The organism is Nocardia sp. NPDC057272, assembly GCF_042668615.1.
GTDB lineage: Bacteria > Actinomycetota > Actinomycetes > Mycobacteriales > Mycobacteriaceae > Nocardia.
In genome coordinates, this window is the sequence record NZ_JBHUYK010000041.1 from 1 (window position 1) to 52,210 (window position 52,210).

At 67.4% G+C, this 52,210-nt stretch carries 49 protein-coding genes; 28 read left to right on the forward strand and 21 right to left on the reverse strand.

What is annotated here, in order from left to right:
• Positions 1-227 precede the first annotated feature (227 nt).
• On the forward strand, positions 228-863 hold the full coding sequence (locus ACFULV_RS32695) for a vancomycin high temperature exclusion protein (protein ID WP_378663538.1): 636 nt from the start codon (positions 228-230) through the stop codon (positions 861-863).
• Here the strand turns inward: ACFULV_RS32695 and ACFULV_RS32700 are convergent.
• Positions 790-1,443, reverse strand: a complete 654-nt coding sequence (locus ACFULV_RS32700; protein ID WP_378663541.1) for a hypothetical protein — start codon at positions 1,441-1,443, stop codon at positions 790-792. The genes ACFULV_RS32695 and ACFULV_RS32700 overlap by 74 nt on opposite strands.
• Positions 1,444-1,651: 208 nt before the next feature.
• On the opposite strand from ACFULV_RS32700, the gene ACFULV_RS32705 reads away from it, so the two are divergent.
• Complete coding sequence (locus ACFULV_RS32705; RefSeq protein ID WP_378663543.1) at positions 1,652-4,942, forward strand: DEAD/DEAH box helicase; 3,291 nt, start codon at positions 1,652-1,654, stop codon at positions 4,940-4,942.
• Here ACFULV_RS32705 and ACFULV_RS32710 read toward each other — a convergent pair.
• From ACFULV_RS32710 to ACFULV_RS32720, 3 genes are all read right to left on the reverse strand, one after another.
• Complete coding sequence (locus ACFULV_RS32710) at positions 4,924-5,982, reverse strand: class I SAM-dependent methyltransferase (protein WP_378663546.1); 1,059 nt, start codon at positions 5,980-5,982, stop codon at positions 4,924-4,926. The genes ACFULV_RS32705 and ACFULV_RS32710 overlap by 19 nt on opposite strands.
• 97 nt (positions 5,983-6,079) lie before the next feature.
• Entirely contained in the window at positions 6,080-6,535 is a 456-nt protein-coding gene (locus ACFULV_RS32715) for a PTS glucose transporter subunit IIA (RefSeq protein ID WP_378639250.1), read from the reverse strand.
• The gene (locus tag ACFULV_RS32720) at positions 6,532-6,762 is read right to left on the reverse strand and encodes a glucose PTS transporter subunit EIIB (RefSeq protein ID WP_101469146.1); all 231 of its coding nucleotides are present in this window, start codon (positions 6,760-6,762) and stop codon (positions 6,532-6,534) included. Before ACFULV_RS32720 ends, ACFULV_RS32715 begins: the two co-directional genes overlap by 4 nt.
• Before the next feature lie 228 nt (positions 6,763-6,990).
• On the opposite strand from ACFULV_RS32720, the gene ACFULV_RS32725 reads away from it, so the two are divergent.
• The 6 genes from ACFULV_RS32725 to ACFULV_RS32750 all read left to right on the forward strand — a co-directional run bounded on the left by ACFULV_RS32725 (position 6,991) and on the right by ACFULV_RS32750 (position 13,117).
• Positions 6,991-8,337 (forward strand): PTS transporter subunit EIIC, encoded by a 1,347-nt coding sequence (locus ACFULV_RS32725; RefSeq protein WP_378663549.1) that lies wholly within the window; start codon positions 6,991-6,993, stop codon positions 8,335-8,337.
• Positions 8,338-8,341: 4 nt separating this feature from the next.
• The gene (locus tag ACFULV_RS32730; RefSeq protein WP_378663552.1) at positions 8,342-8,605 is read left to right on the forward strand and encodes an HPr family phosphocarrier protein; all 264 of its coding nucleotides are present in this window, start codon (positions 8,342-8,344) and stop codon (positions 8,603-8,605) included.
• Positions 8,605-10,269 (forward strand): phosphoenolpyruvate--protein phosphotransferase, encoded by a 1,665-nt coding sequence (gene ptsP, locus ACFULV_RS32735; protein WP_378663555.1) that lies wholly within the window; start codon positions 8,605-8,607, stop codon positions 10,267-10,269. Before ACFULV_RS32730 ends, ptsP begins: the two co-directional genes overlap by 1 nt.
• Before the next feature lie 142 nt (positions 10,270-10,411).
• Positions 10,412-11,584 carry an N-acetylglucosamine-6-phosphate deacetylase gene (locus tag ACFULV_RS32740; RefSeq protein ID WP_378663558.1) on the forward strand — a complete coding sequence of 391 codons (1,173 nt, stop codon included), beginning with the start codon at positions 10,412-10,414 and terminating at the stop codon, positions 11,582-11,584.
• A complete protein-coding gene (gene nagB, locus ACFULV_RS32745; RefSeq protein WP_378663561.1) occupies positions 11,584-12,363 on the forward strand; it encodes a glucosamine-6-phosphate deaminase in 780 nt (259 codons plus the stop codon). Before ACFULV_RS32740 ends, nagB begins: the two co-directional genes overlap by 1 nt.
• Position 12,364: 1 nt before the next feature.
• Positions 12,365-13,117, forward strand: a complete 753-nt coding sequence (locus tag ACFULV_RS32750; RefSeq protein ID WP_378663564.1) for a copper homeostasis protein CutC — start codon at positions 12,365-12,367, stop codon at positions 13,115-13,117.
• Between the two features lie 25 nt (positions 13,118-13,142).
• On the opposite strand, the gene ACFULV_RS32755 is transcribed toward ACFULV_RS32750, so the two are convergent.
• Both ACFULV_RS32755 and ACFULV_RS32760 read right to left on the reverse strand, forming a co-directional pair.
• Positions 13,143-13,784, reverse strand: a complete 642-nt coding sequence (locus ACFULV_RS32755; protein ID WP_378663567.1) for an HD domain-containing protein — start codon at positions 13,782-13,784, stop codon at positions 13,143-13,145.
• A gap of 73 nt (positions 13,785-13,857) precedes the next feature.
• A complete protein-coding gene (locus tag ACFULV_RS32760) occupies positions 13,858-14,526 on the reverse strand; it encodes a methyltransferase domain-containing protein (RefSeq protein WP_378663570.1) in 669 nt (222 codons plus the stop codon).
• A 99-nt stretch (positions 14,527-14,625) separates the two neighbouring features.
• Here ACFULV_RS32760 and ACFULV_RS32765 point away from each other — a divergent pair, with 99 nt between their 5' ends.
• Complete coding sequence (locus tag ACFULV_RS32765; RefSeq protein ID WP_378663572.1) at positions 14,626-15,204, forward strand: TetR/AcrR family transcriptional regulator; 579 nt, start codon at positions 14,626-14,628, stop codon at positions 15,202-15,204.
• On the opposite strand, the gene ACFULV_RS32770 is transcribed toward ACFULV_RS32765, so the two are convergent.
• Positions 15,140-15,442, reverse strand: coding sequence for a hypothetical protein (locus ACFULV_RS32770; RefSeq protein WP_378639225.1), 303 nt, complete (start codon positions 15,440-15,442; stop codon positions 15,140-15,142). The genes ACFULV_RS32765 and ACFULV_RS32770 overlap by 65 nt on opposite strands.
• A 244-nt stretch (positions 15,443-15,686) precedes the next feature.
• Between ACFULV_RS32770 and ACFULV_RS32775 the strand changes: the two genes are divergently transcribed.
• The 3 genes from ACFULV_RS32775 to ACFULV_RS32785 all read left to right on the forward strand — a co-directional run bounded on the left by ACFULV_RS32775 (position 15,687) and on the right by ACFULV_RS32785 (position 19,053).
• Positions 15,687-16,637 carry an NAD(P)H-dependent flavin oxidoreductase gene (locus ACFULV_RS32775; protein ID WP_378663575.1) on the forward strand — a complete coding sequence of 317 codons (951 nt, stop codon included), beginning with the start codon at positions 15,687-15,689 and terminating at the stop codon, positions 16,635-16,637.
• A gap of 60 nt (positions 16,638-16,697) precedes the next feature.
• Positions 16,698-17,252, forward strand: coding sequence for a TetR/AcrR family transcriptional regulator (locus ACFULV_RS32780; protein WP_378639219.1), 555 nt, complete (start codon positions 16,698-16,700; stop codon positions 17,250-17,252).
• 70 nt (positions 17,253-17,322) lie between these two features.
• Positions 17,323-19,053, forward strand: coding sequence for an alpha/beta fold hydrolase (locus ACFULV_RS32785; protein WP_378663577.1), 1,731 nt, complete (start codon positions 17,323-17,325; stop codon positions 19,051-19,053).
• Positions 19,054-19,083: 30 nt separating this feature from the next.
• On the opposite strand, the gene ACFULV_RS32790 is transcribed toward ACFULV_RS32785, so the two are convergent.
• Positions 19,084-20,736: a CocE/NonD family hydrolase gene (locus tag ACFULV_RS32790; RefSeq protein WP_378663580.1), complete on the reverse strand. Its 1,653-nt coding sequence runs from the start codon at positions 20,734-20,736 to the stop codon at positions 19,084-19,086.
• 63 nt (positions 20,737-20,799) lie between these two features.
• On the reverse strand, positions 20,800-21,708 hold the full coding sequence (locus tag ACFULV_RS32795) for an SDR family NAD(P)-dependent oxidoreductase (RefSeq protein WP_378663583.1): 909 nt from the start codon (positions 21,706-21,708) through the stop codon (positions 20,800-20,802).
• Positions 21,709-21,752: 44 nt separating this feature from the next.
• On the opposite strand from ACFULV_RS32795, the gene ACFULV_RS32800 reads away from it, so the two are divergent.
• The gene (locus ACFULV_RS32800) at positions 21,753-22,340 is read left to right on the forward strand and encodes a TetR family transcriptional regulator (protein WP_378663585.1); all 588 of its coding nucleotides are present in this window, start codon (positions 21,753-21,755) and stop codon (positions 22,338-22,340) included.
• A gap of 230 nt (positions 22,341-22,570) precedes the next feature.
• Complete coding sequence (locus ACFULV_RS32805) at positions 22,571-23,830, forward strand: lipase family protein (protein WP_378663588.1); 1,260 nt, start codon at positions 22,571-22,573, stop codon at positions 23,828-23,830.
• A gap of 315 nt (positions 23,831-24,145) precedes the next feature.
• On the opposite strand, the gene ACFULV_RS32810 is transcribed toward ACFULV_RS32805, so the two are convergent.
• From ACFULV_RS32810 to ACFULV_RS32820, 3 genes are all read right to left on the reverse strand, one after another.
• Positions 24,146-24,868, reverse strand: coding sequence for an abortive infection system antitoxin AbiGi family protein (locus ACFULV_RS32810; protein WP_378663591.1), 723 nt, complete (start codon positions 24,866-24,868; stop codon positions 24,146-24,148).
• A gap of 625 nt (positions 24,869-25,493) precedes the next feature.
• Complete coding sequence (locus tag ACFULV_RS32815) at positions 25,494-26,306, reverse strand: hypothetical protein (RefSeq protein ID WP_378663594.1); 813 nt, start codon at positions 26,304-26,306, stop codon at positions 25,494-25,496.
• A 26-nt stretch (positions 26,307-26,332) separates the two neighbouring features.
• The gene (locus ACFULV_RS32820) at positions 26,333-27,166 is read right to left on the reverse strand and encodes a helix-turn-helix domain-containing protein (RefSeq protein WP_378663597.1); all 834 of its coding nucleotides are present in this window, start codon (positions 27,164-27,166) and stop codon (positions 26,333-26,335) included.
• 222 nt (positions 27,167-27,388) lie between these two features.
• On the opposite strand from ACFULV_RS32820, the gene ACFULV_RS32825 reads away from it, so the two are divergent.
• The 6 genes from ACFULV_RS32825 (at position 27,389) to ACFULV_RS32850 (ending at position 31,696) form a co-directional block, all read left to right on the forward strand.
• Positions 27,389-27,904, forward strand: a complete 516-nt coding sequence (locus ACFULV_RS32825) for a hypothetical protein (RefSeq protein ID WP_378663600.1) — start codon at positions 27,389-27,391, stop codon at positions 27,902-27,904.
• Positions 27,901-28,062, forward strand: coding sequence for a hypothetical protein (locus tag ACFULV_RS32830; RefSeq protein ID WP_378663602.1), 162 nt, complete (start codon positions 27,901-27,903; stop codon positions 28,060-28,062). The genes ACFULV_RS32825 and ACFULV_RS32830 overlap by 4 nt, the downstream gene beginning before the upstream one ends.
• Before the next feature lie 180 nt (positions 28,063-28,242).
• Positions 28,243-29,331, forward strand: coding sequence for a hypothetical protein (locus tag ACFULV_RS32835; RefSeq protein ID WP_378663605.1), 1,089 nt, complete (start codon positions 28,243-28,245; stop codon positions 29,329-29,331).
• The gene (locus ACFULV_RS32840) at positions 29,328-30,050 is read left to right on the forward strand and encodes a hypothetical protein (RefSeq protein WP_378663607.1); all 723 of its coding nucleotides are present in this window, start codon (positions 29,328-29,330) and stop codon (positions 30,048-30,050) included. The genes ACFULV_RS32835 and ACFULV_RS32840 overlap by 4 nt, the downstream gene beginning before the upstream one ends.
• A 261-nt stretch (positions 30,051-30,311) precedes the next feature.
• Positions 30,312-30,512: a helix-turn-helix transcriptional regulator gene (locus tag ACFULV_RS32845; RefSeq protein WP_378663609.1), complete on the forward strand. Its 201-nt coding sequence runs from the start codon at positions 30,312-30,314 to the stop codon at positions 30,510-30,512.
• A gap of 2 nt (positions 30,513-30,514) precedes the next feature.
• Positions 30,515-31,696, forward strand: coding sequence for a tyrosine-type recombinase/integrase (locus ACFULV_RS32850; protein ID WP_378663612.1), 1,182 nt, complete (start codon positions 30,515-30,517; stop codon positions 31,694-31,696).
• Between the two features lie 21 nt (positions 31,697-31,717).
• On the opposite strand, the gene glnA (ACFULV_RS32855) is transcribed toward ACFULV_RS32850, so the two are convergent.
• Positions 31,718-33,154 carry a type I glutamate--ammonia ligase gene (gene glnA, locus ACFULV_RS32855; RefSeq protein ID WP_358072623.1) on the reverse strand — a complete coding sequence of 479 codons (1,437 nt, stop codon included), beginning with the start codon at positions 33,152-33,154 and terminating at the stop codon, positions 31,718-31,720.
• A gap of 288 nt (positions 33,155-33,442) precedes the next feature.
• On the opposite strand from glnA (ACFULV_RS32855), the gene ACFULV_RS32860 reads away from it, so the two are divergent.
• Together ACFULV_RS32860 and ACFULV_RS32865 are read left to right on the forward strand one after the other, a co-directional pair.
• Positions 33,443-33,898 carry an RDD family protein gene (locus ACFULV_RS32860; RefSeq protein WP_056821067.1) on the forward strand — a complete coding sequence of 152 codons (456 nt, stop codon included), beginning with the start codon at positions 33,443-33,445 and terminating at the stop codon, positions 33,896-33,898.
• 45 nt (positions 33,899-33,943) lie between these two features.
• Positions 33,944-34,327: a YrdB family protein gene (locus ACFULV_RS32865; RefSeq protein WP_378639201.1), complete on the forward strand. Its 384-nt coding sequence runs from the start codon at positions 33,944-33,946 to the stop codon at positions 34,325-34,327.
• A gap of 52 nt (positions 34,328-34,379) precedes the next feature.
• Here ACFULV_RS32865 and ACFULV_RS32870 read toward each other — a convergent pair whose 3' ends face one another.
• On the reverse strand, positions 34,380-35,123 hold the full coding sequence (locus tag ACFULV_RS32870) for a DUF4191 domain-containing protein (RefSeq protein ID WP_056821069.1): 744 nt from the start codon (positions 35,121-35,123) through the stop codon (positions 34,380-34,382).
• A 119-nt stretch (positions 35,124-35,242) separates the two neighbouring features.
• On the opposite strand from ACFULV_RS32870, the gene ACFULV_RS32875 reads away from it, so the two are divergent.
• From ACFULV_RS32875 to ACFULV_RS32885, 3 genes are read left to right on the forward strand one after another with little or no spacing between them, the layout of a single operon-like run.
• Positions 35,243-36,661 carry a M20/M25/M40 family metallo-hydrolase gene (locus tag ACFULV_RS32875; protein ID WP_378663616.1) on the forward strand — a complete coding sequence of 473 codons (1,419 nt, stop codon included), beginning with the start codon at positions 35,243-35,245 and terminating at the stop codon, positions 36,659-36,661.
• Positions 36,658-37,494 (forward strand): alpha/beta hydrolase, encoded by an 837-nt coding sequence (locus tag ACFULV_RS32880; RefSeq protein ID WP_378663619.1) that lies wholly within the window; start codon positions 36,658-36,660, stop codon positions 37,492-37,494. Before ACFULV_RS32875 ends, ACFULV_RS32880 begins: the two co-directional genes overlap by 4 nt.
• A 36-nt stretch (positions 37,495-37,530) precedes the next feature.
• Positions 37,531-37,992: a 6,7-dimethyl-8-ribityllumazine synthase gene (locus ACFULV_RS32885; protein ID WP_378663622.1), complete on the forward strand. Its 462-nt coding sequence runs from the start codon at positions 37,531-37,533 to the stop codon at positions 37,990-37,992.
• Here ACFULV_RS32885 and ACFULV_RS32890 read toward each other — a convergent pair whose 3' ends face one another.
• Positions 37,993-39,438 carry a metallopeptidase gene (locus ACFULV_RS32890; protein WP_378663625.1) on the reverse strand — a complete coding sequence of 482 codons (1,446 nt, stop codon included), beginning with the start codon at positions 39,436-39,438 and terminating at the stop codon, positions 37,993-37,995. It lies immediately after the preceding gene.
• Positions 39,439-39,511: 73 nt separating this feature from the next.
• Entirely contained in the window at positions 39,512-40,462 is a 951-nt protein-coding gene (locus tag ACFULV_RS32895; RefSeq protein WP_378663629.1) for an endonuclease/exonuclease/phosphatase family protein, read from the reverse strand.
• 93 nt (positions 40,463-40,555) lie between these two features.
• On the opposite strand from ACFULV_RS32895, the gene ACFULV_RS32900 reads away from it, so the two are divergent.
• Positions 40,556-40,837, forward strand: a complete 282-nt coding sequence (locus tag ACFULV_RS32900) for a hypothetical protein (protein ID WP_378663632.1) — start codon at positions 40,556-40,558, stop codon at positions 40,835-40,837.
• Here the strand turns inward: ACFULV_RS32900 and ACFULV_RS32905 are convergent.
• Positions 40,834-43,347, reverse strand: coding sequence for a DUF262 domain-containing protein (locus ACFULV_RS32905; RefSeq protein WP_378639186.1), 2,514 nt, complete (start codon positions 43,345-43,347; stop codon positions 40,834-40,836). The two genes, ACFULV_RS32900 and ACFULV_RS32905, sit on opposite strands and share 4 nt — an antisense overlap.
• A 103-nt stretch (positions 43,348-43,450) precedes the next feature.
• Positions 43,451-44,473 carry a hypothetical protein gene (locus tag ACFULV_RS32910; protein WP_378663634.1) on the reverse strand — a complete coding sequence of 341 codons (1,023 nt, stop codon included), beginning with the start codon at positions 44,471-44,473 and terminating at the stop codon, positions 43,451-43,453.
• Positions 44,474-44,694: 221 nt separating this feature from the next.
• Here ACFULV_RS32910 and ACFULV_RS32915 point away from each other — a divergent pair, with 221 nt between their 5' ends.
• A complete protein-coding gene (locus tag ACFULV_RS32915; RefSeq protein WP_056821080.1) occupies positions 44,695-44,898 on the forward strand; it encodes a cold-shock protein in 204 nt (67 codons plus the stop codon).
• A gap of 58 nt (positions 44,899-44,956) precedes the next feature.
• On the opposite strand, the gene ACFULV_RS32920 is transcribed toward ACFULV_RS32915, so the two are convergent.
• The 3 genes from ACFULV_RS32920 to ACFULV_RS32930 form a co-directional block, all read right to left on the reverse strand.
• Complete coding sequence (locus ACFULV_RS32920; protein WP_378663637.1) at positions 44,957-47,968, reverse strand: bifunctional [glutamine synthetase] adenylyltransferase/[glutamine synthetase]-adenylyl-L-tyrosine phosphorylase; 3,012 nt, start codon at positions 47,966-47,968, stop codon at positions 44,957-44,959.
• A gap of 86 nt (positions 47,969-48,054) precedes the next feature.
• Complete coding sequence (glnA, locus tag ACFULV_RS32925; RefSeq protein WP_378639179.1) at positions 48,055-49,395, reverse strand: type I glutamate--ammonia ligase; 1,341 nt, start codon at positions 49,393-49,395, stop codon at positions 48,055-48,057.
• A 121-nt stretch (positions 49,396-49,516) separates the two neighbouring features.
• Positions 49,517-51,049: an alpha/beta hydrolase gene (locus ACFULV_RS32930; RefSeq protein ID WP_378663639.1), complete on the reverse strand. Its 1,533-nt coding sequence runs from the start codon at positions 51,047-51,049 to the stop codon at positions 49,517-49,519.
• A 199-nt stretch (positions 51,050-51,248) separates the two neighbouring features.
• On the opposite strand from ACFULV_RS32930, the gene panB reads away from it, so the two are divergent.
• Positions 51,249-52,103 carry a 3-methyl-2-oxobutanoate hydroxymethyltransferase gene (gene panB / locus ACFULV_RS32935; protein ID WP_378639174.1) on the forward strand — a complete coding sequence of 285 codons (855 nt, stop codon included), beginning with the start codon at positions 51,249-51,251 and terminating at the stop codon, positions 52,101-52,103.
• Positions 52,104-52,210 lie beyond the last annotated feature (107 nt).

Sequence of the window (52,210 nt, forward strand, 5' to 3'; positions counted from 1 at the left end):
TTTCGGTGAGGCAAGGGTTCAAACTTAGCTCAGACAACCGGCCGGAAGCAAATCCGTACCGAGTCCGTCTGAACACGCAGTCAGTCAGGCGCTCATCGTCCTACCTCGTGTCTCGGCCGCTGGGCGGCTGAGTCGGTGTCCGTGTCGCTCTGACTGGAATAAAGTTACGTGCCGACAATTGCGATGTCAAATCCCCTAGTCAGGGGATATTTTCGCAGTGTTCATGTATGAAAGTGCGCATGGCGGAGGAACATAGCGGGAAGCGTCGGCGGTTGCGTCGCATCGCGAGAGCCGGACTTGTCGTGGCGGGTGGCCTGGTGTTGGTGACGGCTGGGGCGAACATCGCTATGTGGACTTTGTCGTCCGGCCATAGAAGTGATGTGGCGGCCGCGCCCAGCGCACCCGTCGTGATCGTCCCGGGTGCCAAAGTCGGGACGGACGGAACTCCGATGGCCTATCTACGGGGACGTCTCGATGTAGCGATCGAGTTGATCGAAGCGGGCAAGGCCGAGCAGATTCTGTTGTCCGGGGATGCCGGCGGTTCGTCGGGCGACGAGATCGCGTCGATGACGCGCTATCTACTCGACCACGGCATCGACCCGGCCATCGTCCGATCCGATCGTGCCGGCCTTTCCACGCGGGAGACCTGCGAGCGGGCGAAGTCGCTGTTCGGCATCGACCGGGCGATCATCGTGAGCCAGTATCACCATCTCCCCCGCGCGGTCGCGCTGTGCCGGGCCGCGGGTATCGAGGCCGACGGGGTGGTGGCTTATTGCGAGTGCAGGAAGGTCACCGAGGTACGCAACAACGTTCGTGAATGGCTGGCAGCGCCGAAAGCCGTGGCGGAGATGCTTCTGCGCTGACAGCGTGCCGGGAGCGCAGAGAAGCGATGAACTGCCGCCATCTGCCGGGCCGTGCCGACCGCCGCACGGGAGGTCCTGTGACGAGAGGTGGGGACACCAGTGCGTAAGGCGGTCCTGCCATGAGGTTGCGGCACCCCTGTCGAATCTGTTCGCGGATGGTGGTGGGGTCGGCGAACTCCAGGTACTCCGACATCACCTCGAACTCCCTGGCCAGGTCTTCCAGATCCGGTGCGGGTGGGTCCGGGTATCCAGCGAGCTCCCGAAGCTGACCGGTGATCTCACCCAGGTGGTCGGCCGACGCGGCATCATCTGCCAGCAGGGCTGTCGCGTGAGCTCGTGCCAGCCCGACCCTGACGTCGACTTCCCACGCCCTCCAGTCGTGCACGAGCCCGAGCTCGGCCATCGCGGTGCGGAACAGTTCGGGAGCAGCGCCACAGTCCGTCCGGTGCAGACAGGCGAGCGCTACCAATGCCGGACTGTCGAGTCCACGCGCGAGCGCCTCGGCGGCGGCCATCGACAGGTCCTCGCCGTTGAGCTCACCGAGCACGAATCGGTCTGCGGCGTGGGCCAAGTCGTCCATGGTCTCAGCGTGCGCGGCGCGAGGGTGATGGGTCAAAGGGTTTTCCGGGGCGGTTGTGGGCGGCGAGGTGCTCGCCGCGGCGGCAGGACCAGCGCCGATGTTCTCGCCACGGCAGGCTGGACCGCCGGGGTGACGTGCTCGGGGAATCCGGATCGCGTACCGTGATCGGGGTTGTCTGCAATGATCGCCGACCGGATTGGGGTGCATCGTGGGCGGTTCCGAGCACGCCGCGCGGCTCGTGCGTTTCTGGCAGACCGTGGAGTTGTTCGGTCCGCAGCTGGTCCCCGACGTCGAGACCGACGGACTGGTGGTCGATCTCGCGCCCGACGACCGCGCGCCATGGGAAAACCTCGCCGCGCTGCCCGCGTTGAAAACCGGGCGAGTGTGGCAGTTCGTCGTGTACGGCGGACTGTTCGAGGTAGGCCGCGCGCGGGAAGCGCTGGTGCGGACCTTCGGCGAGGATCAGCTGGAGGCCGACGCCCGACGGGCCGGGACCACAGCGGCTTTCGCGGTGACGTTGACCGACGGCGGAATGGTTGTCGAAGGCTCGGCGACGTTGTCGGGGCTGGCGTGGGCTGTGAACCGGCTGCGCGCACCGGGGCCCGGCGACATCGGCTGGGCCGACGGATTCGACCACGACTCGGCGGCGTTCACCGCCGCGCTCGACACGCTGACGCGAGAAACTCACCCCGATGCCGAACAGATGGGTCCGGCGCCGCGGTGGCGTGCGCTGGACGTGGCGGGCCGCGGGGTAGCGGCTTCGGTGCTCGCGGCGGGGGCGGATGGCGTCATCTCGCCCGGTCTCGCCGGGATGTCGGCGATGGCCTTCGCGGAACGGTTTGCCGTCCGGCCTGACGACGACGTGGTCGAGGCCCCCCGATTGACCGGCCGCGACCTGCAGATATTCACCGGTGAACTGTGTGCCGCGTTGGGGCTTCGATCGGAATTGCGGGCCGGCGGTGTGCGGGTGGCTTGCGTCCAGGTCGCGGCGCGCGACGCCGACAGTGATGCCGCCGAGGATCGCCTGAACAGCGGGCTCGGCACGGACCTCGCCGAGCTCGCGAAAGCGGTGGAGCGCGGCGATATCGGTGCGGCACTGCGTGACTATCTCGCGGCGGCGGAATCGCTGCCGCTCGATGACCGGATCGATGTCCGTCGACGCCAGGACGCGGTCGTCGAGGGCCTGCTCCCGCACCTCATTCCGGACGGACGCTGGCCGGGCGATCCACTGGTTTCCGGACAGCAGTTCGCGGTCGATCGCGCACTGTCCGAATTGCGCGACGACGCGGGCATTTTCGCGGTGCACGGCGCGCCGGGCACCGGGACGACGACGATGCTGCGAGACCTGCTGGCCGGAATTCTGGTCGAGCGGGCCGCGCAGCTGGCGGCGTTCGACGATCCGATGGCGGTGTTCGCCGGAATCACCGAGCAGGTGCAGGTGGCGAAGAACTACACGGTGGGCGCGCACCGATTGGCGAACTGTGTGACCGGCTTCGAAGTGGTGCTGGCGACCGGCAGCGATGCCACCGCGGCCGATGTGGTCGCCGAGATCCAGCATCGCGACGCGATCGATGGCGAGCTCAATCACTTCACCGACCTGGCCGAACTCGTCGGCGGCGCGCCGGCGTGGGGGCTGGTCGCGGCAGCGCTGGGCGGGACGCGACGCACGTTCGCCGAACAGTTCTGGTTCGGGGACCGATTCGCCACCGAGCGCAAGACCGGCACACCGAACGGCGGGATGCTCGACATCCTCAAGCAGGCCGAGGCCGACCCGGATTCGATTCCCGATTGGCCGACCGCGGTGCGGGATTTCACCACTCGCCGCGCCGAGGTGCGCAGACTCGCGCAGGCGCGCCAGAACGTCGCCGACGCGGTCGCCGAGCTGCCGACCATGAACGCGGGGTTGCAGTCGACGGCGGCCGAGATCGCCAACGCCGATGACGCGCACGCGCACTGGCGCGAACGTCATCAGCTGGCCACCGAGCATCTGCGGGCCGCGCAGGCCGCGCACCACCGGGCGGGCAAATTTCTCAGCGAGCACGGTGGGCAGAAGCCGGGGTTCGTGGCGTCGCTCTCGACAGGATTCCGGGCCGGACGGCGGTGGAGTGCGCGCAGCAACGAATTGCTGCGCGAACGACATATCGCCGAGGCGGAGATGCGGCGGCGCCAGACCGAGGTCGAGTACACGCGGGAGCAGTGGGCGCAGGCCGCCGAGCACGGCCGCACGCTGATTCGCGAACACGTCGAGCTGACGGAGCGGCGGGCGGCGGCGCTGGACGTTATCGAGCGGGGGCGCGAGAACTGGTCGCGCACCATCCCGTTCGGTGATGTGGCGGGTGACGACGAGCAGTTCCAGCTGTGCAACCCGTGGGCGGACGAGCACTACGCGAGCGCGCGGCGTGAGCTGTTCCTGTCGGCATTGAAGTTGCATCGTGCGTTCTTGCTCAACGCGGCACCGCGGATTCGCGACAATCTCATCGTCGCCATCGCGTTGATCCGTGGTGAGCTCGCGGTCGAGCCGAAGCCGGAAACCGTCGCGGCGGCGTGGCAGACGCTGTTCTTCGCGGTGCCGATGATCACCACGACCTTCACCGCGCTGCCCCGGCTGTTCGCCGGGCTGGGGTCCGAGGCCATCGGATGGCTGTTCGTCGACGATGCCGGGCAGGCTGCGCCGCAGTCGGTGGCCGGTGGGTTGTGGCGGGCTCGGCGGGCGGTGATCGTCGGTGATCATCGTCAGCTGGGACCTGTCGGTGTGCTGCCCACGTCGGCGCAGGAAGCATTCGTACAGCAGTACGGGCTCGATGCGGAGTGGATGCCGGATCAGGCGTCGGCACGCCAGGCGGCTGACCGTGGGGTGCGGTACGGGACCTGGCTGATGCCCTCCGATTCGGTCGCGCCGGTGTGGGTCGGCACACCGTTGCGGGTCCATCGGCGCAGTGACCGGCCGATTTTCGAGCTCACGCATCACATTGCCTATGACGACGATCTGCTGGTGTTCGCCACGCCCGATCGACCGGAGTTTCCCGGGCACGATCGGTGGATCGATGTCAGATCCGCACGGGCCGAAGGCAATTGGATCCCCGGCGAAGGGGAAGCGCTCGCCGCCTTGCTCGCGCGGTTGACCGAGGACGGGGTGGCAGCGGCCGATATCCGTGTGGTCAGCCCGTTCCGCGATGTCGCCCATGGCGCGCAGCAGATCGCGCGTGAGGTGCTCGGTGCGGAGTTCGCGGAGCGGCAGGTGGGCACTGTCCATGCGATGCACGGCAATTCGGCCGAGGTCGTGGTGCTGATACTGGGGACATCACCCGCGGCGGGCGGGTCGCGACGGTGGGCGGCGACGAATCCGAATGTGCTCAACACGGCGGTGTCGCGGGCTCGGCGGCGGGTCTACGTGATCGGCAACTACCGATTGTGGAGCAGCCAGCGCTATTTCGACGATCTCGCCAGGCGCTGGACGGTCGAGACCGAACAACTCGCCGATCAGACCGTGAGCCGGTAGAACCGCCAGAATCCGAAGTTCTCGATCGGCAGGACGTCCACGGCGGTGAAACCTGCCTTCTCGGCGTACTCCCCCAGTTTCGCCGTGCGCATGACGGTGCCGGTGCCCGCGGAGTCGGGATGTGCCATGCCGTCGGGCAGGCAGACCAGCAGGCTGAACCCGTACATCAGGCGGTCGATATCGCTCGCCGGCGCGGTGAATTCCGGCGCGACGGCCTCATCCATGATGATCACCGCGCCGCCCGGACGCAGGGCTTTGCGCATCGAGGTCAGCACCGCGACGGGGTGTGGCATGTCGTGCAGGCACTCGAACGCGAACAGCGCGTCGTAGGCGGATTCGGGGAGGTCGGTGGCGGCGTCGGCGTGGTGGAAACGGACGCGATCGCCGAGTTCGGTGGCATTTTCGGTGGCCATCCGCACCGAGGGCTGATCGATGTCGTAGCCGTCGACCGCCAGCTCCGGGTAGGCGCGGGCAAGGGCGATCGCGGACCAGCCGCCGCCTGAGCCGATGTCGGCAGCCTTGGCACCGGGGCGTGACAGCAGCGCGTGGATATCGGTGACCCCGGCCAGATCTGTCGCGAGACGCCGCTCGAACCAGGGGCGGTTCATGTCCGACTGGGATTCGCGCATGTCGGCGCCGTAGTCGGACCAGCCCACGCCACCGCCATCACGGTAAGCACGCACCAACGCGGGCATCTGGACGGCGGCACCGGCCAGCATACGAGCCAGTGGCGCAAGGTAATCGAGACTGTTCGGGTCGGTGAGAACCTCGGCGGCGCCGGCGGGCAGTACGAACCGCCCGTCCGCGGCCACCGTCAGAATCCCGGTCGCCGCCTGCTGCTCGAGCCACTCCTGCGCGTACCGGCGATCCCCACCCGCCCGCGCGACCAACTCACCCGCATCCGCGGGCCCACCCTCGACCAACGCCCGATACCAGCCCAGCCGATCCCCGAGATGCACCGCCAGAATATCGATGGCCCCGAGCGCGGCCCCGAACAACCGCTCGGCGAACTGCTCACTGGATTGCTCAGCCCCGGTCACCGGTCACCCTCCTGTCGACGCGATACGGATCGACGCCGACCCGCTGATACGGACTACGGGTCGGCCCGCCGAAAGGTTCAGCAGCAGGTCAGGGTGGCTACGGCGAATCGAACAGGAGGTTGCCGGATTCGACGGTGGTGCCGATGGTGTCGGTGTAGACGGAGTCTTTTGCCGAGTCCATGACTACGACGGGGCAGATGACCGAGTAGCCGGTGGCGGCGGTTTTCGTCGGGTCGAAGGTGACGATGGGGGCGCCGGCTTCCACGGTGTCGCCTTCGGTGGCGAGCAGTTCGAAGCCTTCGCCTTTGAGTTTCACGGTGTCGATGCCCAGGTGGACCAGGACGCCGACACCGTTGCCGAAGATGACGAAGGCGTGGGGGTGGAGTTTGAGGATCTTGCCTGCGATGGGGGCCGTCACCATCAGGGTGCCGCGGGTGCGGTCGGGGTCGAGCGCGATGCCGGACCCGACGATCTGCTCGGCGAAGACCTGATCGGGGACCTCGGACAGGGCCACCACCTTGCCGGGCAGCGGAGCGATGACCGGGATGCTCACAGAATGTCCTCGATGTCGTCGGCCAGGGTGTCGGCTTCGGGGCCGACGACGACCTGCACGACCGTGCCCGACTTGAGGACGCCGTGGGCGCCCGCGGCCTTGAGAGCGGCCTCGTCGACCTTGCTACCGTCCTTCACCTCGGTGCGCAACCGGGTGATGCAGGCCTCGATCTCGACGATGTTGTCCGCGCCGCCCAAGCCCTGGACGATCGCTTCCGCTTTGGACATCTGTTCTCCCTTTCGGCGGTGGTTGCCAGTACCAGTATGGGAGTCTCGAATGTGCGCCACATCATATTCAGCGGTTGACATCCGACCTCCACCTGGTCAAACTGGCAACTGGTTATGACCGGACAGTACCCGTCAGGTACACCGGTTCACAACAGTTAACCCGGATCGGCGGGCAAGCCGGTCCTCCCTCGCCGAGACCGCCGCAAAGCCGGCACGAAGAAGGTCGACATGACTGCCGTTACCGACACACCCAAACAAGAATCGAAGGTGTTCGCGGGATTGCAGCGCCTCGGTCGCAGCCTTATGCTGCCGATCGCGGTGCTCCCCGCGGCGGGCATCCTGCTGCGCATCGGCCAGGACGACCTCCTCGGCCGCTTCTCCGCGCTGGAGAGCACCGCCTCGGTCATCTCGGCAGCCGGGCAGGCCGTGTTCACCTGGCTGCCGCTGATCTTCGCCGTCGGTATCGCGATCGGCTGGGCGAAGAAGGCCGACGGGTCGACGGCGCTGGCCGCGGTGGTCGGCTACATGGTGATCAACGGCGTGTTCGAAGCGATGTCACCGATCGTGCTCGAAGGGAAAACCGACCCGAAGGGCGCGCAGGCGCTGATCAATTACGGCGTCCTCGCCGGCATCGTGATGGGTCTGCTGTCGGCGATGCTGTGGCAGCGGTTCTATCGCACGAAGCTGCCCGACTTCCTCGGCTTCTTCAACGGCAGGCGGCTGGTGCCGATCCTGACCGCGTTCACCGGCCTCGTCGTCGGCGTCGGCATGGCGTTCCTGTACCCGGCCTTCAACTCCGCGCTCACCTGGGTGGGCGAGACCGTCGCGGACAACTCGGTCGTCGGTGGCGGCATCTACGGCGCGGCCAACCGCCTGCTCATCCCGACCGGTCTGCACCACATCCTGAACTCCACGGTCTGGTTCCTCGTCGGCGACTACACCGATGCCTCCGGCCAGCTCGTGCGCGGTGACCTCAACCGCTTCTTCGCCGGTGATCCGACCGCGGGCACGTTCATGACGGGCTTCTTCCCGATCATGATGTTCGCGCTTCCCGCTGCCGCGCTGGCCATTTGGCGCAACGCGCGGCCGTCGCAGAAGAAGCTGGTCGGCGGCATCATGCTGTCGACCGGTCTGACCGCGTTCGTCACCGGCATCACCGAGCCGCTGGAGTTTTCGTTCATGTTCGTGGCGTGGCCGCTGTATGTGGTGCACGCGATCTTGACGGGCACGTCGATGGCGCTGGTGAACGCGCTCGGTATCCACGACGGATTCACGTTCTCCGCCGGTGCGATCGACTACCTGCTGAACTTCGGCAAGGCCACCAATGCCTGGATGCTGATCCCGATCGGGCTGGGTTACGCGGTGATCTACTACGTGCTCTTCAGCTTCGTGATCAAGAAATGGAACCTGCGCACGCCGGGTCGCGAGGCGGAAACCGATGTCGAAGCCGGTGTGCCCGACGCGGCCCTGGTCGAAGCGGAGGCTGCCCAGACCGCCACGGGCGATACTCGAACCGACGCACCCTCGGTCGCCGAAGTCGAAACGAAGCTGGACAAGAAACTGGAAGGTGAGTGAGGCAATGAGCACCCGCACCGTCATCGTCGGATCCGAGGTGGGGCTGCACGCGCGGCCCGCCGCGAAACTCACGCAGGCCGTGCAGGCCGCGGGGGTGCCGGTGCGGATCTCGCTGGGAGGTGGCGAACCGGTCGATGCGGCCAGCGTGCTCGCGGTGATGACGCTGGGCGCGGGACACGGAGCCGAGGTAACGCTGCACGCCGAGGGCGCCGATGCCGTTCTGGACCAGCTGGCCGAACTCATCGCCTCGGACCTGGACGCCGCCTGATGGCCGAACAGGTGATCCGTGGACTCGGGGTGAGCCCGGGCGTGGTGTGCGCGCCGTGGTTGCGGTTCGGTTCGCAGCTCGAGACGTCGGCGCACGATCCCGTCGGCGGCTCGGTCGCCGACGAGCTCGCACGGGTCAAGGAGGCGCTCGGTGGCGTGTCCGACGAGATGACCGCCAGGGCCGCGCGGGTGAGTGGTGTCGCGGCGGAGATTCTTTCGATGTCGGCGACGATGGCCCGTGATCCGGGCATCGTCGCCGCCACGGAGAAGGAGCTCGCCGCCGGGATGCCGACGGCGCACGCGGTGCACCTGGCGTTCGAGGGATTCTGCGCGAAGCTGGAAGCGCTCGGCGGGTACATGGCCGAGCGGGCGACCGATCTGCGCGATATCGGCGGGCGGACCGTCGCGGTGCTGCTCGGGCTGCCGATGCCGGGCATTCCGGAGCCGGGGTATCCGTTCGTGCTGGTGGCACGGGATCTCGCACCTGCCGATACGGCGATGCTGGGTGACAGTGATGTGGTCGGGTTGCTCACCACCGAGGGCGGGCCGACCAGCCACACCGCGATTCTCGCGAAGTCTCTCGCCTTGCCCGCGGTGGTGAACTGTCCGGATACCGATCGGCTCGCCGACGGTGTGCCGGTGCTGCTCGACGGCACCACCGGTGAGGTCGTGATCGATCCGAGTCCCGAGCATCAGCGGGCAGCTCTCGAACAGGCAGCGGCGGACAAAGCGCGGATCGCGGCGGCCAGCGGGCCGGGACATACCGCTGATGGGACGCCGGTGCAGCTGCTGGTGAACATCGGCACCGTCGACGACGCGGCGAAGGCCGGACCCGTCGACAGTGAGGGGGTCGGCCTGTTCCGCACCGAGTTCATGTATCTCGGGAAGACGTCCGCGCCATCGCTGGAGGAGCAGACCGCCTCGTACACAGCGGTTCTCGAACAGTTCGCCGGTCGACGAGTCGTAGTGCGGACACTCGACGCCGGGTCGGACAAGCCGCTGCCGTTTCTCGATCTCGGCACCGAGGAGAATCCGGCGCTGGGTGTGCGCGGGCTGCGGATCGGCACGGTGTTCCCGGAAACTCTGGCCACGCAGCTCACGGCTCTCGCCCGTGCGGGCGAGGCCACGGGCGCCGACCTGTGGGTGATGGCGCCCATGGTCGCCACCGCCGACGAGGCTGCCGGATTCGCTTCACTGGCAAGGGAATCCGGGTTGACCAAGGTCGGGGCGATGATCGAGATCCCGGCGGCCGCGTTGCGTGCCGCTGATCTGCTCGCGCATCTCGACTTCGTCAGCATCGGAACCAACGATCTGAGCCAGTACACGTGCGCGGTGGATCGAATGGCGGGCGGGCTCGCGCAGCTGCTCGATCCGTGGCAGCCCGCGGTGCTCGACCTGATCGCGATGGTCGGTGCGGCCGGCGCGGCGGCGGGTAAATCGGTGGGGGTGTGCGGTGAGGCGGCGTCGGATCCGACGTTGGCGCCGGTGCTGGTGGGGCTGGGCGTGACGAGTTTGTCGATGTCGGTGCCCGCGTTGCCCGCGGTAAGGGCTGCGTTGGCCGCGGTGGATGTGCAGCGGTGCCAGGACGCGGCCGATGCTGCGCGTGCGGCACGGAATCCGCAGGTTGGGCGTGCGGCGGTCGCGGCGATCATCGGGCGGGCGTGAAAAAGGTTGTTGTGCACGTGGTCCGGCCGTCGGCCGGATCGCGATGCGGTGTCCGGTGGCGGTCCGCGATCGCTGTGGTGGATGCCGTATCGGGTCGTTCAGGTGTTGGAGCCGGGCACGGCTGCGGTGATGGGGAAGGTTCGTGGTGACGGGAATCGTGCGCGGTCGTCTCGTCGGGACGGTCGAGGGTGACATCGCCGACGGCGTCGTCGAATTCGAGGACGGGCTGATCACCTGGGTCGGCGATGTAGCGAATCATTCTGCACCGGAAAGTCTTCCAGCATCCAGTGACGATCTGATACTTCCGGGATTGATCGATCTGCACTGTCATGGTGGAGCCGGGTTCGGGTTTCCCAATGCTGATGCGGACGGCGCTCGGGTCGCGGCGGCGCATCATCGGGCGCACGGCACCACCGGGCTGCTGGGGAGCTTGGTGTCGGATCAGCCGGAGGTGCTGGTCGCACAGGCGGCGATGCTGGCCGATCTTGTCGAGGACGGGGCATTGCTCGGGGTGCATCTCGAGGGCCCGTTCATCAATGCGATCCGCTGCGGGGCGCAGGATCCCGCGGCGATCATTCCCGGCGATCCCGCGTTGTTCGAGCGGCTCTACGCGGCCGCGCGCGGCACGGTGCGGTCGATGACAGTGGCTCCCGAAACCGCGCATTTCGATGAACTGCTCGCCGCGATGCGCCGACATGATGTGCTGCCCAGCCTCGGGCACACCGATGCCGATGCCGCGACCACCGCGGCGCGCATCGCCGAGGCCAGTGGTGGCCCTGTCACCGCCACGCACCTGTTCAACGGGATGCCCGCATTGCATCACCGCTCCCCCGGGCCGGTCGCCGCCTGTCTGGCCGCGGCCGGGCGAGGCCAGATGGTGGTCGAATTGATCGCTGACGGTGTGCATTTGGCGCCGGAGACGGTGACGATGGTGTTCGATACCGTCGGCCCGGATCAGGTCGCGCTGGTGTCCGATGCGATGGCGGCGGCGGGCATGAGCGACGGCGACTACCGGCTGGGCGCTCTCGATGTTCAGGTGCACGACGGCGTTGCCCGGCTGGCCACCGACGACGGTTCGCCCGGGGCGATCGCGGGGGGCACGGCACGGCTCGTCGACGTGCTGCGCTGGACCGTCGACGTCGCGGGCATACCGCTGTCCGATGCGGTCGTCTCCGCGACTCGAACCCCTGCTCGTGTCCTCGGTCTCGAGGGCGAACGCGGCAGTCTCACCGTCGGCGCGCGTGCCGACATTCTTGTCACCGACCAGTCATTGCGGCCGCGGCGCGTGCTCGTCGCCGGAACGGAAGGAATCTGATGGAGATCGTGATCCGGGCTGACGAAAACGAAGTGGCGAGTACGGTCGCCGATATCGTCGGCCGCTATGTGCAGGGCGGTAACGCGATCCTCGGCTTGGCTACCGGGTCGTCGCCCCTGGGGAGCTATCAGGAGCTGGCGCGCCGGTACCGCGAGGGCGAGCTGGACTTCACCACCGCCAGCGCCTTCCTGCTCGACGAGTACGTCGGTTTGCCGAAAGATCATCCGCAGTCGTATTTCTCGGTCATCCGGTCGGAGTTCGTCGACCATGTGAACCTGGATCCCGCGCGGGTGCTGAGCCCGAACGGGGAGGCCGGTGATGTCGCGGGTGAGGGCCGCCGGTACGACGCGGCCATCGCCGCCGCGGGTGGGGTCGACGTGCAGTTGCTGGGGATCGGCACCGATGGGCACATCGGGTTCAACGAGCCCGGGTCGGCGCTCACCTCGCGCACGCGCGTGAAAACACTGACCGAACAGACGCGTAAGGACAACGCGCGCTTTTTCGACGGGCCGGAGGATGTGCCGCATCACGTGCTCACCCAGGGCCTCGGCACCATCAACGAGGCCGGGCATCTGGTGATGATCGCGCTCGGCGCCGGCAAGGCCGATGCGATCGCCGCCGCCGCCGAAGGGCCCTTGTCGGCGTTCTGCCCGGCCTCGGTCATGCAGTGGCATCCCCATGTCACCGTGGTGATCGACGAGGCCGCGGCGAGCAAGTTGAAGCTGGCGGACTACTACAAGTACGCGCTGGCGAACAAGCCTGCCTGGCAGTCGTTCTGACGTGACCGCCCTCGAGTTCGCGGTGCAGGACGCGGCGGGCGCGCTCGGTGCTCGCCGCGTCGGGGCGGATCGGGTGGAATTGTGTGCGGCGCTGGGCAGTACGGGTGGGCTCACGCCCAGCATCGGAACGATCGAGGCTGTGGTGGGAACCGGGATTCCCGTCCACGTCCTGATCCGGTGCCGGGCAGGGGGCTTCGTATACGCTGACGCCGATGAACTGGCGGTGATGAACGCCGATGCGCGGGCGGCCATTTCGGCCGGTGCCGCCGGGCTGGTGATCGGGGCGCTCACCCCGGACCACCGGGTCGACGTCGAAGGGTTGAGCCGTGTGCTCGATGACGTTCCTGTCGAAGGCATAGAGCTGACCTTTCACCGTGGGATCGATCAGATTCGCGACCGCGAGACCGCGCTGGACACCCTGATCGCCGGTGGCATGACCAGGGTTCTCACCTCGGGTGGGGCATCTGCTTGCGCCGCGGGACTCGATGAGCTGGCCGCGATGGTTGTACACGCGGCAGGCCGCATCCAGATCATGGCGGGTGGCGGGATCACCGTCGACGACATCGCGGCACTACACCGGGCAGGCGTGGACGCGATTCACCTCTCGGCCCGACGTGTCATCGCTGACGACGGCGGCCCGGGCGGAGGTGGCACGTCCGGCCACGAGCAACTGGACGAGGAACTCGCCGCGGCCGCGGCCACTCAACTGGCGGCCATGGACCGGTCAGCCATCCGCGGTGACCCGACAGCCTGATCGGGCGCGCGATCGAGCGGTCGGATCAGGCGCGCTCGGCCAGGATCAACTCCGCCTCGCCGGGGTCGCAGTCGAAAGCCGCCTGTACCGCGGCGACGGCCTTGTCGTGTTCGCCTGCCGCGACCAGCTGGTCGATGTCGGCCCACAGATCGATGGGCGGGGCCACCGACGGGTCGAGGCGGCGGTCGAGCCGTTCCCACATGCGGGCCACGGTGGGGTCATCGGCGAGGAGTCCGCCGAGGTGGGCCTTGAAGGCGGGATGTTCGGTGCGGTACATGCCCATCCAGCTGCTGGCGGGTGGGCTGGCCTCGGCATTGGCGGTGCGGTCGGCGAGTTTGAGGATCACGGCTCTGGGGTGGGCGGCGATCTTGGTGTAGGCGTTCTGGTTTCGCGCCTTGCGATCGGGGCCGATGCCGGTGACCGCCCAGACCAGATCGAGAACCGCACGCCCGAAACGGGATTCGACATCTTCCGCCGTGACGGGGGTGTCTTCGACGACGTCGTGGAGCCACGCCGCGAGGGCGAGTTCACCGCCGTAGCCGAAATCGTCGAGGACACCCCGAACGGCCGCGAGATGGGTGATGTAGGGATGGACGCCGTAGCGCTGGTCGCCATGTGCCGCGATGGCGAATTCCCGTGCTTCGATTTCGCGCTGATCGAACTCCATGCCGCACCCCCGTGCTCGATTGGTGATCGTGTCGAGATCGACCCTAGCCGAGGGCACCGACAGGTTGCCGGGATCAGTGATGGGCGACCGGTTTCCGCGCGGTCAGGATGCCGGTCTGGTCGCGGCTCTGGGTGTAGCCGAGATCGGTGAAGCCGACCGCCTCGACCCGATCGGCGTAGTGGCGGATGTCGGCGTCGGCGAACGGATCGCCGCCGCGTCCGAGAAACACGGAGAGCACGGCCCGCATCCGGGGAGAGGGCGATGCGTCGGCGAGCAGCAGATGTCCGCCCGGTCGCAGCACCCGCCACATCTCGGCGATCGCGGCGGCGCGCTGCGGCTCGGGGATGTGATGCATGACGAAAGTGCAGGTGACAACGTCGAATTCGGCATCGGGCAGGGGCAGCGACTGTGCCGGGCCCACCACGTAGCGATGGTGTGTGGCGCGATCCCGGGCACTGTTGTCGGCGACCGCCGTAGCCGAGGGATCGACGCCGACCGCGGCGCCGTTCGGTCCGACCGCATCGCCGAGCGCGCGGACCAGTTTGCCGGGCCCACAACCGATATCGAGTGCCCGCGCACCCGGGCGCGCACCGGAACGGGTGACGAATTCGGCGAGTAGACGACGGTGCCTGCCCAGGAAGAACACCGTGGTGAAGAGGTTGTAGCGACGCAGGCCCGCGATGACCAGGCCGGTGCCCTCGTCATCGACGAACATGGGGGTGAGAAGCTGATTTCGGGACATGAGTTCATCGTCGGGCGCCGCCGCGCACGTCACCAGGAGCAGAATCGCCGGAGGTGTCCGTTATCGAACAGATCCGGGGAAACCGTGCAGGAGGAAGCGATGGCCGAGCACCCTGATCGCCGGGTTCGACGCACCAGGGACACGCTGCACAAAGCGCTGATCGAGCTGATGATCGAGCGCGGCTACGACAAGGTGACCGTGAGCGACATCATCGGCCGCGCCGACGTGGGGCGGTCCACCTTCTACGCGCACTACCGCGACAAGGACGACCTGCTACTGGTGAGCTGCACCGAGTTCCTGCGCCGCGAGATCATCCGCACGACCACACCGGGCTCTCCGCTCGCGCCGCTGCGCGTGATGTTCCATCTCGCCGCGCAGTATCCCGAGGTGTATCGCCCGCTGATCGGGCCGAAGGCCACCGCCACCGTCGTGCGCGCCTACCGGCAGTGTGTCGCCGAACTGGTCGGTGAGCTCCTCGGTGAGCAGCCGGCGGGCACGATCGAGTTCCTGTCGTGGGCATTGCTCGGCGTGCTGGGTCCGGTGACCGAGCCGACCGCGCCGACACCACCGGCCCAGGCGTGGCAGCGGTTCGAAACGCTCGCGCTGTACGGACTCACTGGCTCCGGCGGCGCAGGTCCGGCCACGGCGGGCGACGCAGAATCGCCAGCGCCGCGATGACCCCGGTGAGCAGGCCGATCCATTCGCCGAGCTGAGCGATGCGATTGGCGTCCATCGCGGGCGTCCAGTGCGCGCGCCCTTCGTGGACGACGAACACACCGACCGGACGAGGGTGCCGCAACGGACCGCCACCGCGCGAGACGGTGATGACCGTAGCGCCGCCGGACGTGTCGATCGGCTCGCCGAACACGATCGGCGGCTCGGTCACCAGCTGTTCGACGCGATCTCTGATCGTCATCGCCATCCTGTCTCGTCGTCCGGCATTGTCGTCGAACATACGCCCACCGCGTATCCGGCGCCGAGGTTCGTTCCCCGCGGCGCGCCGCCGATCGCCGGAGCGAGCCGCGTGACGAATTTCGTTGTCACCCATTCCTTTCCGAATCGGCCACCAGCCCACCGATCCCGGCACGCATCGCTTCGGGAATGCTCCGCCGATCAGCTGCCATGATGGATGGGTCATAGCCGTGGCGAAAGGTGCACCGATGTCAGAGCAGACGCTGTCGACACAGTGGTCACGATCGCTGGGGCTGCGGGTGCCGCTGGTGAACGCGCCGATGGGCGGCGCGGCCGGTGGACGGCTCGCGGCGGCGGTGAGCGCAGCGGGTGGGCTCGGGATGATCGGCATGGGCAGTGCGGGGTCGGTGGCGGCGTTGCGCCGCGAACTGGCTGTCGCCGGAGCACCGGACGGGATCGGGCTGGTCGACTGGGTCCGCGCCCGCGAAACCGGGCTGCTCGAGGCTGCGATCGCCGCGGGTCCACGGATCATCTCGGTCAGTTTCGGCACTGATTTCTCCTGGGTCCCCCAGGTGCGGGCGGCGGGCATTCTCGCCGTCACCCAGGTGTACGACGCACCGGGCGCCCACCGCGCGCAGGACGCGGGTATCGACATTCTGGTGGCGCGCGGCAGCGAAGGTGGCGGCCACGGCGCCGACCGGCTGGCCTTGCTTCCGCTGCTCGACGCGGTCCTCGACATCGCGACCGTCCCGGTCCTGGCCGCCGGTGGCATCGGCTCCGGGCGCACGCTCGCGGCCGTGCTCGCGGCGGGAGCGGCGGGTGCTTGGCTCGGGACCTGCCTGGCCGCCGCCGAGGAATCACTGCTGCCCGAATCCGCCCGCCTCGCGATGCTCGCCGCCGACTCCAGCAGCACCACTGTCACCACCGCGTTCGACGAGGCCCTCGATCTGCCCTGGCCACCGATCTATCCGGCGCGCGTCCTGCGCAACGAGTTCACAGATCCGTGGTCGCGACTCGAAGGCGACGACGTGCCCGATTCCGACCGCCTTCGCGCGGCGATCGCGGACGACGATCCTCGGCTCGCACCGGTGGATGCGGGTCAGGGTGTCGGATTGGTGACCCATATCGAGCCTGCGGCGGCCATTATCGGCCGGCTCTGCGACGACGCGGCCGAGCTGCTGGCCTCACGCCACGAGTAAGGCCGGTCGCGACAGGAGCGATCCGTTGCAAAAATATGTAGATCGGTCTAGTTTGAGCGAGTGGGCAAAAAGGGAGCCGAGACGCGGTGCAAGTTGATCAGGGCGACGCGGTCGCTGATCGAGTCGCACGGATACTTCGGCGCCGGGCTCAATCAGATCGTGCAGGAGAGCGGTGCGCCGCGCGGGTCGCTGTACTTCCATTTCCCGGGCGGTAAGGACGAATTGGTGGCGGCGGCGCTCGCCGAGAGCGGCACCGACATCGCGACGATCATCCGCACGGTCGAGGCGACGGACGCGCGAGATTTCGCGCGAAAGATGGTGAACCTGCTGGGCGATCAGCTGGAAGCGTCGGACTGGACCATCGGGTGCCCGGTGGCGGCCGTCGCGCTGGACACCGCATCGACCAACGATGCTGTGCAGCAGGCCTGTTCGGCGACCTATCGGCTCTGGGAGGAGGCGATCCGGGAACGACTGATCGGATTCGGCCATCCCGAACCCGAACGGATCACCACGGTCGCGCTCGCCCTGATCGAAGGCGGGCTGGTGCTGGCCCGCACCCACCGGTCCCGCCAACCACTTCAGCACCTCGCCGACACCATCGACGTGCTGATCTGAGCCGTTCCCGGCTCACGGCTCGAGTCATATCCCGAAAATATGTAAATCGGTCTACTGAAAGTTGGACACCATGGCACACACCGACTCCATCGTTTTCGGCGCCGCCGGGTTCATCGGCCGCTCCCTGGTCGCCGAATTGCTGCGAAACGGGAACACCGTCACCGCCGCACTGCGTGCGGGTAGTCAGGATCGGCTGCGGACCTGGCTCGACGGGCAGAGTGTCGACACCGCCGGTTTGACCATCACCACCACCGATATCGGCGAACCGGATCTCGCGCTGGGCGACACCGTCGAAGGGGTGCGCGATGTGTACAACGCGGCCGCGTTGATGAAGTTCGGGCTGGATGCGGAGGTGGCGCGGCGGGTCAACCTCGACGGGGCGGTACACGTGCTGGAATGGGCCGCACGGCAACCGGATCTGCGGCGCATCGTCCACATCACCGGCTATCGCGCGGCCGACGACGGGGGTGAGCAGGACTACGGCAACGGCGCGTACGAGGCGTCGAAGGTCGAGGCCGATGCCCTGCTGCGGCGGCTCGCGGCCGAGCGTGACATCCCGCTGACCATGGCGAATCCGGCCGGAGTGCTCGGACCCGGCCAGTACTTCGGGCTTTCCGACATCATCGACAATCTCTGGCAGGGTCGGTTGCCCGCGCTGCCGGGGTCGGCCGACACCTTCGTTCCGGTGGTCGATCTCGACTACGTGGCCCGGTTCATCGTGGGGCTACCCACCCAAGCCGATACGGTCGGCAGATCCTATCCGCTGCTGGATGCCGCGACTCCCGTACTGCCCGAACTGATCCGGCTCGTCGCCGACCATCTGCACGTCGCCGCACCGCGCTTCACGCTGCCGACCGCACTGGTGCGCCGGCTTCCCCGCGCCCTGACCCATGCCGATCCCGAAGCGCTGTCCTTCCTCAGCAGCGATCGGTACGACACCAGCCGAAGCGACGTCATCGCACGGCGTCTCGGCATCGGCCACCCGCCGGTCGACGAACTGCTGCGCACCTACGCCGACGGGATCGTCGCCGGCCGCAACGGCACCGTCACACCCACACCGAAATCCGGATTCCGTGACGGGACCTGGTTGGTCGGCGAGCGAACCGACCCGGAATATGTGCTGTTGCACGGCATTCCACTCGACAGCGAATCATGGTCCGACGTGGTGCGGGAGTTGGATGCCCCTACCCTGGCGGCCGACCTTCCCGGGCTCGGGCGCTCGGCGGTGTCCGCGCAGTCGACCGGTGACTGGATGGAGAAACTGATGGCGCCGGTGCGGACGCGGCCGGTCATCGTCGGTCATTCGCTGGGCTCCTGGGCCGCAATCGAATTCGCGCTGCGCCACCCCGATCGGGTGTCACGGCTGGTACTGATCGCGCCCGCGTTCCTCCAGCAGCCCGCCACCCGGCTGACGGGTTCGCCCATCGCCGCCGAGGTCGTCAAGCGGATGTCCGCCGCGACAGTGGCCGCGCGACTGGGCATTCCGGAAGGTCCGGCCATCACCTCCGCTCTCGCGGATCTGCGACGACCTGGTGTCGCCCAGCGCACTTGGGCGGCCCTGCGCGCCGCCGGTGCCTCCCGAGACGAACTCGCCGCGAAACTGACCCGGGTCACCGTTCCGGTCGACATCATCGTCGGTTCGGACGACCCACTGGTCGAGCCGACCGATCGGCCGGTCACCACGATCACCGGCACCGGGCACTACCCGCAGCTGACCCATCCGGATCTGGTCGCGCGCGCCCTGCGGGGCGAATCGGTCTCTGCCGCACCGCAAGACCACCCGACGAGCAGCGGCCGCTAGTTGGGCAGACAGGCAGGTGCCGCGCGACGCTCACCCGGCCGGAGCCGTGAGTTCGATCCGGAGTGCGGGGTCGTTCACCATCTCCGGCTGGAGTGCGATGGTTTCCTCGGTTCGCCACCGTGCGTGCCAGATGGGGACGCCGCCGGGGAGATCCAGTTCCCGCGGGGTGGTGAGCAAGGGAAGGTCGAGGCGGGCCGAAGTGACGGTGACGGTGGCGTTCGTCGGCGTGTGCGACCACACGTCGTCGACCGCGTTGGTGATCCGGACGCCGAGTCGGTGGCCGGTGGCCAGGCGAGCGTCCTGCCAGAGCAGCCGGACCTCGGATTCGGAGCGGACCGGGGCGATACCGCGGGTGATGACGGTGGCGCGTCCGTCGGGGGCGATGTCGTAGAGCTCCAGCGCGACAGTCGCTTCCGGCGGGCCGCTGAGGGTCAGCGCGGCAGTGGCGCGGCCCGCGAGGTGCACGGGCTCGGCGACCGGGGCCGAGATCGACCAGATTTCCCGGTCCGCGCCGGGCAACAGACCACGATCGCTATAGCTGCCGGTGCGCAATGCGATGGATGTGCGCTGGGCATCCGTAGGCGGCCAGGCGGGTTCACCGCGCCACCCACCGTCGAACTGGCCGACGGTCACCGGCGGGCCCGGTACCTCGACATCGGCGCCCGCCACGTGTTTTTCCAGGAATGCGTAGAGCTCCGAGGCGAAGTGGGGTGTGCCGCACTTCTCGCGGCAGTCCGAGTGGCCCCACTGGCCGAACCAGGCGCGATGCTCGCCGGGGCCTCTGGCTTCCCACGCCTCGATGATGCGGTCGGCACGGGTATTGGAGTCGAGGAAGCTCTGGCCGAGGAACATCGGGGTGGTGTTGCCGCGGACGGCCTCGACCATGTCGCGCTCGCGCCAGTCCGGGTCGGCGCCGTTGTGGTCGGTGGTGAGGGCGAGGTAGCGGGCGGCGCAGTCCTGGGTCATCTGGACGGCATTGGCTTTGTACTCGTCACCGTCGTCGGGGTGGCCGGGGGTCGAGGCGATGGCCAGGTGTTCCGCGCCCGCGGTGTCGGCGGGGCGGATCCCGTCCTCGGTCAGCGGTTTTCCGCCGAACTTCCACGCTGTGCCCTGCATATAGAGGTAGGAGTACGGATCGACGACCGGTTCGAACGCCGCCACCGCCGCCAGCCCCTTCGGCTTCGCGGCCAGCGCCATCATCCCGGTCCATCCCTCATAGGACGTGCCGACCACGCCGACCCGCCCCGTCGACCACGGCCTGCTCGCCGCCCACTCCACCGCCGCCGCCACATCCGACCGCTCCCCCGGGCCGCCGAAATCCGGGCACCCGTTGGACCCACCGAATCCGCGCAGATCGACGATCACATACGTGTACCCGGCCCGCAGCGCCCATTCGACCGGCAAGTTGTCGGTCGAGGGCCCACCACCCGGGCGAGGTTGGGACAGGTATGCCAGGTGCGCCCGATAGGGACTGGCCGTCAGCAGCACCGGAGTCCGCGCGTCGGCGGCCACCCCCGGCGGACGGAGGACATCGGCGTGCAGCCGAGTCCCGTCGGGCGCGGTCAGATACTCCTGCGTCCACGTGAACGCCACATTCACCGGTTCCGCCGTTGCCGGCGCCACCGTTCCGAGCACCAACGCCACACCGGCCACCGCCCGCGCCACCACAACACCCAATTGCACCCCCGGACTATTGCCGGTCCCCGCCCCGCCGTCCAGCCCCGATAATCCGGGGCGTGTCGCCGATCAGTTGTCGGCCCGAGCATCCAACTCGGCGAGCAGATCCAGGCTGTCCCGGTAGAGAGCCTGCTGCACCGGTTCGTCATAGGACGCCAGCGATGACCGGACCGGTGTGCGGCCCACCAGGTACTGACCGGTGATTCCCTCGCGATCCGATGCTGCGACCAGCCACGCGAGGTCCGCGCCGGACCCGCGCGGCGTGCGAACACCGGGGAGCACGACGAGGGCGCGGGCGATCGTCTTCCAGGCCAGTCGCTGGACAGCGCTCGCGTCCCTGGCCAATCCGGTTCCAGGCATCAAGCCCGGGTCGAACGCATTCACAGTGATGTCGCGTGGGGCCAACTCGCGAGCGAGGTGGTAGGCGGTCTGGAGGTTCACCAACTTCGAAGTGGTGTATCGGCGGCGGGCGTCGCGCTGTACCGATTCGGTCGGTGGCGGCGGGTAAGCGAGTTCACGGACGGTGGCGCGCAGTGGGTGCGGCATCCCGGTGAACTGCTCGGGATCATGAGTTCCCGAGGACACCATGATGATTCGCGCGGGTGCGGTGAGGTGGTCGAGAAGATCGATGACGAGGCCGAGATGACCCAGGTGGTTGGTGGCGAAAGTCGCCTCCATGCCGTCGACGGTGAGGGTCCGACGAGTGAACTGCACGCCCGCGTTGCACACCAGGCCGGACAGTGGCGGTAGGTCGGTATCGATCAGCTGGGCCACGAACGCACCGACCGCCGGGCGCGAGGACAGGTCGAGTGCCATGCCGTGCGCGCCGATCGTGGCGGCAAGTTCCCGAGTTCGCACCGCGTCGCGACCGGTGATCACCACCGTGTTGCGCGGGTCGAGCGCGAGGTTCCTGGCGCATTCGTAGCCGAGACCGCTCGTGCCGCCGGTGACGACAAACGTTCTGTCACTTGATGTCATATGGCACAGTCTGCCAGATGATGGCGTCGTGCGACACTGTCTCGATGTCGCTGCGGGAACTCAAACGGGAACGGACCAGGCAGTCCATCGTCGACACCGCGTTCCGCCTGTTCGCCGAACGAGGCTTCGACGGCGTCACCGTCGCCGAGATCGCGGCGGCCGCGGAAGTCGGCACCCGAACCCTGCACCGCTACTTCACCAGCAAAGAAGAGCTGGTCTTCCCCGAAGACGATGACCTGCGTGCCGACCTGGCCCGACTGCTCGCCGAACGCCCAGCGGGCGAACATCCCGAAACCACCCTCGCCGTCGTCATCACCCCACTGATCAGCAGATTCGGCGGCGAACAACTCGCACAGGCACGCACCCGCGACGCCCTGATCACCAGCACGCCGGCGCTACAAGCCCGCGACCTGGCCAAACAGGCCGCCGTGGAAAAGCTCATCGAACACCACCTGGCCCGCCAACTCGGCGTCGCTGTCGACAGCGACGTGCGGCCTGCCCTGTGGGCGAAGATCGGGATGGCGTGCTTCTTCTCCGCGTACCGGGTCTGGCTCCACGAAGGCGGCGACCTCGCCCAACACCTGATCGATGCCCGCACGGCGTTGGCCGAATCCGTTCCCCGACTTACGTGACGCGCCTCGCTGTCGAGTAGCTGAACGAAACGCCCGCGCCATCGACTCGGCGGATCGCTCGCCGCCGGCGAACTGATCAAGGGACCAACTTCCTCGTCAGTTCGGGCATTCATCCGGATCAGGGGATGTAATCTGGCTGCCTTCAGGGGGGATTCGCGGGAGCGGTCCCTCCAGGGAGGGAAGTCCGAATGGTAGACAGTGTCGTATCAGCCTGTGGTGCCTCGTGTTCAGTGGTCAAGCGCGGTCAGCTGCGCTCGGCTCTGATCGCGGTGTCGGCCGTGTTGGGCTTGACCGGTACTCCCATGGCGGTCGGTAGTGCGGATCCGCTGACCACTCCGCAGAACGACCCCTTCTACACCCCGCCGTCGGGCTGGGACTCGCAGGCACCGGGCGCCATCCTGAATTCGCGACCCGTCGAGGTGGCCTCGCTGACGCCACAGGCGCAGCACGCCGACGCCTGGCAGTTGCTGTATCGAACGACAGATACCGACGGCCGACCCATGGCAACCGTGACGACGGTGCTGCGCCCACGAACCGGGCAGGTCAAAGGATTGGTCACCTATCAGGCTGCCACGGACGCCTCGGCCCCACAGTGCGCACCCTCCTACGTGCTCCAGCAAGGAGCGCCGGACAAGTACGACTCCTCACTGGATCTCATTCAGATCGACCAGATGTTGTCGTCGGGTCATGCGATTTCCGTACCCGACTGGGAGGGGCCGAAGGGGACGCTGTTCACCCCGAGGCAGCCGGGTTACGCCGCGCTCGACGGAGTGCGCGCGGCCCAGGAATTCGCCCCGCTCGGCCTGTCCGGCACCGATACTCCGGTTGCCGCGATGGGCTACTCCGGCGGAGCGTACGGCACCAGCTGGGTCGCGCACGTGCAGCCGACCTACGCTCCCGAAATACGACTGGTCGGCGTCGCCATGGGTGGCGGGACAGCGCCCATCGGCAGCTACATGGGGACGCTCGATGCCGGTCCGTTCTCCGGTTTCCTGCCGTCACTCCTGCCGGGCATGATGCGCGCCGATCCACGTCTGGCGGCGGCTTTCGACAAATACCTGAAGCCTGCCGGGCAAGCGCTGATGGCTGCGGGGGACAGCAAATGTGTGACGCCGAACGTGGCTCAGCATGCGTTCCTGCGCATGGACGACTACCTGACGATTCCCTTTGCGCAACTTATCGAGCAGATACAAGAGTCGTTGGCCGAACTGGACTTCGCCCCCGCGTCGCAGACCGCGCCGCTGTTCCACTACAACGCCGTGCACGACGAGATCGTCACCATCGCGGGGCCCGACAAGGCGGTGGCACAGTGGTGCGCATCGGGGGCGCGAATCACGTATACGCGGGACCAATTGAGCGAGCACGTCAGTCTCGCGATCAGCGCGACTCCCGCGGTCCTGCGTTGGATCGATGAGCGTCTGGCAGGGCAGCCCGCGCCGGACGGTTGCTCGACGCGCACGGTGCCGTCCATGTCGCTCGGTGGTTCATAGCGCACTACCTCGACACATCCGGGCATCTATGCCTGGATACAGACGAGTCCACCCGTTCCGTGATCGCATTCTGTGATCACGGAACGGGTGGACTCGAAACTGTTTACTGCGTACCCACTGCGCACCGAACAGACCGATCAGGCCCGTTCCCGCAGGTCAGGATCACACGTCGTAGTAGAGCTCGAATTACGTACTCGGTGTTTGCTGCCGTTGGCCCCGTTGGAGGCAGTGCGCCGACCTGCGGTTCTTCCTTTGTTCCGTTGGTCGTGTGAAGCTCCAATCGGGGCCACTGCGTACCGCCTGCGTACTCGGTTCTTAGCGAGCGACCCCTGACATCGCAACCAGCATCCGCTCCAGTCCCCAGTCTGGGTCGAGGACAGGAACTTTTCGCTCCATCCATTCCGGAGACATACCGGCGATGACGTCCTTCAACGCTGGATGCAAGACTTCCGGCGCGAACACAGCCATGACGTTGTAGGGACTCTGGAAGTGGAAGTCACCCCGGCAACGCCACTCGCGCTCCCAGGCGAAATCCTTGCCTTCACCACTTTGTTCAAAGAACGGCGTGATCTTGAGTATGTCCAGCGTCGCGGGATTCAGACCCGGATCTTCGTCGCATTGCCGTCGCGCTGCCCCAGTCATCCGGTCCACGGCGCCCGTCAGCCAGGTGTATCCAGGCGTCTGATCCATGTACCAAACAGGGTTACATCCCCGACTTCGCGCGTAGCCCTTCGTGAACGCAACCCCATAGGGCCTGAACTGGCAGCCGCGCTGCTCAATCTCGCGAACCATCATCCAGCAGTGTTCGAGCGGTGTGTCTGTAAAACAGACCGTACGTTGCGTAACACTCGGGTCATTCATGGTCCGACCGTCAAGCTTCGACGCCATACCGTACGCATGGCGAGCCTCGATGACGAGCCCTTTGAGTATGCCGAACAGGTTGCTGAACGCCTCGACGTCGGTCCCCCGGGTGAAGTGCACAAGGAACGTACTCAGGTCAGACCGGCGGTAGAGCAGGTCCTGAATCCGGTCGGCCATATTTTGATCTTAGGGTCGACCAGGCCGACATCTGCCCGGCGGTCTGCCTTACTGTCTCCGCGAGTTGATGTCGATGCTTGCGCATCACGCAGCAGACCTCTTCCTTGTGGTCACTTCTTAAGCGGCAACCCCCGCCGCGCTGCACACCGACCGACTCGCAACCCGCGTCCCACACGCAGCCGCCGCGACTCACGCCACCCATCGCCCAAGCTCGTCGATACGCACCCGGCGCACCCCAGCGCGACCGCTCCCCCAACCTGGCCTATCTCTTATGGTCCTCTCTTCTCACTTCTTCTTCTCACTTCTTCACTCACAGTTACTTTCTAACAAACCCAACCACCCACCCACCTTGAACCACCCCCTCCCTGTTCCTGATTCTCTGACAGCGAAGCGTTAGAGAATCAGGAACAGGGAGGGGGTGGTTCCTGCGCCGAAGGCGCAGATCAGCAAGGGTTTTCATCGGGACCGGACCGGGACCAACCTAGTTCGGCCACTGTTCGGCCACTGTTCGGCCATCTTGTATGAATCTGCGCGGTCGGCGTCCAGCCGTTCAGCCCTGGCGCCAACCGAACTGCGGTTCGTCTCGACCCTCCGCACTCGTCGCGCAAACGGCGTGCCGGGCGGACTACGCGTCGGCGGAGTCCAAGCGGATAACCGCAACTGCTTTGTCGTCGTGGCGCTTCGAACGCGGGAGGGTCGTTCCGTTTGGGTCCGCATCCGACTCCCACGCGTGCAGATCAGCAAGCGCATCGGACAACTGCTGCGAGTCGAACTGCGCGAGTTCTTCCCATGACAGGCCGGCTGCTTCCAGGACGTCGGAGACGCCGTCGGACGCGAGGGCTACCCAGCGCACCGAGTCGACCGGAAACGTCGCGGTGACAGCCTCATTGGCGGCATCGGGATCCTCCGAAGCGATCCAGTAGCCACCCGGCGTATTGCGGTGCTGCCGCTCGCTGAGCTGCAAGTCGGACAGTAGGGCCCGATGCTGCTCATCGAATCCGTTGCCCTGCCGCATCCTTCGCCGATACTCGCTTGCTTGTGGTAAATCCAGGTCGGCCAGACGTTCGTCCGTCAGGACTTGCCGCTGCCCGTCCGCCATCCCGATGACTACAACGCTGTCTCCCAACACGAGCACTTCTACCTGGGCGGACGGTCTCGTTGATGGCTCCCTCAGCCTGACGATTGCCACTGTGCTCGAAGGCCGTACGGTGAGCGACCGCAGCGACAAGCGATCGGCCGCTGCGGTGATCGAATTCGCGAGGATGGACGAAAGCGGCTGATCGACGTCAACACGCTCACACAGTGCCTGGCCGAGTGCATTCGCGTACTCGCCGCCAGAAAGACGCTGATCTCCCGTGTGAGAGCTTGCGCCGTCGAGAACGATCGTCGACCAGGGCGTACAGAACACCCGGTCATCGTTGGCGCGCCCTGCTGCCAATCGGGCAACGTGACGCGATTGCGCATTCACCATCGGTGAGGCCCGGCGACCAATTGGGCGCGCTCGATGCCGTGGTCATCGTTGAAGTCGCACGCCACGACACCGCTCACCGAGGTGTTCCCGTTGTCGCGGTGAAGTGCAGCGAGGTTCTCGCGCAGCCACGCGACGACACCGCGGGAGCCGATGCTCGTGATGCCCGCGATGTGTACGACGATCCGACCGTCTTCGACGTGCCTCGCGAAGTAGCCGACGTCCTTGTTCGTTGGGGTCTCCCTGCGATACGGCGAGTCGAACCGTGCTCCGCTAATCCGATCCTCGATCCACCATCGCCCGGACTCCTGGACGAACCCCAACGCGGGATCTCGCTCAAGCAGAGTCCGCGCGATCGGCGCCGACTTCGGCCCGCAGATCAGGACCACATCACCCTCGGGCAGGTCGGAACGATCCGGATCGACGTCAAACCGCGTGCTCGCGAAGACAAGGTGAGTCAGCAAGCTCTCCACGTCGCCGCGGGTAGCTGTGTCGTCAGCATCGAAGTACGACCGTTCGCGACCGTCCTCGATGCCTACACGCCTCGGGATGCCGACAGCGACCGGCCCGACGCCGAAGAACGCGCGCTCTGCGGCCGGCGCGGAACTTCGGATCTGAGTGATCCGCCCAGGACTGATACCGAACTTGCTCGCGATCTCGCCGTAGGTGAGACCGAGTTCGTTCCGTGCCTCCTCGATCGCCACCTTCCGCAGCCGCGCTAGCTCGGCCGACCGCTGCTGATACAGGGTGATGAGTTCCGTAGCGCGCTGACCACGACGTAGCGGGTCGGGGTCGCGGCGTACCGCTTCGAACTCTTCGGCATCAGACACAACATTCATTTTAGGGGTCTATTGACACTCTCGGGGCATCGACCTACTCTATCTTTACCCCCCTAAAGAACGTTGGCCAACGAGTCCAACAAAGCTTTAGGGGGATAAAGAACCCATTGAGGACTCCCCGGCGGCAGCAACCGCCGAGGAGCCACACCAGCCGGAGGCGAGTTCACACCTCGCTCCGGCATCACTTCCCATCCCTCACAAGGAGTCAGAAGCATGTCCAGTGTAAATCCCTCCTCCCAGTCCAGCGGCAACAGCAACGGCCGCACCCGGTCGCGATGGGCCGGCACCGGCCTCGGCGGCGACGTCATCGCCACCGAGCAGGAACGCCGCACGATGACGCACCGGCAGTTGCAGGAGAAGTTCGGCCGCGGTACCCCCGAGTTCGCCCGCCGCCAGGCCGCACGTCGCGACGCCGCCCTCGCTTACGCCGACGCTTCCGCGCCGATCAAGGAGCGCGACCTGTCCAGCCGCGACCGCGCGGTGCCCCAGGTCGAGTACTTCCTCGACAACGGCCGCTACATGGCCACCGACGGCACCGACGTCGAACCGGCTCGCAAGGCCGAACTCGACGACATCGCCAAGCACGGCACCGTGCAGAAGAACGGCCGCGTCCGGTTCGACTACCACGACGGCCTCGACGAGTCCGAGCTGATCCAGCGTCCTCGCCGCGAGGCGGCCAAGCAGGCACCAGAGCAGCCGCGGCGGCGCAGTGTGGAGCGTTCCCGATGAGGATCATCGTCGGCGGCGAGGAACGACCCGCCAAGAAGCCCGTCCAGCGAGATCGCACCGAGCAGCGGCCCCGTGACGACCGCACCCGCGACCGAGCGTTGATGAGCTGGGTGCCGAACACCCCGCCGCGTCGCCGCAGCATCGAACGCAGCCGCTGAGTTGCCGGGAGTTTCGTAACCCTGGTCGCCGTTCTGGTCTCGCGGTTACGAAACTCCCCCTTTCGCCCGGCGCCCGCCGGAGACGTCCTGACACGTCCCGCTATGCGGTGACGAAGTCCGCCGTATTCCAATTTCGTTGGCCGACAACACCTTTCGTTGCCTACTCCAGGGAGGAAACCCATGACCACCACACACCAGCGGGCCACCACCAGCGCCCGCACCGGCACCAGCCGCAACCCTTCCCGTGACCACAAAAGGAAGGTCAAGGCTGCCGCGCGTGACGACCTGATCCGCACCATGCGCGCTGCGGGCGACTCGTACCAGGACATCCGAGACCAACTCGGCGTGACCGCCCGCACGGTCGAAAACGCGCTCGGTGAAGTCGCCGAACTGGCCGCGAGAGGCCGCACCCACGGCGACATCGCCGATTTAGTCGACCTGCCGCGTACGACCGTGCGTCGGCTGCTGTCAGACCGCAAAGAGTCCAGGTCGAACGCCCGTTACGAGCAGACCGCCCACCTGATCGCCGAGATGTACGGCGTGCAGGTCGACGTCCTAGCCGACTTCCTTGGTATCGACATCGGCCACGCCCGCAGCCTGGCGCGTCAGCTGCGCGAAGACGGTCTGATGTTGCCGAAGCTGATCCAGGTTCAGCCGGGCGAGAAGTGGATCGTACCGACTCGCGATGCCGCGTCGAGCTTCCTCGGCTGGGAGGTGCGCTCCACCTGGCGCCCGCCGCTCAAGGATGCCGAGCACTACCGCGCTGTGGCGATGGCTCGCGCGCTGCTCGTCGGCATGGAGCCCGGCGCTTGGATCTCCGAACGCCAGTTACGTCGTGAGGCCGAGTTGTCGGCGCCGCGCACCCGCGGCCGCGCTCGATACATCGGCCACATCCACGATGGTCGGTTCCTCGGCGTCATCGAGGGACATCACGGCTGGTATGCCGTGGAAGTCGAGTTGACTGCGAAGTCCGCCACGAACATGGACAAAGCACTACAGGGCGCGATCAACGCCGCACGCCACGCCGAACCCGATGCACTCGCCGGGGTGCTTTACCTGTGCCGCGGTGACGATGTGGTCCGGGTCGTCGAGGCGGCCAACCGCCGGTTGCCGCAGAACTACGCCGATGCCCTCGTCGTGGTCGGTGACCTCGATGCCGAGTGGCAGGACTTCCGCAAGACTCGGCGTCGGATGCGCGCGGCGACCCGCTCGGCGAACCCGAACCACCGGCGCCGGCGCGGCACCGATCGCCAGGACGACCAGCGATGAACGCCCGCAATGCCCACCTGTCGCCGCGACAGGCGCGCGCCCTGGCCGGGCTCGTACAGCAGCGGGCCATGCCGGTCGACGTGCTCGCCGACTTCCTCGGCTGCGGGTTGAGCCACGCCTACGAGACAGCCGCCGCCCTGCGCGGGCACGGTATGGCTCGGGAGCTGACCGCGCTGGGGTCCGGTCCGAAGTGGGTCATCCCGACCCGCCAGGCGGTGACCCGCTACTTCGGTCGGTCGCTGCCGGAGTGGACACCTTCCCCGTTGTGGTCAGTTCGTGGACGCGCCGCCGCACAGGCGCGCGTGATCCTCGGCGCGACCGGCTTCGACGACTGGACTGGTGAACGGGAGCTCTCGCTGGAGCGCACCGAGCGCGGTACCTACCCGTACGACGGTCTGATGGTGCACACCAGCAACCCGTTCGCACTGCGCACCGCCCGCGGTGTCGCCTCCCCGGTGTGGGCGGTGCGCACTGATGTCGCCCGCACCAGCAACCCGCGACAACTTGTCGCCTCCCTGCGCACCGCTGTCGCCCAGGCCGAAAACGACGGCTGCACTGTCGTCCTCTGGGTCTGCACCGGTGCGCACCGACCCGAAACGGTCTACGCCGCAGCGAAAACCATCCATTCCGACCTCGCGCTCACCGCAGCAACTCCGGACGAAATTGCCGGGCGGTACAAGCGCATCCGTGCAGTTCAGAGCCTTCCAAAGGGGGCGTGACCGATGAGTCAGCATCTCGACAACTCCACTCACCAACAGTTCAAACAGCCTGTCGCCCTGTCGCATTCAGGTGTCGCCCCGGCGACAGAGCGCGACACCGAGGCGACGCAAGGCGACAACCGGACGACACCGAGGCGACAGCAGGCGACACCGACTGTCGCCCCTGCGCACCGCTCCGGCGACACGGTGCACACCGCTATGCACCAGCGCACTGCCCACACGACACCGAACGCACCCATCCGCACCGCAAAGGAGAACGCCATGAACCCCGACCGCTTCCTTCCAGCAAAGGAGTGCGAAGTGCTGACCGGCATTCCCGAGGGGACGTGGCGCTACTGGGCGCACATCGGCCGCGGTCCGGCCAGCTTCAAACTCGGACGTCGGCGCGTATGGCGCGAGTCTGCGGTTCTTGCTTGGATCACAGAGCAGGAAGAGGCCACGTCGACCGGTGGGGCTGCCTGAACATGGCCGCACAACGGAACCGCCGCGCCGGGGTCGAAGACCTCTGGACAAAGGACGAACGCCAGCCAGACGGCACGGTGCGGCGCGTTCCGTCCAAGCTCCACGGCACGGGCAAGCGCTGGCGCGCTCGCTACGTCGATGACGCAGGCAACGAGCACACAATGCGATTCGCCCGCAAGACAGACGCACAGACCTGGCTCAACGCCCAGGTCTCCGCACTCGTCCAAGGGACACACGTCGCTCCGCGCGACATGAAGCGCACGGTGCAGCAATGGACCGAGGATTGGCTCAAGGGCTACGCGAACAACCGAGACGGGACCGTTCGCCAGGCGCGAGTCCACATCGCCCAGATCAATGCGGAGTTCGGCACAGCGCAGCTCTCCGCGATCCGTCCGTCAGCGATCAAGACCTGGACGGCCAAGCTGAAAGCGCGCGGCCACGAAGCGAGCTACATCTACGCCCTGCACAGTCGGCTATCCCAAATCCTCAGTGACGCAGTGCTAGACGGCATGCTCGCCCGCAATCCGTGCTCGAAACGCACCACCCCCCCGATGGGCAAGCAAAAGGTCTATTGCGCGACCACCGAACAGGTCTGGGCGCTGTACGACTTGATGCCTGATCACCTTCGGCCCGCGATCCTGCTCGGGGCCTTTGCAGGTCTCCGCATCTCCGAAGCGTGCGGCCTGCGGGTCTCCGAAGATGTCGACTTCATTCGGGGCATCGTTCACCCGAAACAGCAGTGGCCGGCACGCGAACTCAAGACGCCCGGTTCGGAAGCACCTATCCCGATCCCTCGCGAACTGGCGCTAATGCTGTCGGCAGCTGTCCAGAAACGGCCAGGCGAGCGTGTTCTCACCGACGACTTCGGCAAGTCCGTTCCACCGTGGCACATCGATCGGGCCCTGCGTGATGTACGCGGCGATGTCGTCGGACTGCCCGAGGAGTTCGGGTTCCAGGACTTGCGGCACTACCTCGCGTCGCTCCTGATCGCCCACGGCGCGAACATCAAAGTTGTTCAGGCCCGGATGCGCCACGCGGCGGCGAAGACCACGCTCGACACGTACGGGCACCTTTGGCCGGATACGGACGAGTCCACCCGCCTGGTGATCGCTTCTGTGATCACCGAGCGGATGGACTCGAAACCGTTTACTGCGTACCCACTGCGTACCGAACAGGCAAATTAGGCCTGTTTCCGCAGGTCAGGATCACACGTCGTAGTAGAGCTCGAACTCGTACGGGTGCGGACGCAGGTTGACCGGGGCGATCTCGTTCTCACGCTTGAGGCTGATCCAGGTCTCGATGAGGTCAGGCGTGAAGACGTTGCCCTCGGTGAGGTAGTCGTGGTCCGCCTCGAGGCGGTCGATGACCGTGGCCAGGCTGGTGGGGGCCTGAGGGATGTTCTTGGCCTCCTCCGGCGGGAGCTCGTAGAGGTCCTTGTCGACCGGGGCCATCGGCTCGATCTTGTTCTTGATGCCGTCCAGGCCGGCCATCATCATGGCGGCGAAGGCCAGGTACGGGTTGCCCGAGGAGTCAGGCGCGCGGAACTCGATGCGCTTGGCCTTCGGGTTGTTGCCGGTCACCGGGATACGCACGGCGGCCGAGCGGTTGCGCTGCGAGTACACCAGGTTGATGGGGGCCTCGTAGCCCGGCACCAAACGGTGGTACGAGTTGACGGTCGGGTTGGTGAACGCCAGCAGCGACGGGGCGTGGTGCAGGATGCCGCCGATGTAGTGACGCGCCAGATCCGACAGGCCACCGTAGCCGGCCTCGTCGTGGAACAGCGGCTTGCCGTCCTTCCACAGCGACTGGTGCACGTGCATGCCCGAGCCGTTGTCGCCGAAGAGGGGCTTCGGCATGAAGGTGACCGACTTGCCGGCCTTCCACGCGGTGTTCTTCACGATGTACTTGAACAGCTGCAGGTCGTCCGCCGCCGAGAGCAGCGTGCCGAACTTGTAGTTGATCTCGGCCTGACCGGCGGTGCCGACCTCGTGGTGGCCGCGCTCGAGCTCGAAGCCCGCGTTCTGCAGGTTGGTCGAAATCTCGTCGCGCAGGTCGACGTAGTGGTCGTACGGGGCGACGGGGAAGTAGCCACCCTTGTTGCGGACCTTGTAGCCGAGGTTGCGGCTGCCGTCCGGGTTGAACTCCTTGCCGGTGTTCCACGAACCGGAGACGGACTCGATCTCGTAGAACGAGCCGTTCATGCCGGAGCCGTAACGGATGCCGTCGAAGATGTAGAACTCGGCCTCGGCGCCGAAGAAGGCGGTGTCGGCGATACCGGTCGAACGCAGGTACTCCTCCGCCTTGCGCGCGATGTTGCGCGGGTCGCGGGAGTACGCCTCACGGGTGAACGGGTCGTGCACGAAGAAGTTCAGGTTGAGCGTCTTCGCGGCGCGGAACGGGTCGATCCGGGCGGTGCTGAAGTCGGGGAGCAGGAGCATGTCCGACTCGTCGATCGACTGGAAGCCACGCACCGAGGAGCCGTCGAACGCCAGACCCTCTTCCGCCAGGTCGGCGGTGAACGCCTTGGCCGGGATCGAGAAGTGCTGCTGGACGCCGGGCAGGTCGGAGAAGCGGATATCGACGTATTCGATGTCCTCTTCCTTGATGTACTGGATGACCTCTTCGGCCGTGCTGAACGTCACTTGCTCTCCTTACGAATCGGTTCCCAGCCAGTCGCGATGCTGGCCCTTTCGAACGACCTGCGCGCAGTCGCTACGAAGGGGTTCGTCGCGACCTGACGCTAAGGACGCGGTGTTTCCCAACAGTCAAGGCTATGTTTCGCCAGTGTTACGCGAGCCGGATGCCTGGGTGATGTCAGCCATCCGGGCGCGATCTTCACGCTAATCCTGCCATCCGCGTGATCCCACGCTGACGTGACCTCCATTAATGCGGTCGTGGGCGACCGATCGCGCGCCACTATCCTGGGTCCCATGGCGCGTATTACCGGCACATGGCTATCCGGATCCCCGGGCGAACCCGGCGACTCGGACATCTCCGGCTACCCCGGTGAGCTGTACGGGCTGCCGCGCGAGGGAGCGGGATCGCTCGCCCCGACGTGGCGACGGGTCGTCGCGCTGTTCATCGACTGGTTCATCGCCGTCGGGATCGCCGCGGTGATCACCCGAAGCTTCGTGTCGTCGTCGGTGCCGCTGCTGGTGTGGTTCGTGGTCGGCGTGGCCGCGGTGACGCTGTTCGGGTTCACCCCGGGCCAGTACTTCATGAAGCTGCGGGTGCTGCGCATCGACGCTCCGGTGGCGGTGGGATTCGTGCGCGCGCTGGCCAGGCAGGTACTGCTGGTGTTCGTGGTGCCCGCGCTGTTCACCGATGCCGACGGTCGCGGCATGCACGACCGGGCGACCGGGACGGCGCTGGTCAACGCTCGCTGAGCCGTTGGGCCCGCTCGTAGCCGCGCGCGGCCCTACGATCAGGCCGTGTCACTGAATCCGGCCATGTTGGCCGTACGTTTTCTGCTCGAATTGATCGCCATCGCCTCGTTCGGCGTCTACGGATGGCGCGCCTTCGACTCACCATGGCGGTACCTGCTCGTGGTGGTACTGCCGATCGCGGCCGCGACGCTGTGGGGCGTGTTCACCCTGCCCGACGATCCGGGACGCGGCGGCGGTTCACCGGTGCCCGTCTCCGGCCCGGTCCGGCTGCTCGTCGAGTTCACGGTGCTCTTCGGTGGCGCCGCGGCACTGTGGGCCGCTTCGCTGCCGCGCCTGGCGTTGATCTCGGCGGCTGTTCTCGTCGGTTACCACCTACTGGCATACGACCGGGTTCTGTGGCTGCTGACAGGCCGCTCGCCCAACGCCTGAAACGGCGCGAGCCCGTCACCTGAGAAGGTGACGGGCTCGCGGCGGGAGTGGGTCAGCGGCGACGGATCGCGCGCTGCATGCCCTTCATCTTCGCACCGGGGGGCATCGGGCCCTTCGGCATCGCGGGACCACTGCGCGAACTCAGGGCCGAGAGCCTGCCCTCGATCTGGTCGATCCGCTTGACGTCGATGTTGCGCGGCAGCTTGGTGAGGTATTTCTGCAGCTCCTTGAGGGGAGTCTGACCTTCCTCGTTGCCGACGATCACTTCGTAGATGGGGGTGTCACCGACCAGGCGGGCGGTGCGCTTCTTCTCCTGCTGAATGAGCGATTTGACCCGCTGCGGCGAACCCTCGGCGACGAAGATCACCCCGGGCAGGCCGATGACGCGGTGCACGGCGTCGAGCTGGGTGGTCGCGGCGACGCCGTTGGCGACCCGCCACTTGCCCTGCAGGTTCTCCAGCACCCACGCCGCGGCGCCCGCCTGGCCCTCGGCCTTGCGGTACACGTTCTTCTGCACGCGGCGCCCGAACAGGATGAATGCCAGCAGCACACCCAGCAGCAGACCCAGCGGCAGCAGGAACCACTGCATGTCGAAGATCAGCCCGATGAGGAAGAAGACCACCGTGGTGCCGACCAGTGCGCCGATCATCAGCGGCAGCAGCGCCTTGTCTTCCTTGCGCTGCATGTTGAACGCCTGCCACAACTGCTGACGACGCTCGCGTGATGCCTGCTTACGGGCCGCTTTAGCCGCGGCCCTGGCTTCCTTCGACGGCTTGCCGCCCTTGCCTCCTGCCATGGTGTCAGCTTAGATGGCGCGCCGCCGGGGCGTCTGACCGCATCACACCGCGCGACGATCCCGGCGTTTCGGGCACGTTCGGCGGGCGTGGGCCCTCGCCACGGGCCACAATGGCTGAGATGCGCCCGATCACCGAGAACCCCACCCCGGCCCCCGTCACCGAGGGCGTCGATGACGAGGTCGCCCAGCGGCTGGCTGTCGCGCTGCAGTGCGTGACGGTGTCGACCGAAGATCCCGCGCACACCGCCACCGCGGAGTTCGCGCGCCTGGCCACCCACCTCGAGACATCGTTCCCCCGCGTGCACGCCGAACTGACCTTGACGACCTTCGGTCACAGCAGGCTCTACCGCTGGGAGGGCGCCGAGCCGGGTGCGGTGTCGGCGATCCTGCTCGCCCACCAGGACGTGGTGCCGGTCGACGACGCGCAACGCTGGACCCATCCCCCGTTCGACGGTGTCGTCGACGACGAATTCATCTGGGGCCGCGGCGCGATCGACGACAAGAGCCGCGTGCTCGCCGTCCTGGAAGCGGTCGAGTCGGCGCTGGAAACCGGAATTCGCCCGCGCCACACGATGTTCCTCGCCTTCGGTCACGACGAAGAGGTCTTCGGCGACGGCGGCGCGGTCCGGATGGCCCAGCACCTGCGCGACCAGGACGTGCGCGCGGAGCTGCTGCTCGACGAGGGCGGGGTGATCACCGACGGCGTCGCCGACGGGGTCGACCGGCCGGTGGCCAGCATCATGCTCGGCGAGAAGGGCTATGCGACGGTACGGCTTTCGGTCACCGAGACCGGCGGGCACTCCTCGATGCCCGGCAAGCAGACCGCGGTGGGACGGCTGGCACGCGCGGTCGCGCGCGTGCAGGACCATCCGATGCCACTGCGGCTGACGCCGGTGATCAGCGACATGCTCGCCCGCATGCGTGAGGCGCTGCCCGAACCACGACGCCGGCTGCTCGAGCTCACCGACGCACGTGGGCTGTCCAAACTGGCCGGACCGCTCGTCGCCCGCATCATGGCGACGGGCCCGACCACCGAGGCGCTGGTGCGCACCACCACCGCGCCCACCGTGATCAGCGGCGGGGTGAAGGCCAATGTGCTCCCGCAGAGCGCCGAGGCGCTGGTGAATTTCCGTATCCTGCCCGGTGATTCGGTGGCAGCGGTGCTGGCGCACTGCACCAGGGTGATCCGCGATATCGGCGTGGCGATCGACCTCGTCGGGCCCGCGTCGGAGCCCTCGCGGTTCCACGGGCCGGGTCCGGCGTTCGACATGGTCGCCGAGCTGGCGTCGAGCGTGGTGCCCGGGATCGTGACCACCACCGGGATCGTGCCCGGCGCCACCGATTCACGCCACTACGACGGCCTGGCCGCGACCCGCTGCAATTTCGCGCCGATCGTGTTGACCGCGGCGGATCTGGAACGGATCCACGGAACCGACGAGCGGATCTCGCGACTCAACTACGCTCGGCTGATCGAGTTCAACCGGCGTCTCATCGAGCGGCTCGCCGCGGCGCCCGAAGCAGGAGGAGCGCCCCGATGACGACCGACACCGGCGAGTTCGCGGGCCACGGCGGCAAGATCGCCTGGCGCGCATGGCAACCGGAGTCCGCACCGCGCGCGGTGGTGGTGCTGGTGCACGGCGTCGCCGAACACTCGGGCCGCTACGAACACGTCGGCACCGCCCTGACCGAGGCCGGCTTCGCGGTCTACGCGCTCGACCACATCGGGCACGGCCTGTCCGAGGGCCCGGCGGCCAATATCGGTTCGATGCAGGGCGCCGCCGACAATGTCGCGACCCTGCTCGATCTCGCGGGCGCCGCCCATCCCGGTGTCCCCCGATTCCTGCTCGGGCATTCGATGGGCAGCCTGGTGGTCCTGCACCTGGCGACCCGTGGACCGGTCGACGTCGCGGGCATCGTCGTGTCCGCGCCGCCGCTGGACATCCCGCTCGGCAATCCGCTCCAGCGCCTCGCCGCTCCCCTGCTCACCCGGTTCGCACCGAATCTCGGTGTGCTGACCCTGGATTCGTCCACGATCAGCCGCGATCCCGAGGTGGTGCGCGCCTACGACGACGACCCGCTGGTGTTCCGCGGCAAGCTGCCCGCGCGCACCGCGGTGGAGATCCTGCAGCACACCGCGCTGGTGAAGCAGCGTCTCGGCGCGCTCACCGCGCCGCTGCTGGTAGTACACGGCACCGCCGACGTGATCGCGTCACCGTCGAGCGCCGATCTGCTCGAACGTGACGCGGGCTCGACCGACGTGACAGTGCTGCGCTATCCCGGGCTCTACCACGAGGTGTTCAACGAGCCCGAGCGCGCGAAGGTGCTCGGCGATGTCACCGACTGGCTGTCAACCCATGTTACCGGTCAGTAAGTTTTTGCTCGGGCGACACTAGTAGACTTACCACTCATGACCACGTCTACCGGCGCCGTTGCCTTCATCCGCGCCAGCTGGCACAGCTCCATCGTCAACAAGGCGCACGAGGGCTTCCTCGCCGAATACACCGGCTTCGGCTTCGATCCCGAGGTCGTCGAAGTGTTCGACGTCCCCGGCGCCTTCGAGATCCCGCTGCATGCCCAACGCCTGGCCCGCACCGGCCGCTACGACGCGATCGTCGCCGCTGCCCTGGTCGTCGACGGCGGCATCTACCGCCACGACTTCGTCGCCTCCGCGGTGATCGACGGCCTGATGCGCGTGCAGCTCGACACCGATGTGCCGGTGTTCTCGGTAGTGCTCACCCCGCACCACTTCCACGAGCACAGCGAGCACGTGGACTACTACACCAACCACTTCGTGACCAAGGGAGCCGAGGCTGCCCGCGCGGTGGCGAACACCCTCAGCTCCCTGCGGTCACTGCCTACAGCGCGCTGACTACTTGAACTGGTTCAGGCAGGCCTGCTCGCCGCTGAGGACGCCGGTGCGGAACGCCTCGAGGCGCTGATATCCGCTCGGCACCACCTTGCCGTTGACGTCGGAGGCGGCGAGACCGTCGGCGAGCAGGCCCGAGACCGCCTCGTCGAGGTCACCGGCCGACAGGCGCGGATCGCTGTTCGGCTCACTGAGTTTCGTGGTGAGCACGCCCGTCAGGCACGCCGTGCGCAGGCCCGCCGACTCGGCGCCCGACAGCGACAGCTTGCGATCCTGCTGCACCGCGAGGGCATAGCGGGACACGAAGACCGCGGCCGCGTTGTAGTCGCCGGTGACGACCGCTGACAGCGGCTCCTCCTTGGCACTGGACCCCTCCCCCGCGCGCCTGGCCATGGCGGGGACATCGGTGCCGATGGTGTTCGAGCCCGGGCAGTAGGAGACCGGCTCGGTGGTGGTCGTCGACGCGCAGTTGCGGGTGACGCCGGCGTAGTCGAACTTCGGCGCGGTCTTCACCGGCATCGACTTGCCGAGCTGGGCCGCGAGGGTGGTCAGGGTCTCCTTGTTCACCGGCAGCTGCTCGTCGCGCTCCCCCTCTTCGAAAGTGACGGGCAGACCAGCGCGACGCTTCTCGATCTCGTCCTCGTTGATGTCCTTGCACGACTTGGCGCCCTGGGTGTAACCCATCTGCACCGCCGTCACCCGTTCGAACGCCGAACCGTGCACGGCGTCGGGATCATTGGGGTCGCGGTCGCGCACGGCGACGGTCGCGCCGAGCACACCGTTGAGCCCGTCGGTGGTGTTGAGCGTGAAGTGCTTCGAATTGCCCTCTGCCACATGGCGAAGGAACACACCGGCCAGGCAGTCGGCCTGCTGCTCCTTGACCAGCGCGTCGGTGAGGAACCCGCGCAACAGGTCGGCCTGGGACTGGATGGCGTGCCCGTATTCGTGGGCGAGCACCATCACCACCGACATCTCCTTGTACTTGTCGACCAGCAGCGGCAGCAGGACGGTGCGGTCCCAGCCGATGGTGTGGTCGAGCGGGCAGTACGCGGCGTTCACCAGCTTGTAGGTGCTGCTCTTGCAGAACTGCACCGACTCCGACTCCGGCGCTTTCGCCGACCATGAGATGTACTTCGAGGCGGGCTTGAAATTGCCGCGGAAAGTCTTGGAATACTCTGTCTGCCAGTACTCTTCGATGTCGGCGATGGCGTTGAGAGCGAGCTTGTCGATCTTGCCGTTGTCGCCGTTGTCGGCCTTCTTGTCGGTGTCGGGCACACCGGGACGCGACCCGCTGGGACCGGTGGACGACGCCGCGCCCGCCACCTCCCATGGATTGTCCATGATCGGCTGCGCCTGGTCGCTCGCGACAGTTGTCGCCCCGCAACCGGATACGAGCATGCCGATACTCATCAAAGCTGCCATGGTCGCGCCGAACCGATGTCTTCTCATGCGCTGTCCTCCCCAAAATGACGCGGACGCCTAGCGGTCCGCGATCGAGCGCTCACATGGTAAACGACCGCTGTCACAGGTCCATTCGGATCGTGGCCAGCACCGCGCGATGGTCGGAGCCGGGGATGGTGAGCGTGCGGATCTGTTCGGCCACCCCACCTGCGACGAGGATGTGATCGATCCCGATCACCGGTCCCCACCGGCGATCCGCCGGGTAGGTGAGCAGGACACCGTCGCCGGTCTGGTCCGCGGCCGAGGCGAACGCGCCGTCGAGCAGCGCGCGATACGCCGAATGATCGTGCGTGGCATTGAAATCCGCGCCGACGATCGCCGGCGCGCTGGTCGCCGCGAGGATCTCGTCGACCCGGCGCATCTCGGCCGACCAGGCGCCGAAGTCGAGGTTCGGCGGAATCGGATGGAAGGCGAAGACCGGCATCGGTCCACGCTGTGGATGTTGCATCGTCGCGGAGATGTTGCTCATGATGAAGCCGTCGTATTTCTTGGTGTCGCGCAACGGGTATCGGCTGTAGATGCCGGTGCCGCCACCACCGGACTGCGCCGGTTCCAGGTAGGAGTAGGGCAGTCGTTCTTCGAGTCCGGCCACACGCAGACCCGTGATCGAGTCGATGGTCAACTCCTCGACGGTGAGCACGTCGACGTTGTTCTCCCGCACGGCACCGACCACGGCGACCGGATCGGCCTTGCCGAACAGGATGTTCGACTGCATCACCACCAGTTCCGGCCCATCGGCAGCCCTGGCCTCCGGAATGTAGGACGGCACCACCAACCACGCGACACCGGCCAGCACCACTGCCGCCGCCCCCGAGCTGCGCCAGCCTCGGGCGAGCAGCAACAGCACCAGCCCCACGACCGCACCGAGCATCAACCACATCGCCCCCGACGCCAACAGCACCATCGACTTCTGGCGCCAGTCCACGACATGCAACACGATCCCGGCCACTGCCGCGACCACCGCGCCCCACCCCAGGACGAGCAACGCTCGCTCCACCCATTTACGCATCATGAGGTCACCCTAAGCGGCGCCGCTTTCAGGTCTCTTGCGGCTGTCTTGGGAACTCCGCGAGGACCTACACTGGCCGCCGGAAGGGAGGTGACCGTGTACATCGAAGAATTCTCCGCCGCGGGTCCACTCACCGAGCGGGCCGTAGAGGAGCTGATGACCGTCGCGAACAAGTACACCTCGGCGATCACCCTGACCGTCGGTGAGCGCACCGTGCAGCTCCCGGTTCTCCCGGTCTGCTGGGATGAGCTGCGTGTCGGCGCGGGCACCGCGATCACGGTCGAGGCCGACCGCGGCTACCGACCGGCCGACCTCGAGGACCGCACCGCGCTGACCGACTTCGTCTCGACCTTCCAGCGCGCGACCGGTAGGCCCTAGAGCGGCAGGCCTGCCTCGATCCAGTTGTAGGCCTGGATCTTTCGGGACTCGGGATCGTTGACCACCTGGTTGATGAGGTCGTTGATCTGATCGGTGGACAAGGGGTAGCCGTAGTGTTCGGCCGCGCCCGCCGACGCCCACAGGGAGGCGAACAATCCGGGCCCGCCGAGGAGGTGGGACAGCGCGGTGGCGACCTCGTCGACGGTCTCGATGACGCCGTGAACGAGCGCGATCGCGATGTCTTCGTCGCCGGGCGGCATGCCGGGGGCCAGCGCACCGGATTCGACGGCCCGCTGAGCCAGCCACGCACGCGGGACCAGCGGGCTCGGGCCGATGGCGTCGCCGAGGTAGTAGCGCCATTCGCCGGGGTTGCCTTGGTCGAAGGCGTGGATGTAGAAGGTGCGGGTGAGCGCCCACAGAGCGATGTAGCGCAGGGCGAGCTGTTCGGGACCGAGCAGCGCGTCGGGGCCCTCGGCGCGGTCGCGCTCCAGCAGGTTCCAGGCGAAGCGGAACCAGACCTGTTCGGAATTGCCGACCCAGGTGGCGGGCAGACGGTCGGCCAACGCGGCCAGATCGCCGACCGGGCCGTCGATGCCGCTGTCGCCGGAGGCTTCCACGCGCAGGTTGTCGACATAGCCGCGCAGGGCGTCGACAGAGGTGAACACCGCGTAGCCCAGCTGGGCGAAACGGGTGAGGTCGGCATTGGACGGCTCGAGCACGAGCACCACCGGCATGCCGACGCCCGGCTGCAGGCCCTCGGGCCAAAAGGCTTCGGCGACAGCGAGTTCGCGGCCGGTGACCGGGTCGGAGACCTCACTGTCGAGCAGCGGGAAGCCGAAGCCGTCGGCGACGAGATCGTCGACGAGCGCGTTGACCTGGTCCACCGCGGGATCGCCGATGGTCACCCCGGCCACACCCACCGTCAGCAGGGTCGGGCGGTGCAGTTTGCCGGTGCGCAGCTTTTCGAGGAACGCGTCCGCCGAGGCGGAGAGCATCTTGCGGCGGGCCCGCAGGAACTCACGGTAGTTCTCCACCCGCCACAGCGACGGATCGGTCGGAATCCACTGCGAGGCGAGCACACCCGGGTTGCGCCGTTCCACCTCGGCGAAGTAGTCGGCGGGCTCACGCTCGCCGAGCTCGGCCTCGGAGCCGGGGCCGAGGAAGCAGAAGTTGGCGATCGCGTTGATCTCGTTGCGTTCGTAACCGGCATCGCGCAGCAGGGTTTTCGGGAACAGGTAGTGCACCTGCACCGGGGTGCGCTCGCCGAACTGCTCGATGCCGAGTTCGGTCCCGGTGCCGAGATCGCGGGAACCGTCGACGCGGGTCAGCATGTACAGCAGTGGATAGAACCGGGAACCGCGAGTGGCACCGGCGAAATCGTCGGCGCACAGGTCGAGCGAGCCACCGCGCAGCCGTTCCAGCGAGCCGATCAGCGCGTTGATACCGCCGCGTTCGAGCGTGTCGTAGTCCTGTTGCAGGAACGTCTCGGTGGAGCCGCTGAACCGGCCCCAGAGCGCGGAATGCACGTACCAGTACAGCACCCGGTCGCGGTGCAGGTCGTCGTCGAAGCGGCCGCCGTTGAGAAACAGCAGGCGGGTGATCACGGGAATCGCATAGCGCCCCATCAGGACTCGGTCGTGGTCGAGGCCGAGCCGGCCCGCCACCGTGTCGAGGAAGGTGTCGACCTGTTTCGTGGTGGCCACCAGGGCCTGCTCGAATTCCGCGGGCGCCAGATCGCCGAGGGCGTCGAAGTGCGCGCGGCCGTTGCCGACGGCGATCACGTTGCGCAGCAACCAGTCCAGGGTGAACGTGTAGCCGTCTTTGTCCCAGCGGATCAGGTGGTCGCGCAGGTTGCCGCGGGCCTGCGGCCACTGCGCGCACAGGGTGGCCAGCGCGAGGTCGCCCTTGGACAGTTTGGTGCCGCCGGAGTTGACCCGGTTGAAGATGTCGACCACCTCGTCGACCGTGCGATCCGATCCGGTGATGGTCTCGACGTTGAACTCGCGGTTGGCCACCTCGCGAACCTTGTTCAGCCGATCGAGATAGAGGGCAAGGGTTTCCGGTGACTCGTCCGGGAACCTGGCCAGGTAGTGCATCGGCCCCTGGGCGAACAGTTCGGTGATGTCGATCCAGGCCGGCGCGGTGTCGCGGCCGGGCACCTGGAATTCGAAGAGCTCACGCTCGACATCGAAATGCAGACCGGTGAAGGCGATCTCGTCGCCTTCGAAGAACGACGGCGCTGTCCCGCGCATGATCCCGTACAGGGTGGTGATGCGTTGCTGACCGTCGAGCAGCAACTGGCGCAGCCCCGAGCCGGTCGTCGACCCGCGTACCGCGATCTCCTCGGACCCGGTCTCCCACACCAGCAACCCACCGACCGGATACCCGAGGTACAGCGACCGCATGAGTCCACGCACCTGGTCGCGGTTCCACACGTAGCCACGCTGGAATTCGGGCAGCAGCACAGCACCGGAGTCGATCTGGTCGAGCAGGGTGGACAGACGTGTCACGGCAGCCTTTCGATCGAGATCCGGTGGCAGACAAGCGCCCCATCGTTGCACGAATCGTACCGACACATCCCGACATGCCAGCGGCCGAACGGAACTGGCGCGATTACTCCATCCCGGACACCGCGGCCCGGAAGGCGTCCGAAGCGTAGAACGGCGCCAGCCTGCGACGCAGCACGGTGTCGAGATAACCGCGCTCGTCGAGTGTTTCGAGGACCGGCGGGCCGAAACGCAGCGCCTCCTCGAGCATCTCCGCGCGCCCTACGCCCAGCTCAGCCAGTAATTCGGCAAGGGGGGTGTCGCCGTATTTGTCGAAGACGTGGTCCACGCCCTCGTCGAGCAGGGCACGGAAGTAGTCGGTATCGCGGAAGGTGCGCCAGAATTCGAAGACGAGCACGACGATGTCTTCGACATCGGTGGCCGAGACCAGATCACGGAACGAGCCGACCGCGTCGCCGGTGTGTTTGCGCCAGGTCTCGCGCGCGCTGTCGAGCAACACCTCGTCGGCGTCACCGCTGTTGCCGCGCAACACGAATCGCGCACCGGTGCGGGTGAGCCTGCCGACGCCGTGCTCGATCGCGGGCATCGCCGGTTCGGCCAGGCGCGACAGCGCACCGCGCAGCGTCCGGGCCAGGCCGCCGCCTTCGGGGTGCAAACCGTCGTCGACCGCGGTGACCACCGCGCGCTGGACCGCCTCGACGCACGCGTCGACGGTCACCGGGCTGTTGAGCACCAGCCGCACCAGCCGGTGGGTGAGATCCAGATCGGCGACGCCGTCGACCAGCTCGTCGAAGCGGCGGGTGTCGACGAGCTCACCCACCTCGATCTCGTCGTTGGCGCGATGGTTGTACAGGCGGGTGGCGATCTCACCGACGAGTTCGGGAATCGCGCCCTCGACGGGAACCTGGACGGCGAATTTGTGCGCGACCGCTTTGATCTGCTCACGGGTCACCGCCTGCGCGAGGGTCAGCTCCGCGGCCTCCTCGAGCGCGCCGTCGATCTCCTCGGTGACGAACTCGAGGAACCCGGCGGGTTCACGCAACTGCTGCTTGGTGAACGCCACGTGCGCGTCGAGCACCCGCATGGCCAGGTCGACGTGCCCGCCACGCCCCGCGTTCATCTCACCCATACCGCCCAGATTGGCACAGTCCGCGACGCGATGTGAAAGGGGCGCAGGCATTGGTTGCCAACGGACGCAACACGCCGGTTTTCCACGGCATACGCCGCCCACATCGCGGTGTGACAGATCGCAAGGCGCGGTTTGCTGGCGAGTATGGCATACTGGGTTGCTGAGACTGGGCTGATCGCAAGTGATCGCCATGGCTCACCTACGGAAAAGACTTTTAAAACATGACTCAAGGCACCGTCAAGTGGTTCAACGGCGAAAAGGGCTTCGGCTTCATCGCCCAAGACGGAGGCGGCCCCGACGTCTTCGTTCACTACTCGGCTATCGGCGGCTCGGGCTTCAAGTCCCTCGAAGAGGGACAGCGGGTGGAGTTCGAGGTCGGCCAGGGCCAGAAGGGCCCCCAGGCCCAGGACGTCCGCGCCATCTGATTTCGGCGTGAACTGAAAAAGCCCCGCACCAGTGGTGCGGGGCTTTTTCATGTCCGGACTATCCCCCGAACACGCGCTCGACGACGGCCTTCGCGCGCCGGGTGATGCGCATGTAGGTGTCGAGGAACTCGCTACCGTCGTCGTTGGGCCAGCCGGCTACTCGGGCCACCGCCGAGAGCAGCTGGCCCGGGCCGGGGAGCTGGTCGGTCGGCTTGCCCTTGACCAGGACGAGGGCGTTGCGGGCGGCGGTGGCGGTGATCCACGATTCACGCAGGAGCGCGACGTCCTCGGGCTCGAGGATGCCCTCGGCTTCGATCACGTCGAGCGACTGCAGGGTCGAGGTGTTGTGCAGCGCGGGTATCTCGTGCGCGTGGCGCAGTTGCAGGAGCTGGACGGTCCATTCGATATCGGCCAGGCCGCCGCGGCCCAGCTTGGTGTGGGTCGACGGGTTGGCACCGCGCGGAAGCCGCTCGGAGTCGACGCGCGCCTTGATGCGGCGGATCTCGCGGACCGATTCCTCCGACACCCCGCCGGTCGGATAGCGGATCGGGTCGATGACGTGCAGGAAGCGCACGCCCAGATCCTGATCGCCCGCCACCTGGTGCGCGCGCAGCAGCGCCTGCACCTCCCACGGCTGGGCCCATTGCGCGTAATAGGCCTGATAGGCGGTCAGCGTTCGCACCAGGGGCCCGTTGCGGCCCTCCGGGCGCAGGCCCGCGTCGACCTGCAGCGGCGGGTCGACGCTCGGTGCGCCGAGCAGCCGTTGCACCTTCTCGGCGATCCCGTTGGCCCATTTCACGGCCGTGGCCTCGTCTTCACCGGGGCGCGGATCGCAGACGAACAGCACGTCGGCGTCGGAGCCGTAGCCCAGTTCCATCCCGCCGAGCCTGCCCATGCCGATCACCGCGAAGTCGGCGGGCGCGGGCGCTGCGCGTTCGGCCTCCGAGGCGCGGATGACCGCGCTCAGCGCTGCCTCGAGCACCGCGACCCACACCGACGACAGCGCCTCGCACACCTGCGCGACGTCCAGCATGCCGAGCACATCGGCCGAGGCGACCCTGGCCAGTTCGTGGCGGCGCAGTGAACGTGCCGCCGCGACAGCACGTTTCGGGTCGTCGTAGCGGGCGGCCGCGGTCTGCATGCCGCGGGCGACGTCTTCGGGTTTCGTGCTGAGCAGCTGCGGACCGCCGGGCCCGTCGGCGTACATCCGGATGGTGTCGGGCGCGTTGATCAGCAGATCGGGCAGGTACTCCGAGGAACCGAGCACGATCATCAGACGCTGGGCCACCGCGCCCTCGTCACGCAGCACGCGCAGGAACCAGATCTGGTCGTCGAGCCCCTCCGACACCCGGCGGTACGCGAGCAGCCCGGCGTCGGGATTCGGTGTGTCACCGAGCCATTCGAGCAGAGTGGGCAGCAGCAGTGCCTGGATGCGGCCCTTGCGCGAGACGCCGCCGGTGAGCGCTTTGAGATGGCCGAGCGCGTTCGCCGGTGCGCCATAGCCGAGGGCGGCGAGCTGGCGGACGGCGGCGTCGGGGCTCAGGCGCAGCGCGTCGGAATCCATCCGGGCAACCGCGTCCAGCAGCGGGCGATAGAACAGTTTCGCGTGCAACCGCCGGACTCGCACGGCGTTGCGGCGGATGTCGGTATCGAGCACGCCGACCGCGTCCTGGCGGCCGTCGGGCCGGATGTGGGCGGCGCGGGCCAGCCAGCGCATGCCCTCCTCGTCATCGGCCGCGGGCAGGGTGTGGGTGCGCTTGAGCCGCTGCAATTGCAGGCGGTGTTCGAGCAGACGCAGGAATTCGTAGGAGGCGGTGAGGTTGGCGGCGTCCTCACGGCCGACGTAGCCGCCCGCGGCGAGGGCCGTGAGCGCTTCGACGGTATTGGTCACGTGCAGTGCCTCGTCGACCCGGCCGTGCACCAATTGCAGGAGCTGCACGGCGAATTCGACATCGCGCAGGCTGCCCGCGCCGAGCTTGAGCTCGCGCTCACGCATGTCGGCGGGGACCAGGTCCTCGACCCGGCGGCGCATGGCCTGGACGTCGGCGACGAAGTCGGGGCGTTCCGACGCGGTCCAGACCATCGGCATCAGCGCGTCGCGGTACTGCTTGCCGAGTTCCATATCGCCGGTCATCGGCCGGTTCTTCAACAGCGCCTGGAACTCCCAGGTGCGCGCCCACCGCTTGTAGTAGGCGAGGTGGGAGTCGAGGGTGCGCACCAGTGCTCCCGCCTTGCCCTCGGGGCGCAGTGCGGCGTCGACCTCGAAGAAGGCCGAACTCGCGACGCTCATCATCTCCGCGGCGAGCCGGGTCGCGGTCGCGTCGGCCGGTTCGGCGACGAACACCACGTCGACGTCGCTGACGTAATTCAGTTCTCGCGCACCACATTTGCCCATCGCGATCACCGCGAGGCGCACCGGCACCGGGCCGTTCTTACACACCCTGGCCACCGCGACCGACAGGGCGGCGGTGAGCGCGGCATCGGCCAGATCCGACAGGTGCTTGCCGACCACCAGGTACGGCGGCACCGGTTCGTTCTCGACGGTGGAGGCGAGGTCGACCGCGGCCAGCAACATCAGCTGATCGCGGTACCTGCCGCGCAGCAAGGCGACCGCCTCCGGACCGGCGATCCCGGCACGGAACAGCATCGGCCCCGCGTTGGGTCCGGTCTCCGGCGCCGCGTCGACGGCGTCGAGCAAATCGGCGATCAGTTCGTCACGGCTGGGAAGTTCGTTCTCGCGCAGTACTTTCCACGCAGCCGGGGCAGCGACCAGATGGTCGCCGAACGCCGTCGACGAGCCGAGCAAGCCGAACAGCCTGCCGCGCAACGTGGTGTCGGAACGGATCGCCGAATCCAGTTCGGGCCATTCGTCTTCGAGCGATTCGCGCAGCCGCACCAGCGTGGACAGGGCGAGGTCGGCATCGGGCGAACGCGAGAGTGCCCAGAGCACCGGCACCCCGTCGACGTTGTCCCAGCCGAGTTGATGCAGGGAAGCCGCCGCTGTCGGTTCGAGTAAACCGAGCCGGCCGACGCCGGGTACAGCGGAGCGGGCAGTCGGTGGCCGGACCATAGCTGTGATCCTAGCGGCTGACTCCGCGGGCTTTCGGCCTGGAAGCCTTGATCCGGTCAGCCCGGATCAAGGCGGCCCGGGATCACTCAGAGACTCAGGTATTCCTTCAGCTCCCAGGGAGTGACCTGTGAGCGGTAGTCGGCCCACTCACGGCGCTTGTTGCGCAGGAAGAAGTCGAAGACGTGTTCGCCGAGGGTTTCGGCGACCAGTTCGGAGCGCTCCATCGCCTGCAGTGCCTCGTCGAGGGTGCCGGGCAGGGTGCGGAAGCCCATGGCGCGACGCTCGGCGTCGGTCAGCGACCACACGTCGTCCTCGGCCTCGGGGGGCAGCGTGTAGCCCTTTTCGATACCGCGCAGACCCGCGGCCAGCAGCACCGCGAAGGTCAGGTACGGATTGCAGGCGGAATCAGGGCTGCGGATCTCGACGCGCCGCGACGACGACTTGTTCGGGGTGTACATCGGCACCCGCACCAGCGCCGACCGGTTGGACCGGCCCCATGAGGCCGCGGTCGGGGCTTCGCCACCGTGGATCAGCCGCTTGTAGGAGTTGACCCACTGGTTGGTGATCGCGCTGATCTCTGGGGCGTGCTCGAGGATGCCTGCGATGAACGAGCGCGCGGTGCCCGAGAGGTTGTTCGGGTCGTCGGGATCGGCGAAGGCGTTGTTCTCGCCCTCGAACAGGCTCATGTGGGTGTGCATGGCCGAGCCGGGGTACTGGGAGAACGGCTTGGGCATGAACGTCGCGCGCACGCCCTCGTCGATCGCCACCTCTTTGATCAGGTAGCGGAACGTCATCACGTTGTCGGCCATCGAGAGCGCGTCGGCGTAGCGCAGGTCGATCTCCTGCTGGCCGGGAGCGCCCTCGTGGTGGCTGAACTCCACCGAGATACCCATCGATTCGAGCGAGTCGATGGCATGGCGGCGGAAGTTCGGCGCCGCGTCGTGCACGGCCTGGTCGAAGAAGCCGCCGTTGTCGGCCGGGGTCGGCTCGTAGCCGTCCTTGAGCTTGTTCTCCAGCAGGAAGAACTCGATCTCGGGGTGCACGTAGCAGCTGAAGCCCGCGTCGGCGGCCTTGTTCAGCTGACGGCGCAGCACGTGGCGCGGGTCGGCCCAGGACGGCGAACCGTCGGGCATGGTGATGTCGCAGAACATCCGCGCCGAGTGCTGGTGACCCTTGGAGCTGGCCCACGGCAGCACCTGGAAGGTCGACGGATCGGGCCGCGCGACCATGTCCGCCTCGGACACGCGCGCGAAGCCTTCGATGGCCGAGCCGTCGAAGCCGATGCCCTCCTCGAAGGCGCCTTCGAGCTCGGCGGGGGCGATGGCGACGGACTTGAGGTAGCCCAGCACATCGGTGAACCAGAGACGGACGAAGCGGATATCCCGCTCTTCGAGCGTCCGCAGCACGAATTCCTTCTGGCGATCCATACCGGCGAGCGTAAGCACCCGGCGTTAAATCCGTGTTACATACGGAGACGGGTTTGCGATCTCGTCACATCGTTCGCACATCTCACCGGCCACGACGGGGCGCGGTGAGTAAATGTGGCTCTCAGCATGTGAGACCGGGCGCGGGCGTGGCGAGATCGACCAGATAGTCGATCACCGCGGTGTCGAGACACTGATCGCCCGCCACCAGAGCGGCGGTGTGCCGATTGCCGCGGAAGGTGATCAGGTCGGCGCCCAGCTGTGCGGCCAGGTCGACACCGGCCTGATACGGCGTGGCCGGGTCGTCGGTGGTGGAGACCACGACGGTGGGCGGCAGCCCGGGGGCCGAGACGCGATGCGGGGTGCTGGTGTTGGGCACCGGCCAGGCAGCGCACAGCTCCAGCGGGGCGGCGCCGGTGCCCTTGCCGTCGTCGAGGAACGGGGCGGCCTTGCGGTACTCGGTGTCCTGACGGCCGGTCACCGCGGGATCGGTGACGCGCGGATCGTCGACGCAGCGGATCGCGTTGAAGGCGTCCTGGGTGTTGGCGTAGGTGCCGTCCTGGCGGCGGCCGTCGTACATATCGGCCAGCTGCAGCAGGGTGTCGCCGCTGCCCGCGCGCAGTTCGGTGAGGCCCTGGGTGAGGATCTGCCACAGGTCGTCGCTGTACAGAGCCTGCTGGACGCCGGTGATCGCGTCGTTGTAGCTGAGGCCGCGCGGGTCGGTGGTCGGCGCCGGAGTCTTCTCCAGCGGTCCGACCAGCTCACGGAAACGGGTGACGGCCTGGGCGGGGTCGGTGCCGAGCGGGCAGTCGGCGTTCTTCGCGCAGTCGGTGGCGTAGGCGGTGAACACGCCCTGGAAGCCCGCCGCCTGACGCAGTGACTCCTGGACCGGGTCCTGCGAGGAGTCGACGGCGCCGTCGAGAACGAGCGCGCGCACGTTCTGCGGGTATTTCTCGGCGTAGGCCGAACCGAGGCGGGTGCCGTAGGAGTAGCCGAGGTAGCTCAGTTTCGCGTCGCCGAGCACGGCCCGCATGACATCCATGTCCTGGATCACCTCGCGGGTACCGACGTGACCGAGCAGGTCGACGCCGGAACGCTGGGCGCAGCGGTCGGCGTACTCACGGTTGTCGGCCTCGGCCTCGGCGATGCCCGCCGGCGTGTTGTCGGTGGGCGGCTCGGCACGTTCGGCGTCGGCCTGCTGCGGAGTGAGGCAGACGATCGAGGGCAGCGACGAGCCGACACCGCGCGGATCGAACCCGACCCGATCGAACTTCTCCGCCAGTTCGGTGCGGTTGCCGACACCGACCATCGACAGGCCGGAGACGCCGGGCCCGCCCGGGTTCATCAGCAGCGAGCCGACCTTCTCGCCGGTGGCCGGGATCCGGGAGAGCGCGATCTGGGCGGTCGGGCCGTCCGGGCGCGCGTAGTCGATCGGCACGGTGATCCGCGCGCACTCGGTTTTGGGTGGCAGCCGGTCCTCCGGGCTGCCGTAGCCCTCGCAGGAGCCCCAATCGATCTGCTGGTCGTAGAAGCTGTTCAGGCCCGGTGGGGGCGGGGGCAGTTCAGCACGCGGTGCGCTGTCCCCGCCGGTGCCGCATCCGGTGACGATCAACGCAGAGACAGCGCCGAGGAGCACGACGAGCCGGCCTCGCTGCACAGTGGGCCCACCTTTCCGCGCCCTGCGGCGCACACAATGCGCCCGAATGGGCTCGCATCACGGTAACCGAATCGCTGGTGTGACCGATCACACCGGCGCCGGGCCTTAAACCCGTGCGGGCGCAGGTGGCACACTGAGATGGTCAGAAAAGCCCGGGGACCCGGTATGGGCCTCGAGGAACCAGACGAAAGGGACGATGATGTCCGTATCCGATGAGCAGACTCCTGCCTACGGTGCCACTCCCGCCGACAACAAGCCACGCCGCAAGACCCGCGTCCAGCATCTCCAGCAGATGAAGGCCGACGGTGAGCGCTGGTCGATGCTGACGGCCTACGACTACTCGTCCGCGCGGCTGTTCGAGGAAGCCGGTATCCCCGTGCTCCTGGTCGGCGATTCGGCCGCCAATGTCGTCTACGGCTACGACACCACCGTGCCGATCACCGTCGACGAGCTCATCCCGCTCGTGCGCGGTGTCGTGCGCGGCGCCCCGCACGCGCTGGTCGTCGCCGATCTGCCGTTCGGGACCTACGAGTCCTCGCCGCAGCAGGCTCTGGCGACCGCCATCCGCTTCATGAAGGAGGGCGGCGCGCACGCGGTGAAGCTCGAAGGCGGCGAACGGGTCGCCGAGCAGATCGCGCTGATCACCTCCGCGGGCATCCCCGTGATGGCCCACATCGGGTTCACCCCGCAGAGCGTGAACACCCTGGGCGGTTTCCGTGTCCAGGGCCGAGGCGACGGCGCCGAGCAGCTGGTCGCCGACGCGATCGCCGTGCAGGAGGCCGGTGCGTTCTCGGTGGTCATGGAAATGGTCCCCGCCGAGATCGCGGGCCAGGTCACCCGCAAGCTGACCATCCCGACCGTCGGCATCGGCGCGGGCGCCGACTGCGACGCCCAGGTGCTGGTCTGGCAGGACATGGCCGGCTACACCAGCGGCAAGACCGCCAAGTTCGTCAAGCGCTTCGGCAACGTGGGCGACGAACTCCGCACCGCCGCAGCCACTTACGCCGCCGAAGTCCGCCAAGGCACCTTCCCCGGCCCAGAACACAGCTTCTGACCGGACCCACAACAACCTGTCCCCGTCCCTGTCCCTGTCCCCGTCTTCAACAACCCACCCAACCCACCCACCGCACTCCCGACCCCTAGGGAGGGACGGCCACGAAG

Excerpts from the sequence above, each read along its gene's own strand:
- ACFULV_RS32775 (WP_378663575.1), top strand. The coding sequence starts at position 15,687 with ATGTCAGAGCAGACGCTGTCGACACAGTGGTCACGATCGCTGGGGCTG.
- ACFULV_RS32890 (WP_378663625.1), bottom strand. The coding sequence starts at position 39,438 with ATGAGAAGACATCGGTTCGGCGCGACCATGGCAGCTTTGATGAGTATC.
- ACFULV_RS32695 (WP_378663538.1), top strand. The coding sequence starts at position 228 with ATGAAAGTGCGCATGGCGGAGGAACATAGCGGGAAGCGTCGGCGGTTG.
- ACFULV_RS32840 (WP_378663607.1), top strand. The coding sequence starts at position 29,328 with ATGAACGCCCGCAATGCCCACCTGTCGCCGCGACAGGCGCGCGCCCTG.
- ACFULV_RS32785 (WP_378663577.1), top strand. The coding sequence starts at position 17,323 with ATGGCACACACCGACTCCATCGTTTTCGGCGCCGCCGGGTTCATCGGC.
- panB (WP_378639174.1), top strand. The coding sequence starts at position 51,249 with ATGTCCGTATCCGATGAGCAGACTCCTGCCTACGGTGCCACTCCCGCC.
- ACFULV_RS32915 (WP_056821080.1), top strand. The coding sequence starts at position 44,695 with ATGACTCAAGGCACCGTCAAGTGGTTCAACGGCGAAAAGGGCTTCGGC.
- glnA (WP_378639179.1), bottom strand. The coding sequence starts at position 49,395 with ATGGATCGCCAGAAGGAATTCGTGCTGCGGACGCTCGAAGAGCGGGAT.
- ACFULV_RS32870 (WP_056821069.1), bottom strand. The coding sequence starts at position 35,123 with ATGGCAGGAGGCAAGGGCGGCAAGCCGTCGAAGGAAGCCAGGGCCGCG.
- ACFULV_RS32800 (WP_378663585.1), top strand. The coding sequence starts at position 21,753 with ATGTCGCTGCGGGAACTCAAACGGGAACGGACCAGGCAGTCCATCGTC.
- ACFULV_RS32825 (WP_378663600.1), top strand. The coding sequence starts at position 27,389 with ATGTCCAGTGTAAATCCCTCCTCCCAGTCCAGCGGCAACAGCAACGGC.
- ACFULV_RS32725 (WP_378663549.1), top strand. The coding sequence starts at position 6,991 with ATGACTGCCGTTACCGACACACCCAAACAAGAATCGAAGGTGTTCGCG.
- ptsP (WP_378663555.1), top strand. The coding sequence starts at position 8,605 with ATGGCCGAACAGGTGATCCGTGGACTCGGGGTGAGCCCGGGCGTGGTG.
- ACFULV_RS32720 (WP_101469146.1), bottom strand. The coding sequence starts at position 6,762 with ATGTCCAAAGCGGAAGCGATCGTCCAGGGCTTGGGCGGCGCGGACAAC.
- ACFULV_RS32920 (WP_378663637.1), bottom strand. The coding sequence starts at position 47,968 with ATGGTCCGGCCACCGACTGCCCGCTCCGCTGTACCCGGCGTCGGCCGG.
- ACFULV_RS32765 (WP_378663572.1), top strand. The coding sequence starts at position 14,626 with ATGGCCGAGCACCCTGATCGCCGGGTTCGACGCACCAGGGACACGCTG.
- ACFULV_RS32885 (WP_378663622.1), top strand. The coding sequence starts at position 37,531 with ATGACCACGTCTACCGGCGCCGTTGCCTTCATCCGCGCCAGCTGGCAC.
- ACFULV_RS32700 (WP_378663541.1), bottom strand. The coding sequence starts at position 1,443 with ATGGACGACTTGGCCCACGCCGCAGACCGATTCGTGCTCGGTGAGCTC.
- ACFULV_RS32875 (WP_378663616.1), top strand. The coding sequence starts at position 35,243 with ATGCGCCCGATCACCGAGAACCCCACCCCGGCCCCCGTCACCGAGGGC.
- nagB (WP_378663561.1), top strand. The coding sequence starts at position 11,584 with ATGGAGATCGTGATCCGGGCTGACGAAAACGAAGTGGCGAGTACGGTC.
- ACFULV_RS32845 (WP_378663609.1), top strand. The coding sequence starts at position 30,312 with ATGAACCCCGACCGCTTCCTTCCAGCAAAGGAGTGCGAAGTGCTGACC.
- ACFULV_RS32895 (WP_378663629.1), bottom strand. The coding sequence starts at position 40,462 with ATGATGCGTAAATGGGTGGAGCGAGCGTTGCTCGTCCTGGGGTGGGGC.
- ACFULV_RS32730 (WP_378663552.1), top strand. The coding sequence starts at position 8,342 with ATGAGCACCCGCACCGTCATCGTCGGATCCGAGGTGGGGCTGCACGCG.
- ACFULV_RS32770 (WP_378639225.1), bottom strand. The coding sequence starts at position 15,442 with ATGACGATCAGAGATCGCGTCGAACAGCTGGTGACCGAGCCGCCGATC.
- ACFULV_RS32910 (WP_378663634.1), bottom strand. The coding sequence starts at position 44,473 with ATGGGTGAGATGAACGCGGGGCGTGGCGGGCACGTCGACCTGGCCATG.
- ACFULV_RS32795 (WP_378663583.1), bottom strand. The coding sequence starts at position 21,708 with ATGACATCAAGTGACAGAACGTTTGTCGTCACCGGCGGCACGAGCGGT.
- ACFULV_RS32880 (WP_378663619.1), top strand. The coding sequence starts at position 36,658 with ATGACGACCGACACCGGCGAGTTCGCGGGCCACGGCGGCAAGATCGCC.
- ACFULV_RS32830 (WP_378663602.1), top strand. The coding sequence starts at position 27,901 with ATGAGGATCATCGTCGGCGGCGAGGAACGACCCGCCAAGAAGCCCGTC.
- ACFULV_RS32835 (WP_378663605.1), top strand. The coding sequence starts at position 28,243 with ATGACCACCACACACCAGCGGGCCACCACCAGCGCCCGCACCGGCACC.
- ACFULV_RS32810 (WP_378663591.1), bottom strand. The coding sequence starts at position 24,868 with ATGGCCGACCGGATTCAGGACCTGCTCTACCGCCGGTCTGACCTGAGT.
- ACFULV_RS32860 (WP_056821067.1), top strand. The coding sequence starts at position 33,443 with ATGGCGCGTATTACCGGCACATGGCTATCCGGATCCCCGGGCGAACCC.
- ACFULV_RS32755 (WP_378663567.1), bottom strand. The coding sequence starts at position 13,784 with ATGGAGTTCGATCAGCGCGAAATCGAAGCACGGGAATTCGCCATCGCG.
- ACFULV_RS32760 (WP_378663570.1), bottom strand. The coding sequence starts at position 14,526 with ATGTCCCGAAATCAGCTTCTCACCCCCATGTTCGTCGATGACGAGGGC.
- ACFULV_RS32850 (WP_378663612.1), top strand. The coding sequence starts at position 30,515 with ATGGCCGCACAACGGAACCGCCGCGCCGGGGTCGAAGACCTCTGGACA.